Below are 54,093 nucleotides of genomic sequence, written 5' to 3'. Positions count from 1 at the left end.
CCGTTCTTCGATCAGACGCGCGGCGGCGACCCGCTGCTCTGGCAGCACCTGTTCTGGATATTCGGGCACCCGGAGGTCTACATCATCTTCCTGCCCGCCATCGCGCTGATGGCGATGATCGTGCCGACCTTTTCGCAACGTCCGATCGTCGGCTATTCCTGGATCGTTCTCGCGGCCGTCGGCACCGGTTTCTTGTCCTTTGGCCTATGGGTTCATCACATGTTCGCTACCGGCCTGCCGCAAATCTCGCTGGCCTTCTTCTCGGCCGCCTCGGAGGCCGTCGCGATCCCGACCGGTGTGCAGATCTTCGTCTTCATCGCCACCATGCTCGCCGGACGCGTCATCTTCTCTGTGCCGATGCTCTTTGGCGCTGGTGGGATTGCCATCTTCGTACTCGGCGGCCTGACCGGCGTGATGGTCGCGCTCGCCCCCTTCGACTGGCAGGCGCACGACACCTATTTTGTCGTTGCGCATCTGCACTACGTGCTGATCGGCGGGATGCTCTTTCCGCTGATTGCCGGCGTCTATTACTACTACCCGCTCATCGATGCACGCATGCTGTCCATGCCGCTCGGCCGCGTCGCCTTCTGGCTGATGTTTTCCGGCTTCAACGTCGCCTTCTTCCCAATGCATCTCAGCGGCCTGCGCGGGATGCCACGCCGCGTCTTCACCTACCCCGAGGGGATTGGCTGGGATTGGCTGAACCTCGTATCAACGATCGGCGCTTTTGTTTTCGCATCAGGGGTGCTGGTAGTCGCTTTCGACGTTGTTCGGCCCAAGCATCGTCAACCGCGCGGCGAGCAGAACCCGTGGAACGCGGGCACGCTCGAATGGCTGAACGAGCCCGAGGAGAACTGGGGCATTCGCTCCATCCCCGTCATCGAGAGCCGCTATCCGCTTTGGGACCAGAACGATCTGACGCGCAAGGTCAACGAGGGCGCCTATTATCTGCCTGGCGCCAAGGAGAATCGCCGCGAGACACTGATCACTTCGGTGCTCGACGCCCATCCGCTGCAGTGCCAACGCGTGGCGGCACCAACCACGATCACAATAATCTCGGCCGCGTTGCTCGGCGGCGTCTTCGTCGCTCTCACCTTCGAACTCTGGATCCTCGCCCTACTGTCGGGCATCGGCACGCTCGTTGCCATTCTCTGGTGGCTCTGGACCGGCACCGGCGACATCCCGGAGCAGAAAACCAAGGATGTCGGCCTCGGGCTGCGCCTGCCGCTCTATGCCTCAGGCCCGGACTCGGTAGGCTGGTGGGCGATGTTCATTACGATGGTTGGTGACGGCACCGCCTTCGCCAGCCTCATCTTCGGCTATTTCTTCTACTGGACCATCCATCCCGACTTTACTCTGGGGCAGCCGGGCCCCGGTTTGCGGTGGCCGATGATCGCGCTGGCGCTCTTCGTCGCCACGTGGGTTGTGATGCTTGGGGCGCGCCGACTGAACGCAAGCGGGTGGACTAACGGCGCACGCGTTGCGCTTGTTGCCGCGTTTCTGCTCACGCTCGCTGCCTCTGCTGCCGGCTTTGCCGGGCCCTGGCAGCATGACATGCAACCGACCGCGCATGTCTATCCGGCGATCGTCTGGATTCTAGTCATCTGGGCACTTGCTCATGCCGCAGTCGGAGCCGTCATGCAGCTCTATTGCCTCGCGCGCAGCTTCGCCGGTCGCTTGACGCGGGAGCACGACATGGAACTGCACAACGTCGCGCTCTACTGGCATTTCATGGCGATCACCGCTGTTATCACCTTCGCCGTCATCGGTCTTTTCCCGGAAGCGATGTGAGACGGTGATGCGCATCATTCCCAAAGAAGTCGAAACGCTCTGGACGCTCTTCACTGCGCCAGCGGTCTGGGCCGGACATTTCCTCGTCTGCTACGCCCTGGCCGCCATCTGGTGCGCCAAGCGCGGTGACCTCGGCTTCGGTATCGTCCAGGCTGGCATCGCGGCCGCGACCCTCGCGGCGCTCGCCATGATCGTGTTATCCGGCTGGCTCGCCTGGCGGCAGTGGGGTTTCGGCACGCACGACCCGCCGCACGACGATCCAACCGCGAAGGACCGCACGCTCTTCCAGGGGTTTGCCACGCTTCTGCTTTCCGGCCTGAGCTTCGTCGCCGTGCTTTATGTGGCGCTGCCGTTGCTCTTCATCGGCGGATGCGCATCATGAGGATGGCAAGTCTGTTGCTCGGCCTCGTCACGCTCGCGCTGATCTGGGTAGGACCGCTGCTCGAAGCGTGGAGCGGCTCCTTCGCTGCCCACATGCTTGCCCACATGGGCGTCGTCGCCATCGCGGCGCCGCTGATCGCAATCGGTATTTCCAAGACGATACGCTCCGTGGCCACCGCCGCTCCCCTTCTCGCGTCCCTCGTCGAACTGATTGTCGTCTGGGGCTGGCATGCGCCGGCCGCGCGCCAGTGGGCCGAGACATCGACCATCGCCACCATACTCGAGCAGACATCCTTCCTTGGCGCGGGGTTATTCCTCTGGCTGACGTGCATCGCAGCTCGCGATTCCCATGCGCTTGCCCGCGACGCTGCCGGCGCCTTCGCGCTGCTCCTGACCTCCGTCCACATGACATTGCTTGGCGCGTTGCTCTCGCTCGCCCCACGGCCGCTCTATCGCCTCGGCGATGTGACTTGCTTCGGTCTCGTGCTCGGCGCCGGACAGGACCAGGCACTCGGCGGCGTCATCATGTTGATGATCGGCGCAGCCGTTTACCTTGCCGGAGGCGTATTCCTGCTTGCCAGGCTCCTGGGCGGCAAAACCGAGAGGGTGGCCGGCTGATGCACGTCAACTGGAAGCACCTTGCGATAGGCCTGGCGATCTTGCCGGTCGCAGTGCTTTTCGCGACCTGGATAGGCTTCTTCAACGTTGGCGCCTCGACCGGCCACTGGAAGGTCACCGAATGGTTCCTGCACTTCGCCATGCGCTCCGCCGTGCGAACATACGCACTCACAGTCGAGGTGCCGGACGAGCTGCCGCGCTACGCAATCCAGCCTGCCGCCGGCCATTTCGCGCGCGGCTGCGCCATCTGCCATGGCGCGCCCGGCGAACCGCGCTCGCCCGCTGTACATCTGATGCTGCCTCAGCCGCCGGACCTTGCCGGCAAGGTCGGCGAATGGACGGACGCCCAGCTCTTCCGCATCGTCAAGCACGGCGTGCGCTTCACCGGCATGCCGGCCTGGCCGACGCAACAGCGCGACGATGAGGTCTGGGCGATGGTTGCCTTCCTGCGCGAACTGCCGGCAATGGACGCGGCGCGGTGGCAGGATCTTGCCTATGGCAGAAGTGAACCGACGACAGGCCAGGCGCTGGATCTGGAACGTGCACTCGCCGAATGTGCGCGCTGCCACGGCGAGGACGGGCTCGGCCGCAGCCCGGCGACGCCTGTCTTGGCCTCCCAGCGCGAAACCTACCTTCTTGAAAGCTTAAGGGCCTACGCTGCCGGCCACCGCCAGAGCGGCGTCATGGGAATTCCTGCCACCGCTGTCGACCCTGCACTCCTCGCCGATCTCGCGCGGCATTTTTCCGCGCTGCCTGCGCCTGCAACGTCGACGCAATCGGACCGCGCTCGGATCGCGCGCGCCGATGAGATCGCGCGGCGCGGCATCCCGGAGCGCGACGTTCCGGCATGCCTGGGTTGCCACGGCCGCCCGGACCGCAACCCCATCTATCCGGAACTGTCAGGACAGCCCGCCGAATACATTGCGACCCAGCTCGAGCTCTTCCGCGAGGAAAAGCGCGGCGGCACGCGCTTCGCCCATCTGATGCGCAACGCTGCTGAAAACCTCTCGGACGAGGATATTGCCGCACTGGCAGCCTATTTCGCGCAAATGCCGCGTGCCGCCGCAACCGCAATGCCCTGATTGCGTTAGATCATTCTCACACTCTCTGCGGGAACATCCTATGCGAAAAATTCTGGGCGTTTTGCTCGTCCTTGTCGCCATCGTCGCAATCGCGGGGGCGGGCGTGTTCTTCTTCTCGCGCGAACAGGCCACCGTTCCGATCGAGCAGACCTACGGTCCAAACCCGACGCTCGCCGAACCCAATCCGACCTGGATACCCACGGTCCATGTTGCTGAGGCGACCCCTTGGCCCCAAGGCACGATGCCGACCGCTGCCCAAGGCTTCGCCGTCAACGAATTCGCCGGTGGCCTCGACCATCCGCGCTGGCTGCACGTGCTGCCCAATGGCGACGTGCTGGTCGCCGAAAGCAACGCTCCCCCCAAGCCTGACAAAGGGTTCTCCATTCGAGGCTGGTTCATGGGCCTGTTCCAGAGCCAGGCCGGCGCCGAGGTGCGGAGCGCCAACCGCATCTCGTTGTTACGCGACCGGGACGGCGACGGCGTTGCCGAGACCAGAAAGGCCTTCCTAACCGGCCTTTTTTCGCCCTTCGGCATGACGCTGCTGGACGGCAAGCTCTATGTCGCCAATGCCGACGCGATCGTCGCCTTCCCCTATCGGGATGGCGCCACTGAAATCACCACCCCGGCCGAGAAGATCGTCGACCTTCCGGCCGGCCGCAACCACCACTGGACCAAGGACGTCGTCGCCAGCCAGGATGGCGCGAAACTCTACGCCACAGTGGGCTCCAACTCCAACGTCGGCGAGAACGGCATGGAGGAGGAAGAGGGTCGCGCCGCCGTGCACGAGATCGACCTCGCGACGCGGCAGATGCGGCTAATTGCGTCGGGCCTGCGCAATCCGAACGGTCTCTCCTGGAACCCGGAGAGCGGGAATCTCTGGGTGGTTGTCAACGAGCGAGACGAGATCAGTAGCGATCTCGTTCCCGACTACATGACATCAGTCAAGGATGGCGCCTTCTACGGCTGGCCCTATAGCTATTTTGGCCAACACGTAGATGTTAGACCGCAGCCCCCGCGTCCGGACCTCGTCGGGAAGGCGATTGTGCCCGACTACGCGCTTGGGCCGCACACTGCATCGCTTGGCCTCGCCTTCAACACCGGCGACCTCTTTGGGCAGGAAATGAAGAACGGCGCCTTCATTGGCCAGCACGGTTCATGGAACCGCATGCCGCGAAGCGGCTACAAGGTGATCTTCGTGCCGTTTGCCAGCGGCAAGCCGTCAGGACCGCCGCAAGACATGCTCACCGGGTTTCTGAGCACCGACGACAAGGCGTTCGGCCGTCCGGTAGGCGTCGCCATTGACCGATCGGGCGCGTTGCTGATCGCGGATGATGTGGGGAACAAGATTTGGCGGGTTGTTCCGGCGGCCCAATAGGCTGCGGTCAACCCCCGGCGCTGGTTCGCCGTGGACATAGGCAAAAATGCAACGCTCGTCAGCCAGACCGCATCACACCCGGCTCTTCGGTGGGCGGGTCACTGACCACAGGTTGCATCGCGTCAGGATCCTCACGCAATAACTCGGAAAAATTTACGGTGGCGACCAGATATCCGGCTTCATCGTACACCTTGATAACTGACCCAGACTGATCGACGCCAGGACGAGCGCCCGCTACAAGCGCTGCATTTGCTTTTTCAACTGCACTTAGGCTTGCGAGATCGGCGCTGGCTAGCTCTTCTTCGATCGTCGTAATCTCACCGAACTGTATCGTTTCGAAGCGAAACTTTGGCATGATCACCTCCTGTTCCCATGCAATGCCGGCGAGAGAATTCAGTTCCGGAACGGATGTGCCGGATGTCATGGTAATGGGCGCTCTGGCGGTCACCGGCACAGCATTCGCACCCCTCGCATCGCTGATCCCCTACTATTGGTCAGACATCGTTCGCGCGCTACGCGGTGTCTCAGGCCGTAAGTCGCCGGCCGAAAGCTGTGGCGGACTTTTTCGCTGACGTCGGGCAATGTGGTTTGGAACAAGAGGGTTTTCTCGCCGTTAGGAGAGACCGTTTGCGATCAACGCAAACAGGGTCGCCCACGGGAGGATCATATGAGAATGCACCTTGCAACTGCAGCCGCCAGCTTGCTCGTTCTGATGGGGGTAGGCGCGGCCGTCGCCCAGGACGTCATTGTCCTACCTGAAGAGGATACCGTGACAGGGCGATTGCCAGGCCACGCAGGCTGGTGATGCCCGAGCGCTGAATGGATGCGATGACCGGAAGCACGGTCGGTCTGCCTCGTTGATCGATACCTGTCGGCCCTTAGCCGCAGCCTGCGCCGTATTGGTCGGGTTGCCGAGTTTGATACCTGTCGTCTTGCGAAGCGAGGGCGGCTTTTGTGCGCTCGGGGATCAACCGGCGCTCCTTCTCGGCCAGTGCCGCGTAGAAATGCAGCATGAATGGATCACCGTCGGCGCCGAGTTCGGCGACGATGAACGGCACGCGCTGGACCATAAGGCCGGCGATGAAGGCCACGTCTCGGGAGAGGCGATCGAGCTTGGCGACAACAACGGGGCAGCGGGCCTGGCGAGCGAGGGCAAGGGCGGCTGTCAGTTGAGGTCGTCGGTCGAGCGCGTCAGCGCCCTTTCCGGTTTCGACCTCAGTGAACGCGTGGAGGATGCTCATGCCTTCGGCTTCGGTAAAGCGTGCGACGGCAGCGCGCTGTGCTTCGATCCCAAGTCCCGAGCGACCCTAAAGCTGAGTTGAAACTCGATAGTAGGCGACTGCGCTCGTCATGTTGCTATTTCCGGGGGGTTCAAACTGCAAACCACCGTTTGCAGTTTGCTCACTCGGCGACGAAAGCCAAGTTCTTTCAAGACGATAGTCGGGACGCGCCGAGACCGTCGCGTGCATCCTGCCCAATATCAGGATTCGTTCGCGGAACTTTTGCGAGGCCGAGCCCTTCTCCATGCTCGACGAAGTGTCCCCGCGTGCACGCAATCCGGTCGGAGCGAAGAGTGACAGATTTATATCCAGCAGATCCAATTAGTCGTACACCCCCGTCTGGGCTGAGAGGGCAGGGCTTTGGCGGGCCTGAAGCAGCGAAGGCAATTGGCGAGTTGGACGTATTGGCCGCCCTACTTGATTCCCGCTGGCGCATTCCGGGAACTTCAATTCGTTTTGGGATGGATGCGTTGGTGGGCTTGGTCCCGGTCCTGGGGATGCAGCTACGGGCCTGGTTTCCGCTTATATTGTCTTGCGAGCCCGAGACTGCGGTGCCGGAAATGGCTTGGTCGCCCGCATGCTAGGGAACGTGTTGCTCGATACGGTGGTAGGGAGCGTTCCTATTCTCGGCTCAATCTTCGACGTATATTTTAAGGCGAACAATCGCAACATCAGACTGCTTCGCCGTCACCTATTGCGGTAAGCTCGTCGGCCCTTGGACCAAGCCAATCAAGCCTTGCAGCGTCCTCCTGATGAAGCCACTTCGATGTCGCGCAGGAGGTCGGGTTGAAGCGGACATTCAAATATCGTTCTGCCGTGCATCAGTCACGATAGGCATGTGATGGTCTGGCAGTTGCCTTTCTAGCAAGCGCCGCATCGCAAGGGCATTCTTTGGCGCAAAGCCCTCATAGTCGTTATTGAAATAGACCCACGCTCTGTTTGCGCCGCTGGCCCGGATTTTGTCGGCCCATTTGGTTAGCTCGTCTCTTGTGTAGTCGTGCCGATACCAGCGCTCGGGACCATGAAGTCGCACGTAGACATCATCGGCCGTCCGCACCAGGACATCCGGAAGGCGAGGGCCGCTGCATGAGCAAAAGATTGTACCTGTCTCACGAAAGGCCGAGTAAACAGTTTCGTTCCACCAACTGGCGTGACGAAACTCCACCACATTGCGCCGGGCCCGGTCGAGTTGGCCGAGAATGCCGTTCAGTCTCGCCTTTGTGAAATGGTAACTGGGCGGGAGCTGGAATAGAAAGCATCCCATTCGCTCACCGAGGATATCGGCGATCATCCCAAAATCCATCACAAGGGTCTTGGTGCCCTTGAACCTCTTGATGTGAGTGATCAGCTCGCACACCTTCACAGTATAGATGAAACTGCGACTACCCGGTTGCCGAACCCAGCCTTTGACATTTGCGACAGTTGGCCACGAATAAAAGGATGCATTTATTTCGACAGTATCGAATAGTGTCGCGTAGTGATTGAACCATTCGCCGGTGGGCAGATCCGTCGGATAAAACTGTCCCCGCCATTTCCAGTAAAACCACCCCGAGCAGCCGACATAGGCAGGTGCCTCCAAACAGGACACTGTATCGCCGGGCTCTGCTGTTGTACTGGCTAAGCGGGCAGTATGCATTTTGACGGCACGTCCAACGTTTTCAATTCGCTGCTTCTCTCTGCGCAGCCTACGCCGTTCACGGCGTTCATCAGGTCCAAGTTCTTTCCGTTGGATGGCTTGCGTACCCATGAAATAATCCTTCCGCCTAAACGCGGGCACAGCCGGATGGCTCCGTCATTGCGACCTTGGGCCGAATCTGACGATCCGCTAACGGTCTGATCCGCTCGAGGGAACTTCGCCGGCGCTCTGAAGTTCAGCCTCAGCCATCCTGGGAGGTGCTCATTGGCCGACCACGAAAAGAAATTGCAACGGCGCCGGCCAAAAATCGCCGGGAACCTCAAGTCGCCGGTGCTCAAAACATTGGCCCGAGTGGGAGCCACCTTGATAGGCGTCAGCCGGCACCGCAAGGTGAACGGGATGGCGTCCGAGCGAAGCATGACAACGTCTCAGCCCTTGATTACCGAGTGGCCGTTGTCGCCGGAAGCGACGCTTGGGTCGTCGGTTCGCACGAAAGGGATCGAACGCGAACTGCGCGCTCGCCTGCCGCGGGCAGTCCGCAAGCACGTAAAGGCTGAGACCGGTCGCATCGCATTGCGGATGCCAAAAGACGAAGGAGATGAGTTCAAAGCCGCCTCGGTCATTATATCCAAAACGCTGGAGGGCATCGAGGAGCTCCCCGTGCTTCCGCGAGAGGCAGAGGATGTGCTGACCATCTCGTCGCGTGAACGTCACAAGTGGCTCAAGGACGGTCGACTTCAAAACATAGGCACGCGCACTGTGAAGATGCGGGGCCGATCAAAGAAAGTCACCTTCCACGTGTTCGATCCGCGCCACATCGAGGACGTCCTGGATCGCGATCTCCCGACCGTCTGGCGAGAACAGGACGCGCATGAAGTTGCCGAAAACAGACGGCGCGGCGCCGGCAAGGCTGCGCTGACGCGCGCTGGAAAGGGCAAAGGTAGGGTCCGCGTGGTGAAGGGCGCCAGGCAGGCAGACGGCTCGCCGCCAAAGTTGGAGGGCTGGGACGCGTTCGAAGACGAGGGATTGCTTCGCTGACGCCGGCAGTTTCGGCGAGCCGCCGTGCGTTCGAAATAGCTCGTTGTGGCGGGCCGGCTTTCAACGCCCACGTGGCATCAATGCGGCAAACTCTTCGGGAACTCCCATCGTCTGGCAGCGTTTTTGCTCTGTCTGAAACGAAGAAGGATAGGTGCCATGACTGGAACCGTGTCGAAGGAAACTGGAAGCAGGTGAAGGGTAAGATCAAGGAACAGTGGGGCAAGCTCACCGATGATGATCTGGATCGTATCGCCGGCAAACGCGATCAGCTCGAAGGCAAAATCCAAGAGCGCTACGGGATCGAGAAGGACCGAGTTCAACGCGATATCGCCGACTGGTACGGCCGGCACGGCTGGTAAGAGACGCTGCCGAATTTTGATGGGCGCTGTAGCAACGGCGCGCTGCTTTTGGCCTGAAACTCGCTGGCGATCCGTGGAATGAGACACCCTGCGTTCGACCAATTGCCCGGCAAGGCGGAACCTGTTGGGCGTGAAACGTTGCCCGCCCGAACCAATTGCGGTTCAAGGAAAGGGGAATTGCCGTGGCACGACTGATTAAACGCTGAACCAACGTTCCGCGCATCCTGCACGGGCGCATAGCGCAGACTATGCGCCCGTGTCGGAGTTTGCTGCACCGACAGCCTTCGATTCCGGCGAGCTTTTGTGTCGATTGACAGCACGACCAGGAATGCCGTCGACATGAATTCCGACTGCCAATTCTGGAAAGACTCAAACCACAGCTTCGCATCGAGAAGATAGGGGCCAAGAGATTGGATCTGTCCGCCGTGGCGAAGAGCCTCCTCGTCTGCTGCTGCCAGGGACATCCACCAGTGGCAGGCGAAGGACACTATGAACAGTAGAGCCAAGGCTATGCCAAGCGAATAAGAATAGAGCCATGACAGCATTGGCATTAGTCGGCGCGTAGGCGACCCGAGCTTGTCGTCGGGCCTGTGGGGGTCATCGGGATCGCGGGACTCGGCCCAGCCGCGCTGAAAGAGCATCGCGGTCAGCATCACGTAGGCCGACATCTGCAGAAATTCGCTTTCCCAGTTTTCGAATAGTGCCGATAGGCGCCGGTATTCGATAGGGTAGCACTCCGACCGCTTGTGCGCCGTGATCCCGGAGTTCTTCATTGTGAGCCGCCAGCCTGACCAGATCATACCCAGCATACTGAACATGAACATCGCGCCCAAAGCGATGGTCAGCCCGTTGTCTCGGAAAAGACTCTCATATTCGTTTCCTCGCTAGGCCGCGTCGTGTCAGTTCTGGGACTTCATGAATTGTGACGGCCTCGACCTGCTCACTGAATTGCGCTCGGTAGAGTCCCATGAGGTCGTCATGGTCTGCTGAGCAGAACTACGAGCCAACAACCCGTAGCGTCCTTGCTGATAACGAGGTGCTGATCTGGGTAGTTACGCGCCTTTTCAGCTCAGCGGGGTGGATTGCCGCCATCGCTAGGCTCGCGCATGAAATCGCTGACCGCCGCCATCACAGCAAGGAAAGCGGCGGAGTACCTTGCGAAGCCAAACGCCTGCGCAGCCGCCACTTTCGCACCGTGCGAATGCTGTTTGATGAATTCGTCGGCCACGTCCTGAACCTCGCCCGCAGATTTCCCGAACAGCTCGCGTTCATTTGCTGTCGGCTGGAACGCCTGGCCGATAAAGTGACCCACCAGCAGTCCTCCGGCGGATCCTGCGAGCACCTTTGTCCGATCGAGGTTTGTAACGGTCTTGCGCGGCGGCGCAGGGTAACTGCAGGACGTCAATCTGTCAGTCGCGCATGTTGACTGGTGCGGAAGTAGGTATCGTTCCTACCGGCCGGGCGACAACAGCTATCTGTCTTACAGCGGGGAGCGACGTGACTGCATATCGCCTCTCCTTGCTGGCGCGGCAGAATCGCAGCCTCTCGACGAAAACGTTAGCTTCGTCAACTTCGCGTCGACGTCCGACCACGCCGCCGGGTATGTGAACGACCATCAGCAGTATTGCTTCAGCCGCTACCGTTCGTATCGGGCTGAGGACAACACCTACCAGCCTTTCTCGGGCGGGCCCCGCCGGCAGTGCCAATAGACGGACGCGTGCGGGTGAGCTTCCTAACCACAGCGGCGCAATCTGCCTCGCGGTGTATTTCTGCAGCCAGGCGACGCCGCTCATGAACGTCGTCGGCCACTCTTCGTTGTGGTAGGCAAGGGAACCGTTTCGGAAGCATGTTGTTTGCGCATGGGAACGACGTGCTTTTTGTTGACGCGGTGACCAATCAATGGGGGGATGCGGACTAGCGGTAAGTGGCTCAATGCTCGCGGTCTTTAGCGCCACTGGTTTGCAGGCGAACACAAGCGGCCGGCTTTGGGCGTTGCTGTCTCCTAACAGCCGTTGGACACTCCCCGTGCCATATTACCTATCTAGATCGGCCGCACCATCGTCGGCCAATTGTTTGCGGCTTTGCTATACATGCGATCGACCTTGTTCAGATCTTTGGCCGAGGGCTCCGGCGACCCCTCTCCCGCGATGGCTCGGCTGCCACGGCGCCTGCTTCTTCGAGTTCGGCAGGAGTCGGCATGGTAATGTGCGTGGGCAGGAGAGGGCTCGGCCAAGCAAGCTGGGGGCGCACTAGCGCGCTCGACGCCGATGTCCCTCAAGTGCCTCTCGAGGACCTGCCGCCACTGATTCACACAATCTGTGCCGTGGAGGAACCTCCTCCATACCGCAGCGTTCTGAATGGACTGACTACCCCTAAGGAGCGCGCATAGTCATGGGAAGCACAAGCGATAAAGCGGCCGGCCTTGCAAATCAGGCAGCCGGCAATGTGAAGCAGGGTGTTGGCAAGGCCGTTGGAAATGACAGGCTGAGAGCGGAGGGCGCATCTCAGGAAGCGAAGGGCAAAGTTCAGAAAGCTGTTGGCGATGTGAAGTCCGCGGTGAAAGATGCCACCAACAAGACGGCGGCAGCGATCAATAAGAAGCTCTGACGCGAGAAGGGCCGGCAGCACAACGTTGGCCCCGTTATCTGTCTGCGTGATGGCTGAGAGTTGGTTTCCACAGCACTGCTCCCCCTTTTTATCGCCGACCTGGCAACGGAGCCCGCTCACCGTCCGTGTGTTTTGCCTAATCTGATTGTGCGGAGCGCGAATAATGACCGACAATAAAAACGAGCGCGAAACCGGCGCGACTAAATATCCCGCTAGAACGGGGGCAGATCCTTCTGACCATTTTTCACAGGATGCCGCGAGGAACAAAAAACCCAAAGGCGGGATCGGTTTGACCAAGAAGGTCGGCGAGGTAAACGACAAGACGCACCAATCGGATGGCAGGAACCCTCCTGGGCGACCGTCTGACAGTTCGGACGATTGAGTCATGAACGTAGCGAACCTTCAGCTCGAAGGCCTCCTCATGGCGATCGCTTCAATCAACAACAGCTTGGTGCACAAAGGCATCCTGTCGATCGATGAAATCGACACTGCCCTTCGTAAGGCTGAGGCCTCTTTGGTAGGCGATGAGCGTCTTTACGAGGACATGTCTCCATCCAATCGTGACGCCGTCTGCTTTCCGATCCGGCTTTTGCAGCTTGCAAACAATTCGCAATCTGAAACGGAAGTACCACCGTTTTCGGAACTGGCAAAAATGGTTGGGCAGACCAAAGGGCTCTACAACGATCAAAAATAGCCGACTGACGCTCCCTGGGAATGCCGGGAGAGCCCCTGATTGTTGATCGTTAAGGTCGTTTGGTTCGAACGCGATGATCACGTTCCGGCAGACTCTGACCAGAGAGCCTTGCTCCCCGAAATCGGTCAGACGCCGCTACTAATTCGCAAGGGATATTCGGTCCCAGTTGTCGCGATTTGCCAGGGAAGAACAGCTGCTCATTTTCGTGCAAAAGCCCCGCCACCTTGCGGAAGCGGGGCTGGTTGTTCAAAGTCGGTTGGCGGTACGCTCGCGATCCCGGTCGACCTCATCCGAGCTATGATTTCCCGCGCCTGCGTCAAAACCGGTCCAACCTTCCGCCTCATAGTTCCTGCGGCGGTCGGCGACGTCTACCGAGCTAGAGTCCCCAAGAATTCTTTCGGCTTCTGCTACAAGGTTATCGTCGACTTTTGCGGTAACCAAGGTTCCACCTCGGCGCACGCCTTCGGCATATACATGGGCATCGGACTCTGAAACGCCCGAATCCGTTAGCGCACCGATAATCCCACCGGCCGCACCGCCAACGGCGGCACCAGCTACCGCGCCGGCCGCGGTGGCAGCCAGCCATCCGGCGGCCACGACAGGGCCAACGCCGGGAATGGCCATGATGCCCAGCCCCGTCAGCAACCCGCCAGCGCCGCCAACCAACGCGCCCAGGCCCGCACCGCCAGCGGCATCTTCCGCGGCTTTGGAAGTGTCGTTGTCGTACCAATCCCTGGAATTGTTGGCGACAATGCTGATATCCGAATGCAGAACGCCAGTCGCTTCGAGCTGGCCGACCGCGTTGGTGGCGTCGTCATAGTCATCGAATAGCCCAGTAACCGTTTTCATGTTTTCGATCTCCTTTTGGGTTTCAGTTCGTGCCGGCAACGACGTTGCCCTGGTAATCGAGCGCAACCGCCGTGCTCTTGCCGTCCTTGCTCGCCTTGCCGCGCCAGATGCCGTTGTCATCCTTGGTCAGCGCCGATACGTCGGAATAACCGGCGTCCTGGATGCGGCTTTTCGCCTGGTCTTCGGTAAAGCTGTTCGCGCCGGGGATTGGAGGGGTCGGATCTGGCTTATCCCCGACAGTGGCAGACGGCGTTGTTGAACTCGTCACCGACCCTGCGCCCGTCGTGGTCGCGATCTTTTCGATCATGTCCGTTATGCATCTTGAGGGTCGGCAAGGTCTCTTGCGCGAAGGACTTGAGCGTGGCGTTGTCGCCGTCCTTGGCGTACGCCTCGAACAAGCCGACCGCGTCAGTATGCGCGTTGCGCTGCATTTCGACGTAGGGCTGATCGAGCGGCGCCTTGGCCTGCTGGAGCTTGTCCAACTCGGCTTTGTGCTGGGCATCGAGCTCGCTGGGGACCTTTAGCTTTTGTTCGCCGGCTATCGATTCAAGCTTGGCGTTTGCCGCACCATGATCGTCCACCATTTTTTTCGCGAAGTCCTTGACGCTCTGGTCGGTGACCTTGTCCTGCGCGATCGTGCTGGAGTCCACTTCGAACATACCGCCGATCGCGGCCTTGTTGACGAACTCCTGCGCATCGTCTGCGGTGAAGGCTGGCGACGCAAAGCCAATAGCGGTAGCGGTGACCAGGCTGGCCACTAAGTGAAGTGTTTTCATCAGTTTGTCCTCGTTAATGCACGACTGTGCGATGAACGGGTAATCTCGGTGCGCGGGCTTTGTTCCGGCGGAAAAGCGATATAGCTGTTTGGCGATGCGGCTGCCCGAGCCGCCGGCAACGGGATTCATGTGTCAAAGGTTACGACAAGTTTTTCGCCCGAGACGCCCGCGCGGTTGCTCGCGATTCGGTTGGTGCGACGGTTGAGATCGGCGCTTGTGCTCAAGACCGAATGCGTAGGTCGCAATCGCTAGGTGGCAGGTCTGATTGATCGGTTTTTCCTGACCGAACCAAATCTCGCCCACCGCGTTGACTCGCGCGTTGCGTCATCAGCCGGGGCACTTTCATGAAAAAGGGCGAACTTTCCACCTATCGATCCAAGCGTGATTTCACGAAGACGAAAGAACCCAGCGGCGAGAGCTCTATCGCAAAATCGAACCGGCTTCGGTTTGTCATTCAAAAACACGCGGCCACGCGGCTGCACTACGATCTGCGTCTCGAACTCGGTGGTGTATTCAAGTCCTGGGCCGTCACCAAAGGTCCATCGCTGGATCCGCATGACAAACGCCTCGCCGTCGAAGTTGAAGACCACCCACTGGACTATGGTGACTTCGAAGGCACGATTCCCAAAGGTCAGTACGGTGGTGGGACAGTGCTGCTCTGGGATCGCGGTTATTGGCAGCCGGAGGGCTCCATGTCTCCTGAACAAGCTTTGGGGAAAGGCGATCTGAAGTTCACGCTCGACGGTAAGCGCCTGCATGGAAGTTTTGTCCTCGTGCGGATGAAGCATGACCGGAACGGCGGAAAGCGGACGAACTGGCTGCTGATCAAACACCGCGACAAATTCGCGACCGATAGCGAGGGCGACGCGGTGCTGGCACAGGACCGATCCGTGGCCTCCGGGCGGAGCATGGAAAAGATTGCCGCGGGAAAGGGAGCTGGACCGAAGCCGTTCATGATGCAAGGCTCAGCGGCCGCCGATGCTGATGCGGTGTGGGACAGCAATCGCGGCCATGCTGCAGACGAGCGCGCCGCCAAAACGGCAAAGCCAACTCCGCGCCCCAAAAGACCCGCTCGCGCCTCCGAAGCGAAGATGCCCGACTTCATCGCGCCGCAACTCTGTCAAACGCTATCCAGACCGCCTGCAGGTGGCAATTGGGTTCATGAGATCAAGTTCGATGGCTACCGCGTCCAGTTGCGTGTCGAAGATCGCGCAGTCACGCTGAAGACCCGCAAAGGCCTGGACTGGACGGAGAAATTTGGCGCCATCGCAAAGGAGGGTGCCAGCCTTCCAAACATTATCATCGATGGTGAGATCGTGGCGCTCGGCGAAAATGGTGCGCCGGATTTCGCAGCACTGCAAGCAGCCTTGTCGGAGCGAAGGACAAAGGACCTTGTCTTCTTTGCCTTTGATTTGTTGTTCGCGGACGGTGTCGATTTGCGTCAGCTGCGTCTCTCGGAACGCAAGGAACGATTGAGCGAAATGCTTGGTGAGGCCGATCTCGGAGATGCAAACCTCATTCGCTATGTCGAGCATTTCACGAACGGCGGTGAGGCGGTGTTGCACTCTGCATGCCGTCTCTCGCTGGAAGGTATTGTCTCCAAAAAGGCCGACGCCGTCTATGTATCGGGCAGGACCGATACCTGGACGAAATCAAAATGCCGTGCTGGACATGAGGTGGTGATCGGCGGCTGGTCGACCACCAACGGCAAGTTTCGGTCGTTGTTGGTCGGCGTCAATCGTGGAGAGCATTTCGCCTATATCGGCCGGGTCGGAACCGGATACAGCGAGGCAAAGGTCAGGCAGCTTCTGCCGAGGCTGAAGGAGCTGAAAGCTGCCAAATCGCCGTTTACCGGCGATGGCGCGCCGAAGAACGACTCGAGTGTCTTTTGGACCAAGCCGGAACTCGTTGCGGAAATCGAGTTCGCAGGATGGACCGGCGGCGGCAATGTCAGGCAGGCGGCCTTCAAAGGCTTGCGCGAAGACAAGCCGGCAGAAGACGTTGAAGCCGAGCGTCCTGCCGATCCCCGCGATACGCAAATTGCCGAACCGGCCAAGGTCAAAGCAAGGACCGGAAAGAGCCCGGTCATTATGGGCGTAATCATTTCCAAACCCGACAAGCCGCTCTGGCCCGATGCCGGCGATGGCGACCCGGTCACCAAACTCGACCTCGCGGAATACTTTGAGGCTGTCGGTTCATGGATGATCAAACATCTCAAGGGTCGCCCATGCTCTCTCGTACGAGCGCCCAATGGCTACGCCGGCGAGCAGTTCTTCCAACGCCATGCAATGCCGGGCACATCCAATCTGTTGGAGCTTGTGGAAGTTTTCGGGGATCATAAGCCCTATCTACAGATCGATCGCGTTGAGGGATTGGCGGCAATTGCACAAATAGGCGGCTTGGAACTACACCCCTGGAATTGCCAGCCAGACAACCCTGAAGTTCCTGGGCGACTTGTCTTTGACCTTGACCCTGGTCCTGAGGTTGCCTTTGCGGACGTGGTCGCAGCGGCCAAAGAAATGCGCGATCGCCTGGACGATCTGGGTTTGGTGAGCTTTTGCAAGACGACAGGCGGGAAAGGCTTGCACGTAGTCACACCATTGGCCGCCCAGCGCACTAAAACGACATGGCCAGAGGCTAAGGCCTTCGCGAAGGCGGTTTGCATGCAAATGGCCGGGGACCGACCAGATCTCTATCTGATCAACATGGCTAAGAAGCTGCGAACCTCACGGATATTTCTCGACTACTTGCGAAATGATCGTATGGCGACGGCCGTCGCTCCGCTGTCCCCCCGGGCTAGGCAAGGTGCAACTGTTTCCATGCCATTGACTTGGGGGCAGGTCAGAGCCGACCTCGATCCGAAGAAATTTACCGTTCGCACTGTGCCGGGCCTTTTGAAGAGGACAGTCGCGTGGGCGGACTACAATGAGGGCGAGCGGTCGATCAGCACGGCCATCAAACGGATGGGATCAGCGAAGCTTGCTGCATGAGAGCGAAAACGATGAAACCTGCGTTCGCAATTCCCTTGGACACCGCGCCAATGGAAGCAAAGGCTCAAGATGCGTTGCCGGGCGATGTTGGTCAGTGGCAATATGAACGCAAATGGGATGGGTTTCGATGCCTCGCCTTCAAAGCCGAAAATGTTGTGGAGTTGCGAGCAAAATCGGGGAAACCACTCGGCAGATATTTCCCTGAAATCGTTTCGATGTTGCGTGAACTGGCGGCGAAGGAATTCGTGGTCGACGGCGAGATCGTCATCGAAATCGAAGCCCTATTTTCGTTCGATGCGCTGCAGATGCGGCTGCACCCAGCAGCGAGCAGAATTCAAAAGCTCTCAATCGCTACACCTGCCAAGCTCATCTTGTTTGATATGTTGGCAAACTCCGAGGCCAGCCTCATCAACCAGCCATTTGCTGCGCGGCGAGCGGCTCTGGAATCGTTCGTTGAGGCTGCTGACCTCGACGACCTTGAGCTATCACGTTCCACCCAGGATTTGACCATAGCAATGAAATGGCTCAGCGAATCTGGGCAGGGTTCGACCGACGGAGTCATCGCTAAGCTTCTTGCCGATGAATACCGGCCTGGCGAGCGCGCCATGATCAAAGTTAAACGCTTGCGCACTGCGGATTGTGTCGTAGGAGGGTTTCGCTACCTGGAGAAGACTCGTGAGGTCGGATCGCTGTTGCTTGGCCTCTACAACGATCAGGGACAACTCGATCATGTGGGGTTCACCTCAACGATCGCTCGCGACGACAGGCCCGAGCTTACTCAGAAACTTGAGGCTTTGCGGGCGTCCCCTGGCTTTACCGGAAAAGCGCCTGGCGCCCCCAGTCGATGGAGCACGGAAAGAAGCGGACAATGGGAGCCACTACGCCCCGAACTCGTGGCGGAGGTGCGGTTCGATCACGTGACCGGGGATCGTTTTCGGCACGGCACGAAATTCATGCGATGGCGCCTCGACAAAAAGCCAGAGCAATGCACGTTCGAGCAGATTACAGAACAATGAGGCGCCCAACCATAATTGCGGTGCCCCAGAACCCTCTTCGACGACAAACGAGTTGCTCTAACTAAGTCTAAGCCCCGTCAGTCGTCACATCATTCTCTGCGGTTCATCGCTGCCGGCGAGCAAGTCAGTGGCCTACTGAGGTTGGAAGGCTTGCTGAGTGCACGGTGGGGCGGTGTTGCTCCACAGGCCGGCACGGTTGATCCTCGTTGGCAAGCTGCTCAACCGGATTGGTTTTGGATAACGCGGCATCCTGTCTCTGGAGATGTCCATTTCGGTGGACAGCGGTCCCGCAGGCGGCCAGAACCTGTTCAGAGGATCTTGCTGGTCAGTTCGACGACGATCAAAGCCTCCTGCGAGGCACCTTCCGGCAAATGCACCACACGCGAAACACGCAGACTCGTGGTGTCTCCGGCCATTGAAACGCTTTCACCTATCCGCGGAACGGCCTGAAACGTCACATCTTCAATAAACTGGTTCTCGTCGATGGTCACTCGACATTGGATAGTCATCATCGAAGTCTCCTAGTCAGATGTCTATGAACTAGCCGAACAGAATGATGTTCCGGCCACTGCGAAAGTTTCCACGCAAACTGCGCCAGGGAACCAAATGCTCTTGCCCGTGTTTCTTCCGGTTACAATTGCTAGGGGCCAGGGTGTCAGACGTAAATGTTGTAAGCCTGAGAGACGCGCGCCAATCCGCTGCGGAGGAGGTCGACTACAAGGATTTTTTTGAAAATGGCGGCATTGCGCTTCATGTCGTGGACGGTGAGGGGAAGATACTCCACGCCAACCAGGCCGAGCTCGATCTTCTGGGTTATGAGGCAGACGACTACATAGGACGCCAAATCGACGAGTTCTACGCCGATGCCGAAGTCATTCAGGACATTCTCGCGCGTCTCAATCGCAAGGAGAAGATCGACAAGCATCCAGCACGCCTGTGCGCATCGGATGGATCGATCAGGCATGTCGAGATCACATCAAGCGCTCATTTTGAAGGCGGAAAACTTGTGGGGACGCGCTGCTTCACCGTCGATGTGACCGAGCTGCAACGCACACGAGCCGAGCTTGTGCACCAGGATAACCAATTTCACCAAATCCTGGATAATCTGCCTGTCGCCGTCTACACGACCGACGAGGCGGGCACGATAACGTACTTCAACCCGGCTGCAGCAGAGTTCGCTGGTCGGACGCCGGAAATTGGCAAAGACAAGTGGTGCGTTACTTTCCGCCTGTTCAATCCTGACGGCTCGGAATTGCCTCACGATCAATGCCCGATGGCAATCGCCCTCAGAGAAAACCGTCCCGTCCGCAATCAGGAAGCCCTGGCACAACGTCCAGACGGAACGCTGTTTCCGTTCCAGCCCTTTCCAACCCCGATCCGGGACGAAAACGGCCAGTTGGTCGGCGCCGTTAACATGCTGGTGGACCTTACAGAGCGTGCGATTGCCGACGAGGCGAGGCAACACCTGTCAGCAATTGTAGAGTCATCCTTCGACGCCATCGTAAGCAAAAATCTGAACGGGATTATCAGCAGCTGGAACGGGGGCGCGGAGCGGCTTTTTGGATATACGGCCGAAGAGGCAATAGGCAATCCTGTAACCATGCTAATACCGGATGATCATCAGGATGAAGAACCTCGCATCCTTGATCGGATTAGGAGGGGCGAGCGGGTGGAAAGCTACGAAACCATCCGCCAACGCAAGGACGGAAGCCTAGTGCCCGTCTCGCTCACGGTGTCGCCGGTGCGCGGCACTGCGGGGCGCATCGTCGGCGCGTCAAAGATTGCCAGGGACATTTCCGTAGCAAAGGAGAGCGAGCACCGTATCCGCATGCTCATGCGCGAAGTCAACCACCGGGTGAAGAACCAATATTCGGTCATTCTTTCGATGATCCGAGAGACGAACAAGCGGTCCGAAAGTCCTGCGGAGTTTGAGCGACAAGTTCGCGAGCGCATAATGGCGCTTTCGCGTTCCCACGATCTCCTCGTGTCCGCTGACTGGAAGGGTGCTACCATTTTCGAGTTGTTGTTGGCGCAGTGCAAGCCATTCGGGAACGATGACCTGCTCTCGATGTCGGGACCGTCGATTACGCTGAGTCCTAACGCCGTTCAATATCTCGGCATCGCCTTTCATGAGCTTGCCACGAACTCCGCCAAATACGGCGTTCTGGCCGGTCACAGGGGCAAGATCACAGTGGCCTGGTGTGTCGTCAAGGTTGAAGGCCACCGGTTCATCAGGCTCACCTGGAGTGAAACAGACGGACCTAAGGTCCAATCCGTAGCCAACGGCGGGTTTGGAACCGTTGTGCTGAAACGCGTCGCTCCGCAGGCTCTAAGCGGGACAGGCGATCTCGAATATAGCGACCACGGTGTCATCTGGACCCTTGTGGCACCGCTGGCTTTTGTAGAAGCAAGCTTGAACGAGTTCATGTGACAGCCATGCGGCAAACCGCTTAATTCTTCTCCTTGGGTAGCAGCCGCTGGTTCTAGCGTGCCGGCGCTCCATTTGGCGTCCGATCTCAGGCCCGCCAACGATTGCGTCCCGCCACGGCAACGCGGCAAGCAAATTGTGTTTGACCCTGCTTCGGCGCCAGCGTCCTCCATCGATATTCTACGACATCAGTTCGTCCAGGATATCCAGCGCGGCGCTTAGTTTTCGCGGTTGAATCAGACGTTGCCTAAGTGCCGCTCGTCTAAAAGCATCAAATGCCACGGCCGGTTTGCAGATACCGTCTTTGGCTTCCGCAAGCAGCCGCACGGCTTCTGCATACTCGTTCGCCGTTTTATTCCGCCACTGCCTTGCAATCGCCGTTTCGGCATCAGCGAGTGAGGAAACAACCATCGTTGATCCGTCTACAAAGGTGAGGTCTACCGGCAGAAATCTGCTCATTTTCTTCTCCCTCGTAAGCCTATCGCTTGCTGGATTCGGCAATAACGAAGGTCAAACGATCTGGTTGCACGTCTGGGTGAGAACGATGGAAGAAGCGATCTTCTGCGTCTGTTATGGTGCGCGCCGAACGACTGAGCCTGGCGGCCAAGGAGCAAGAGACGGCCCGCGCTACGCTACATTGGCGGTTACTTCTGTATGAACCTGCTGGCCAGGCTGGGCTTCCTCAGACAGCGGGCCGAATTCGTATTGATTGCCCGGACCGGTTTGCAACACCTCAAATGCGCCCCGTTGACCGTCAATGACCAAATCGAGAAGTGCGTTCGCCACTTCGACTGGGGAGCGCGCGGTATCGCTTTGCAGCAGTAGATCGCCGCCATCCGGGAATCGGCACAGCATTCGGATGGGCAAAGCCGGCGCGCCGGCGCGGCCCGCGCCGTTGTCCTCGATTTGTATTGCGGCCCATGCCCCATGCTTGGCAAGTAGCAGTTGGACTTTGTCCGGCCTTGCTGTGCAGACCGTCAACCTCCGAAGGGTGCAACATTGCTCAATGGCCGAGATCATGCGGCCGAATCCGACCAGCAAGAGAGGACGCCCACCGTTGTCCGAAATGCGTTCTGCACGCCACCAGCCATGTCGATCCAATACAGGATGGTCGACGGACCCATGCTTGGCGAGTCCTGCGATCCCATGGGCGAGGGCTGTTGGCCGAGGGATGCTCGCACGTGTGTCGAACGCACCGCTTTCGTAGTAGCCGTCCTGTCCGACCAACATCGAGTTCCAGTCTACGGCGCCAAACAGTGACCAAGCCGTGACCGCACGTACGTCGGCGCCACTATCCTTTGCGGCCTGTGCAGCTTTCCATCCATCGACGAGCCACCGCAACTGTTCGTCGCGGGTTGATCCGTTGTGCAATTCAGTTACCGCGATCGGCAGATGATACCGATTCCAGAGTTCGTCGATCCTCGGCTTCAGGCCTGTACCATCTCCTCCGTCGGATCGGACGGCCGCGGTATCGACATAGAGGTCGATACCATTTCCACCGACCTTCTCGTCTGGATGTCGATCGATCTGGTCGTCAAGCATTCGGTCGCTGGTGAGGTAATAATCTAAGCCGATGATATCCGGCGCGCAAGGCTCCGCCATCAGGGCCGACAAATGTTCATCGTCAATCCCGGCCTTCAAAAGCGGTCGGTAGAAAGCATGCTCACCGTCAACTCGGCCGGCCAGGAGATCCAGAGCCAGCCAGCGGCGCTCGTTCTCATGGTCGGCCTGGTAGGCGAGTCGCTGAGTTGCAAAAACGCGGCCGATATCTTCTGTCTGCACGAGGCGAGCCGACGGGACATATTGGCGGATCGCCTTCATCGCCAGCGCAATCGCCCGGCATTGAGCGACTGTCAGCTGCAGGCACGTGGCCTCGTCAGTGCCATGCGGATACCAGAGCCCGTATAACCCACTAATGCGGGCAGTCGTCAGCGGCTCATTGATGGGTGTATACAGCTCTATCCATGGATAGCGTTGTGCGACCCGCCCGGCATATCGAGCGAGCATTTCCGGAAAATCCGGGTCAAGGATCTGCGTCCATGCCGGACCGCTGCCGTGGTGCATGAGCCCGGCTATCGGCCGCATACCGAGCTCGTCGATCCGTAGCAGGCGAGCATCAATCCAACTCCAGTCGCAGGAGCCCGCCGTGCGCTCAACCATCTCCCACAATACAGGATAACGAAGCGTTCCAATGCCGAGGCCAGCGATCAGTTCAAGATCGTCTATGCGGTTTAGATGCCCTGTTTCATGCAATTGATTGCGCACCGCCTCGTGAATGCGGACGTGGCTGCATTCCACGCCGCCCCATATCTCAAGCGGGTCATTCATTCAGCAGCCTCGGCCTGGATCGGAGCGATCCTCGCCGGCAAACTTTTCTGAATTCGAGCGAAAGTCGCCAAAGCCTGACCGACGACCTGGTCCATGTTGTAATAGCGATATGTGGCCAGTCTCCCAACGAACCAGACGTCCGGAGTGGCTCCTGCCAGCGCTTCATACCGTTTGTAGAGGGCCTCGTTCTCAGCCCGTGGTACGGGATAGTACGGGTCGCCGATGTCTGTTGGATATTCATAGGTCAGGCTGGTCTGGGGGCTCTGCTGACCGGTCAGATGTTTGTATTCCGTGATACGGGTATACTCTTCCTTCTGCGGATAGTTGACGACTGCGACGGGCTGGAATTGCTCGCGATCAAGCGTCAGGTGCTCGAACCTCAATGATCGGTACGGCAGACGCCCAAGGCTCCAGTCAAAATACTCGTCGACTGGACCTGTATAAATCATGCGCCGAAACGGAATGCTTTCTCGGATGTCCCTGTAGTCGGTTTGCAGCATGATTTTGATTTTGGAATTGTCGAGCATGCGCTGGAACATGCGGGTATAGCCGCCGGCCGGCATCTTCTGGAACGTGTCGCCAAAATAGCGGTCATCGCGATCGGTACGGGTCGGGACCCGAGCCGTCACGGACTTACTCAATTGAGACGGATCCACACCCCACTGCTTCCTGGTGTAGCCACGAAAGAATTTCTCGTAGAGTTCCCTGCCGACTGTGCTGACCACCACGTCTTCAGCTGTCCGCACCTCCTCCACCGCTTCGCGGCGAGAAAGGAAAAACGCCTCAAGCTGCTCGGACGTAAAGTCGAGATCATACAGCTTGTTAATCGTGTCGAGATTGATCGGAATCGGCAGCAACTTGCCATCAACCGAAGACAGGACACGATGCTCGTACGGGCGCCAGGCCGTGAACTGTGAGAGATATTCGACAATCGACTGGGCGTTGGTGTGGAAGATGTGGGGCCCATACTGATGAATAAGGATCCCAGCCTCATTGTAGCAATCATAGGCGTTACCGCCGACGTGACTGCGCCTGTCAAGCAGCAAGACACTCTCCTGCCGTTGGGATGCGATGCGCTCGGCGAGCACGCTCCCGGCAAACCCGGCGCCGACTATCAGCCAGTCGAACATGGTCACGCACTCCGCCGAAACGGCAATACGTTCTTCGTGGAACGGGCGTGCTGAATGTGACCCGCCATCGCGAACCACGTTTTTTCCCACGACATGTCGATGAGATAGGCATCGACATTCCTCAACAACTGGTCGCGCGGCTGCGCCAAAAGGGACCGGAGTTTGAATTCGACGTCATCGGCGTCGACGATGTCCACGAGGCCTTCGGCGCCATAAGTTCGCACAACATCCACGATGGCGGTTGAAACAAGCGGTACGCCGGCCGCCAAAAATTCTGGTGTCTTGGTTGGGCTGATGTAACGGGTCGCAGCATTGAGTGCAAAAGGCATCCATCCGGCATCCCAATGCCTGAGGTATTGAGGCAGGTCCGCGTAATCCTTGCCACCCAGCCAATGCAAATTGGCTGCGACAGGAAGACCGGCGGGATCGATTTTGACCACCGGTCCAATCATGATGAAGTGGACGTCGGGCATCGCCAAGGCGGCCTTTGCGACGAGGTCGACGTCCAGCCGTTCATCGATCACGCCGAAATAGCCCACTCGGGGATGAGGTATCTGTTGCTGATCGACCGCGTCTTCTCCTGGCCCTCTGGCCTGATGAAAGTGCGTAAAATCGATGCTGCTGGGGAATGGAAAGATTGCCCGATGCAGGCTTCGCTTGGCCTCATAGAGGCTCTGGCCGCCGGTAAACACGACATCGGCCCGTGTCAGAAGCTCCCTTTCCATCTCGACGAGCTCGGGCGGCGCGTCCTTGAAAGCTGATAGCTCGTCCATGCAGTCGTAGACGCACACATCACAAGAAAGATGGTCGCTGAACCGCAATGCCATTGGTGTGTAGTACCAAGTCGTCAGCCGATCTTGGGGGGTTGAGGCCACTATCAGATTGAGGAATCTGCGTTGGACAGCGTCTGCGTCTGGTTGACCTGTTCCAAGGGGAAGGATCGGAGTGACGACTCTGATGGTCGGCGAAACGTCGTTCGATCGCATAAACGCTTGTGGAATTTCTTCAAAGATCGGCTCTTCATAGTAAATAATATTCTTTGCCTTGGAAGCAAGAGTGAGTAGGTGTTGCGGCCGTTGATGTACGAAACTCCAACGTAAATGCGAGAAACATAGAAGCATCGATGGTTTTGCCGTCGGGAGTCTCACGTTCGATTTGCTAACGGTGTTTTCCATTTCGAAGCCTTTTGACTGTTTTGTTGGAGGTTCATACAACAAATGTTAATCGCGCCGTTTATTTGTCATTTCTTACCTCCGGCTCTAACTTCCCAGGAAGCGAGTCGTTCCGCTGTAAATCCAATTCCTTTAGCCGAAGGCGAGTGGCTTCACTGGGCCGACAGGACAGGCAAATCATGTGGGAAAGGGCGGAGCTGCCGCGTTGCGGACAGCTAGCGCCAGGCCGGGTGCAAACGATCGTTAATCGTGCGTTAATCGCCGATGCTACAAAGTTAACAATCGATGAACGATTCGGTGCCTCGCATAATTGCCCCGCGCGGTTAATTGGGTGGAAGCGAATGTCGATCAATTTTGAAACGAACGTTTTCCCGTTGTTTCATCCAGCCTCTGTTGACGATGTGAAGGATCCCTGTCCGGTATTCGATGGGAAGCTCTGGCACATGTTCGGCTCGAGCGGCACCGTTACAAGCGAAACGTGGAGGATCCTTCATGCCACGGCTCCCGACCTTTACGGCCCTTGGGTCGAGCATGAACCGATCGTTTTGCCGGTGAGTGGATCAGGTGTGGCTGCGCCAGGAGTCATCCATGAGAGCGGCGTCTTTCACATGTTTATCCAAACGGAATTCATGAAATCCGGTGGTCGCTGCGAGCACGTCGTTTCGAACGATGGTTTTCATTGGGTGGTTCTCAACTCGGCGATTGTTGCCTTGCCGGATACCGATGAAGACGGGATCTACGACCCTCATCCGGCGATCATCGGCGGCAAACGTTACATCGTCTACTCAGGCATGCCGAAATTTACAAAAGTGCCGCAACCAGACATCTATCTTGTGCACAGCCAGTCCGACTCATGGTTCGGCCCATGGAAGCGACTCGGCAAGATTCTCGATCATATTGACTTGCCTCACCACAACTCGCGCCAGCACCCAGACTATGAGTGGGGCATCGAAGGGGCCCAACTTGTGGAGCTACCGGACGGCCGTATCCTTCTAAACGCGACCTGCTTTCTTCCAGATGGCCCGCGCGGCAGCCGGCAGCGTGTCTTTTTCGCCCTCGCTGATCGGGTCGAGGGTCCGTATCGAACCGTTGGGCCGGTGCTTGAACCCGAAGAGGCTGGCGAAAACGGTCATTCGACCGTCATGATCGAAGGCGGCCAGCTCACCTTGTTTTATCAGTGCCGTCGTGCAGCGACGAACCACCGTTGGCGGTACGGAGTAGCCAAATGCGACCTAGACGGCGTGGCTCTGTCGCAAGTCGCGTGAATTGTCCAAGGCCTTGCTTCGTGCTCCAACACTTCGCGGTCGTTGCCGTGCCTGGCGATGAATTCACGAGGCGGCGTCGGCTGTAAGCCCGAAATTGCTGGCGAAGCAAGCCGACCTCATACTCTGGTCGCCGGCGACACTGTTTCAAGCCTAGCTGTTCTTATCGTCAGCCATTTGGTTTCTTCTTTGCTGCTGAGGGGTTCTGCCCGGTCGCAGCCTTTGTCTTCGCATCCTTCGAATGGGCGGCTATCGCGGGGCCCGCACCGGTCGCTTTACGCATGTCGCCGCTCTTCTCATTTTCGGCCGGCTTCTTGCCGCCAAGGCCGGAGAAGAATTTGCCGAAAAAGCCCATCTCACTCTCCTTCGAGACTTGTTTCCGCTGCATAGGTAAGGGCGGTGGAGCCCTGGTGATCGACCACCAGGGCTCGCGAAGACAGGACCGATGGAACCGGTCTTCGTCAGGCCGCTTCGGCCGCGATGTTTACGGCCGACTCGGCAAGTTCGGTCAGTGCCGCGTCGGTTGCTTTTTCTTCGCCGAGCGTGAGGTCCAGGAGATTGACCGCCTCGGTCAGTCCGAGCTCCAACGCCCAAGTCCGCAAAGTCCCGTAGCGAGAGATCTCGTAGTGCTCCACAGCCTGTGCTGCTGCGAGCAGGCCGGCGTCGAGGGCAGGGGATTGCTTGTATTCCTCCATGATCTCGGCGCCCTCCTCGGTGATACCCATAATGGCCGCACAAGTCTTCGCCACCGGCTTCTTGCCGAGCACTTCAAACACCTCTTCGAGACGAGCTACGTGCTCCTGAGTTTCGCCGCGATGCTTTTCGAAGGCGGCTTTCAGATCGGCGCTCTGCGCCGCCTTTGCCATCTTCGGCAGTGTCGCGAGGATCTTCTTTTCCGCGAAATAAATGTCCTTGAGCGTGTCGTGAAAAAGTTCGTTGAGGCCTTTGGATGGTGCCTTGGTCGTCGCCATAGCGTTTTCCCTTTTTGTTGTTGTCACCGCCTCATCGACTGGAGGCGCCCCAATAACAGCCTGTTTGCGTACTCGTTCCCGGCGGAAGTAAATTTTATGAGTCGCGGAGTTGGATGTCTTCGTAGGTGCAAATCGCCACGATCTCGCCGCTTGCGTTGCGAGCCCTTACGGCCCATCCCACTGGTGCCTCAGATTTTTCGAGTGCGTCCTTCCACAGATCCTCTGCGGATCGGTTTACCTCGTCCTGAACCGCCTTCAGATTTGGCAAGGAAATGCCCGGCATTGCCCGAATAATTCCCTTGTCTCGGTATTCAAAAGTGTAGAGCTCCGAGGATCCGCCTGTGTCTGTAATCTCAACATCGGGTCGATCGAAGGCTACGATCTGGACCATCATTTGCTTGGCTGCTTCAACAAGCTCATCGTCTCTTCGGCCTTCGTAGCCCGCCGCGATGGTAACGCTCACTGTTTCGCCGCCTTCGCCAAGAAACTCCACGACGTTGCCGAACGTGTGTCGGCGTACCACTGTGTTCATGAGTTCCATTCGACACCTCCCGTTTGTCCGACGAGAATGCGCAGAAAGGGATGATGTTCCTATCGAAAGCAGAAAGAATTGCCGCACGAAACCGACCCGACTTTTAGGAGGCCTTCCCAGGCTGCACGTGGCCCGACCATTTCAGCCCTTGCAGTTTGCCAATGCCGTGAACGGGCGTTCAGTGCGCCTTGTTCCTTGTAGCCCAAGTCCGCCCGTTCGGCGCGCTTGTGGGAGAACGGCGGCGTCGCTTGGTAGTTTCTATTCATCCGTGGGTGACAGCCTTTTGATCATCCGTTCAGCTTCAGTTAGAGGTGGCTCGGCAAAATTGGACAGGGTGATAAGTGGAATTTCTGCCTGAGATCGGCATGAGTGCCGGAACAGGAGAATCACGAATGAGCAGACGACCACGCCGGAACCACAGCCCGGCTTTCAAGGCGAAAGTTGCGCTTGCGGCGATCAAGGGAGAAAAGACGCTGGCCGAGCTGGCGCAGCAATATGATGTGCATGCGAACCAGATCACGGATTGGAGAAAGCAGCTTCTGGACGGGGCCTCGAACGTGTTTGGCGCGGCGGAGAAATCGGAGCCGACGGTGGACATAAAGGCCCTCCATGCCAAGATCGGAGAGCTGACGCTGGCCAATGATTTTTTAGGCTCGGCGCTCGGCAAGGCCGGCTGGTCGGGGAGCGCAAGACGATGATCGACCGGGAACATGAACTGCCGATTGCCAAGCAGGCGGCCGAACTGGGGATCAGCCGCGGCAGCGTCTACTCCCTACCCAAGCCGACATCGGCGGCAGACCTGAAGCTGATGCGGCGCATCGACGAATTGCACCTGGATTACCCGTTCGCGGGCAGCCGCATGTTGCAGAAGCTTTTGAAGCGCGAAGGCTATGAGACGGGTCGCCTGCATGTGCGCACCTTGATGAAGCGCATGGGTATCGAGGCGCTCTACCGCAAGCCGCGCACTTCGAAGCCGGGCGACGGGCACAAGATCTATCCGTATTTGCTGGGCAAGCTGGCGGTGACGCGGCCCAACCAGGTCTGGGCGACGGACCTGACCTATATCCCGATGGCCCGCGGCTTCTGCTACCTGGTTGCTGTCGTCGACTGGTTCACGCGCAAGGTACTGAGCTGGCGGCTGTCGATCACCATGGATGCGGCGTTTTGCATTGAAGCCCTCGAGGAGGCGCTGGCGACATACGGCAAGCCCGAGATCTTCAACTCCGATCAGGGCAGCCAGTTCACCAGCCATGACTTCACCAAGGTCCTGCTCGACCGGGAGATCAGGATCAGCATGGATGGCAAGGGCGCCTGGCGCGACAACGTCTTCGTCGAGCGTCTCTGGCGGTCGGTGAAATATGAGGAGGTCTATCTCAAGGCCTATAACAGCGTTCGCGAAGGGCGGGCGTCGATCGGAAAATATCTCGATTTCTACAATCGGCGACGTCCGCATTCCAGCCTTGACGGCAGAGCGCCAGATGAGGCCTACTTCACCCCGCTACCGCTTCCCGAGGCGGCCTAACCAGAGGCAGTGTTCCACTTATAAATCGGGAATTCCTGTCCAAACAAACCGAGCCACCTCTGTTTGCGCTATGCCAAAAAGGGCATCTATCTCGTGCATCCGGGCTGACAAGCCATCCTCCGCTAGGTCGCGCCTGATCGCCCTTACTTGCTCTCTTGTCCGCTTGAGAGCCGCTAATTTCAGGTCTTCGCCCGGGTGAGGGTAGCCGTTGGCGTTTTCGACCAACCAGGCAGATGCCAAGATCAAGGACGCTCGGAAGATGTATGCCCCGTCCTCGTCTCGAACCTTAATCCAGAAGAGCCGGTTGGGACCGTCTGGGAGTTCCTCCCGTGCAATATCAGGCAGCACGCGGACAGCGTAGTCACTGACTTCGGTTAGAGACTCACAGATTTCTCCGTCCTCGTCTCCTGTGAATTCCTTGCCGTCATGGATATCGAAAAAGTAGCGCGCCATCTCGATTTCCTCCGATGACGGGCGGGGAAAGGCCGTCGCAGGATAAGGCACAGCGTAATATTAGGTTCCTGCGCTCAAGGTTTATCGCGCTGCCATTGCTTGTTTCGTGCCGCAACAGCCGCCATGAAAGCTTTTGCGGCACCGTCACAGGCCGTTCTCGAAGGTCCGTTGGCATACAGAACGACCTTAGCGGCTTTCAACGTCATCCCGTACTTGTCGGCAAACAAGGCGGGATCGTAGGGGTGATTGTCGGACACGGGATCAAGATCAACCAACATTTTGGCCATTGACCTGCTCCTTCCTGATGATCCAGTCGATTATCTCGGCGTCGACCTGCTTGTGGCCCGTCAGATCTTTGACCAACTCTGTAGCGTGCTGGATCCAGCGGCTCTCTTCCACCAGCCCTTCGGCAATGGATGACCTGAACGCTTGTCGCACGATATGAATGTCGAGTGCCGACACCGGCACGGGATTGATGTCTTCCATCATTAGCTCCTTGGGGCGGGAGCACAGCGAACTCTCAAGCGCCGGAGCCCACGAATGGCCGGCGACATAACCAGGAGACAACCTTCCAAGGACACTGTCGCGCTCAAATGTTAAGCGGATGCGGGATGGGGTTATCGAGGTTCTCGGTTCATGCTGAGATAGGTGGGGTCGAATTCGGCGATTTCCGTTAGCCGATTCCAATCAAGAATGGTGACGTTGTGGTTAGCCCAGCTGATGACCCCGACTTTTCGCAAGGCGCCGATAACACGGTTCATATGCACGACCGAGAGGCCAAGCACGTCAGCCAATTCTGCCTGCGAAATTGGTAGGTGGAAACTCATGCCGTTCGTACGCTCCACCACCTGAAGTCGGACGAACAGTTCGCACACAAGATGCGCCAGATGGGCTGCCTTCGAGCGCCTGCCCATAGCGACGATCCATTCGCGGTGGATGGCTCCGTCTACCAACGTATCAAGCCACAACAGTCGTGTGAGATGGGGAGCCTGCTCGGTGATCGCGCGCAACCGACTGTGGTCCGCAACGATCACACGACAAGGCGAAAGCGCTATGATGCCGTGGTCCATAGTCTTCAAGAGAAAGGCGTGAAGATCGACAAAGTCGCCAGGCACCTGCAACGACGTAAACTGCCGTCCACCATCCTCCAAGACCTTATATCGCGCCGCCAGGCCATCTAGGATCAGGGTGCTATACATTGGCCTTGAGCCAGCAGAAACCAAATCCTGACCAGTGGCGAACTCCTTTTCGAACGCCATTGCGCCTGCCAGCAGCGCCTTCTCCTCGTCTGAGATCGCATCGTGTTGGCCAAGGTTCAGGTACAGTGACTCAAGCATCGCGACTCCGTGATACACGCCGGCATGGCACCAATGGCCTGGAGGGCTCCGCACTGGGTCAAGCACGGCCAGTATGATTTGCATCTAACCAGCTGCAGGAATTGCGATGAAAGTTCTGTTCGTCGCACCGTTTCCAGTCGCTCCTCACTTAGGAGCACAACTCTGCCAACTTCGGAGGGTTCCAATGGCCTGTAACGCGTCTATTGGCATATACCCGTTAGACGCCTCTTGCCTTGGTTATGGTCTGTCGCGGGCGGCAAGTTCCATGAATACGGCTTCCCGATCTCCGCGATGTTTTTGCATGAGCGACAGAGCCTGATCGCGATCAACGCGACCGATCTTCATGATGAACTCGAGCTCATGCCGGGGCATGGCGGTGCGGACCATCCGTCCCCAATCGAGACTTTGCTTGCCACCCGAAGTGTTACTGTTCCCCATGATACTACCTGACATACTACCTGACGACGCGGGCCGACCCCGCTGCTGATGTCACCTCCTGATTGCCCGGCGAGACTAGCCGCTTAGCTTCCTCTCGCGTCAGCCCAATGAGATCCTTGCCAGCAATCTCGGCCGGCAAGTCAATTAGCACCTCCACAACGGCCCAGGTGCCCGAAGGCTCTTGTATCGCAGGAAACCTCACCCACCGCTCCAATGCTTTTTGATCGCTTATAATCGGGCTGGAATGACTTTGTTCCCAACCTTCTAAGGAGAATTCCGTGTGCCCCTGATGACGCTGATGACGAGGCAAAGCCGCCTGCGGAACTTTAAGACGGGCGCGGAGTTGGATTTTTCTCAAAGGAGGAGGATTTCCATGGCTGATAAATCCAAAACCAATTCTGCCACGCGATCCCCTGGAAGGGGCCCGGAGGCCGATGCCGAAGGTCAGTCCGAGAAAAATCATAAAGGCTCTACGAATGACGGGGTATCAAGCGCCAATCCCCGCGTCTTGTCGGGCGAGGATGACGGGGACGCGACGTTCCCGCTCAAGCGCAAAAAATAGATTATCGGGAGGCGTGGCTTATTGCCGACTGGAGGGCCGTCCGAAGTCGATACATGTGCCGGTGCAGCCTACCTCTATGGGGCGGCGAGCTAGACACACATTGAATCTAAGATTGCACCATAGCTGTCTTTCGTCGAAGTTGGGCGAAACCCCTTTCGAGACCGCTGCCGGGCGCAGGTCGGGGAACTGGTAGTGGAGCAATGGCCCCGATTGCTGCCGCCATAGCATGTGCGAGCGCATCGGCCCGAGCTCTATCCAAAGAGGCTCTGCATTCTTCTATCGCATCCCATTCGTAGGTCGCGCCTGATCGGGTGACGATCTCAGCCCTCGGATGCCGCTCATCTGGCGGCGTCGACACAGCTCGAGCAACGGCCTGCTCAAACAGATCGAATTGCTCGCCCACCACATTCGGAGGGGCAAACCACGTAGCCGGCTCGTCTAGTCTCTCAGACATGCCCATCATGACTGGCGATCTACGCCCCTCTTTTTGACGCATCCGACATGGTGCTTTTCTCCTTTCCACCGGAACGCAATCGCTGCTTCCCCGTTCGGCCTTGGCATTGCGCGGGGAGAACCATGCACGATACCTTTTTCACAATCCCAATTATCGTTGAAACGGAAACGGTAGGCGAGTTTTGCACTTTGAGTAGCGCCTCCGAAGCCGCCATCTTCATGATTGAACGTTGGCTCGAACCGCGCGGGCCAAGGTACCAGGCGGCACTCCAGGCTTGCACAGGCCCTCCAACTACAGCTGAAGACGTCGAGAATGCTCGGCGTGCCTTTCTTATGGCTGCCAAGGAGGCTTGCCTAAACATCATTGCTGTTCCGGTGCAGCGGGACGCTCCATCGCCCCGCTCGGTCGAGCAGCCCAAATCGTCCTACATCGTGGACGAGAAGCGACGCGACCGAGGGGATAGAGAAGAGCACGAGGACTTCCTCGTCCGTTTTCTTGCGCGGGAAACGGGCATCACCGAAGCGCAGGCGCGTGAACTGATCGATATGATTGGCACGGATCGCGAATCTTTGCAGCGAGAGGCCAGAATATTGAAGGGGCGGCGTCGATGAGCACCCGCGGCACGAACTTCCCGCGGAAATCGATCAGCAGTAGCGTTCCCGAATGGTCGGCGCCGATCTCAGTTCCGTGGTCTAACTGACGCAGAAGCTGTTTCGGATGCGACAGCTGCCGGAATCACCAGCGACGAGATCCAGCAAGAACCAAGCAGCGGCTGCCAAACGATCCTAGACGTGATCGAAGCAGGTCAAAATAGGTGTAGCCGTTGCGTTGCCCCTAAAGCTGCTCGTCGCCGGCGTCCGCTATCTCGTCCTTGAAGGTAACTTTCGTACCCTTCTGCACCATGGAGGCGAGGTCTTCGGCATCCCAATTGGTCAGCCTGACGCAGCCATGCGAGAAGGTCTTTCCGATCTTGCCGGGTGCGGGCGTGCCATGAATGCCGTAGCTTTCGATAGAGAGGTCGATCCAGATCGATCCCACCGGATTGTTCGGCCCCGCAGCAATGGTGAAGGGCCGCTTGGTCTTGACGCCCTTGAAAGCGAAGTCGGGATCGTAGTGATAGGTCGGATTGCGCACGACGCGTTTGACGTCTGCCTGGCCACTCGGCGCCGGCTTGTCGTCGCTGCCGATCGAGGCCGGGTAGACTGCAAGCGCTTTGCCGGAAGGATCGAGCACGCGCACCACGCGAGCCTCCTTGTCGACCTCCACCCCGGCAATGGCGGCGGGAGGATCGCCCCGACTAACATCTGGGACCAGCAATGTCGTGCCGGCCTTCCTGAAGCCGATGCCAGGATTGAGCCTTCTAAGCAACTGTTCGCTGATATGGAAGCGCTCCGTCAGCTTCTCGGCCGGATTGTGATAGCCGAGCCTCGACAGACGGGCCATCCTCTCCAGGCGCGCCGGAATGCGCTTGGTAAAAGGACCGCGCACATCCTTGCGCGTCAGCTCATAGGTGACCAGGACCGGACTCAAGGAGGTTGCCAACAGCTTGTCCCAGGTCTCCCGAGTGAGCTTGCCATCGGACGGGAATCCGTTCGCCGTCTGAAAGGCCCCAACCGCTCTGGCGAAGTTCTCTCCAAGGCGGCCGTCGATCAGGCCCGGCGAGAAGCGCGCGCGATCCAAGAGAATTTGCGCCTTCAGAACGGCTGGGTTGAAGCCTTTTGGTTCGCCTGAAGCGAATTGTGCCTGGTTGACGGCGGTCAGGTCCAGCTTGGCCGCTTTCGTCCCGCCGCATGTGAGGACCAGCGCTGCGACGACGACAACAAGAAGCCTGATCATTGAAGCTACTCCGGACGGGGCCCTTCCTCTATGACGCGGCACGGCCCATCTGGTTCCGTTTCCTTGGCTCAATGCGCCTGGTTCAAGGCTTAGCACGGCTTGACCTCGTAGCCGCTCCTCCCATCCTAGCCGCATAGATCCGTCGACCCTACCGCGGCTCGGCCGTCAAGTGGCAGGCTTCGATGAAAGACTCCACCCTAAGGCATCCAATGGCGATTTGAGACGTTGAGACTCACGTCAGCACGCTATCTACCGAAGTAGGTAGCCAACGACTGGCGCAATTTCGGAGACTCCCAAATGGACATTCCTAAAGGCGCTACCGTTGCAGTAGCTGACGGCGAGAGGCTCAACTTGTTTCGCAACTCAGGAGACGAAGCCAATCCAAAACTGACGGCCTCGGCAGTTGAAGATGTGACAAACGACAACAAGGGCTCTGGCGCCCGTCATCAGAGCAGCTCCGCCAATCCAGACAACAGTCAAATCGAGGAAGACAGTTTCGCAGCCGGAACTGCCGACCTGCTCAACCGACAAGTTCTCGGCGGACAAATCGACAATCTGATAATCGTCGCCGCTCCTCGAACGCTTGGGGAACTGCGTAAGCATTATCATCAGAAACTATCGGCCGTGCTTGTTGGCGAAATCGCCAAGGATCTCACGGGTCATTCGGCCCAGGAGATAGAGAAGGCAGTTGCCGCCGCCTAGATGGGCAACTTTCTATAGCGCCCGTCAAAAGGTTTGCCGGGACGCTGCGGAACTGACCGGCATGGGTCAAGCCGGGTGCTTGTTGCAGGCATCATGCTGCAATCGCAACAGGAACTCTCTGGGAATAACAAAGTGCGACCCGGGCCCGATGAGCACTCTCCTCGTCGACCTCGGCAATAACCAAGACAACGCCATCTCCAGCGGTCTGATCGAGGCCCTTGTTGGCTGAATCCGCGAGCGTGCCAAGCAGGCCGCCGACGAATCCACCGCAAATCACAGCACCAACCACAGCTGTTGCCAACCAACCAGCACCGAAAGGAAGAAGGCCATACATCGCAAAGGCAGGAGCAGCAAACAAACCAGCGGACGAGCCGAAGGCCGCCCCCACGACAGGTGCAGCTGAAACTGCTCCCGTATCATCATTCGGAGATCTGAAAATAGTGATGTCCTCCCGACGAACTCCTGCCAGTTGCAGGGCGTCGGCGGCGCCTGCGGCTTCGGCATAGCAATCATAAAGCCTGCCAATCGTTTGCATAATCGCGGTCACCTTCCTTCGGCATTATCGGCTGTCGCCGCCGCTCGGGCAGGGACAGTTGAGAGCGCACGTTCATTGGTTGGCTGTTCGTTCAGGTATAGGGCGCCGCCCAGAACGCCGAACACAACCCCGATCGCAATCAACCCAACCATCAGGACGGCAATCGCGGTGGTCGGACCATTGCCAGTGTTGACTTCGAAGCGCTTCCGCATTTCCTTGCCTTTGCGTCCAATAGGGGTGACGCCGTTAAACGGGTGGCGCGCCGGTAATTGCAATCCGTGCCAGAACGCCAATTTTGTCCGGACGTTCCCCTGACGGGCCTTAAGAGGCATAGGCTCAGACTTCTGGGCACACGTAGTTGCGACCAAGGTCTGATCAGAGGCGTCAAACAGGTCCCGAGAGGAACAATGCGCGATGGCGGACCGTTAGGGATTCCCTGCGCGGGACTCGGGTTGGTCAACCGGCCAAGCAACTGTCCAAAGCTCGCTGGGGAGTAGGCTGGTTACTATGAGGTGCTGTTTCGACTATCGGAGTTTTGCTTGTCATCGAACCCCGTCCGTCAAGGGTAGGTGGCCCACTCCCTTATTGCGCCGGTTTGTGCGGCTCTCGGCTGGTGTTTCAGTGGGGGTGGCGCTGGCTTTCACGCCCTGCATTCTCAAGCTCGACTACGCCGGCGGACTTAAGGTCGAACTTGCTGCTGCTCATGCGAAGAACAGCAATGGTGGCAAGGGCAATAGCGGTGGGGGCAACAGCGGTGGGGGCAACAGCGGGAAGGGCAACAGTGGTAAGGGCAACAGTGATAAAGGCAACAATGGTAAGGGCAGCGGCAATTCCACCAGCAATAGCGGAACCGGCCCCGGCCTCGCAGCCGGTGACAAAGTAACGGTGCAAGGCAACACCATCGAGGTCCTCCACGCCGACGGTATCAGTGAACGCATTGAGGCCGGTCGCTTCAAGATGAAGGACGCGCTTGGCCGCACCATCATAGATCGCGTCGCAAAAGCTGCGGACATAAAGCGTTTGAAGGGTTTGTGACTTCAAGGAGTTCGGGAATACGGTTCGATCCCGAATTGGATTTGGTGAGTTTGGAAGCTAAGAGGGGTCAACCAAGGCCGCTCTTGGTTTGATGCATCAGAAGGGCCGCCTCTGTGCGATTGCGCACATTGAGCTTGGCAAATACCCGCGTCATGTGATGCTTAACTGTCTTCTCCTGCAGGGCAAGCCGCTTTGCCACTTCCTTGTTGCTTAGGCCCTCCGCCACGAGCGACAGTATTCCGGCTTCACGATCGGAGAGCCCTGCAAGGACATCAGCTTTCCGCTTCTCCGGCCGGATCAGGTCGTTCAACAGTTGGGCTGACAGCGTCGGGGAGACGTATTTTTGTCCAGCAGCGACGCAGTTCAGGATCTCGGCTAGCGAAGTCGAACCGACCCCTTTCAGTATGTACCCTCGAACACCAGTCTTGAGCGCCAGTGTCAAATCGGCATTTGCCTCCGAGACGGTCAGCATGACGATCTTCTGGTCGGGGCGCATCCTCAGGATGTTTGCAGCAGCGGTGAGCCCCCCTCCTGGCATGCTTATGTCAAGCAGCATTATGTCTGGCTGCCCGACTTGGGCAAGCCTTTCGGCATCGGCAGCGGTGGCACCTTCACCAATGATTTCGAACCCTCCGATTTCGCGCAGGCTGCGAGCGACACCCTCGCGAAACAGCGGATGATCATCAACGATGATGATGCGGACGACGGCGGTCATTGTTGCTCCTCGATAGATAGAGTGATGGTCAACTGCGTCCCTTTGCGACAGGAGGAAATGTCGAAATGTCCGCCTATGCTCTCTATGCGTTCCCTCAAACCGGCAAGTCCAAGCCCTTCCCTTGCCGCCGGGTCGAAGCCGGCGCCACCATCGACTACTTGGATAACGAGCTTGCCCCCCGTCATTCTTGCCTCGACCGCCTGGTCTTTGCCTTTTCCATGGCGCCAGGCGTTGTTCAGACCCTCTTGGGCGAAGCGATATATGCTGATCTTCTCCGACGTTCCGAGGTCAGGGAGCTGGGCAGGAAGTGAGAGCGATACGGAGGATGCCGTCCGGCGTTCGTGCTCGGCAACGGCAAGTCGCAATATATCCGCAACTGCCGCGTTTTCGATCTGTGGCAACACAAGGCCGTTGCAGATGGCGCGTATCTCGCGCATCGCTTCATCCAGCGTGTGATGAATGTCGGCGATCTCGGCTTTACGACGGTTCGATGATGCGGTGGGGGCGACCAGTAGCGGGCTGTCCATGCGAAGGGCCGCTAGCGCGATAAGCTGGGCTGGACCGTCGTGGAGATCGGCGCCGATGCGACGCAGGTAGCGCTCGTTGATCGCTGTGGCGCGACGGGAAGCCCGCTGTACGCGATGCCGCAACGAGGAGTTTTGCAACAGCAGTGCCTGAAGCTCGGCAACCTTTGCCTCAAGCGCTGAGCGCTGTGTTTGGATCGTGCGACTACCGCGAAGGACGATGCCAGAGAGCATCGCCAATGCTGCCGCCGTCGCTCCTGCCACCACCAGCCAACTCGACCACAGGCTCGAATTCAGAGTTGCCTGAAAGTCGTCGGCGATTTCGTAGAACTCCGACACGGCAACCACATCGCCAGACCACGGCTCGCGCATGGGATTGTAAATTTCAAGTAGTGGCTCGCTCGTGGCTCTGTGCTCCTGCCTTTCGATGTCGTCCAGCTGGTCGAATTCGACCACTACATTCCCCTCGAACGCATGGATCAGGTTTGCGCTTGGTCCGACCATTTGACCGATCAAAGTTGGGTCCTTGGCGTACAAAATCTTGCCGTCACGGCGCCAGAGTTTGAAGGAGACCAGCCGCTTTCCAAGCGCGCCCTGGTCTAACGTCTCGTCGAGCGCCCGCCTGACCCCCTCACTCAGCTCCTGGCTCTTGCGCATATCTGGCAAGAGCGGCGCGATCACGCTGTCGACATAAAGGGCGGTGGTGCCGGCCGAGTTGCGCATAACCGCTTCCCTGATCTGCGATGTAACCCACAGGCCGACCACAAACATCACCGCCAGCAGACCAAGACCGCCAGCAATGAGGAATTGCAAGGCCAGCGAAAGACTGTTCCAACGTTGATAGAAGTCCTGAAGGTATCGCACGGTTCCACTGATGTCTGAGCTACACGGGTCGTGTCGTCCGTACCCTGCATAGCTCCGACAACTAGAACGGTTGGTGGTGCTAACAAGTGCCCAACGGATTATCGAGCTTCAAAACCTTCCACGGCGCATTACTCCTGATGGCACGGTTCGGTGGGAGGCGCGCGCGAACCCCATCAGGGCAAGAAGCGACGTAGCTGCGCCGATATGCAAGACAAGTCAGCCAAGCACTATTCCAAACACGAGAAAGCTGACGGCCATCGCCAATATCGGTGCGAGCAACCAACGCGCCTGACTTACACTTCTATCCATCTGATTTCTCCGAACTTTCCGAGAAAACAACAACCGTGGCGGTAGGCTGTTCCACGCAACGTCATGCGCAAGACCATTGCGTTTTACGATCAGACTTAAGTCGTATGTGCCGCCCGACCGAAGCCCCGAGACCGGAACGTTTGAGATAGTCCCAAGTTCGCTTTGTAGGGCGGCTGACCTCGTGCGCCGGCCTAACAACCTAACAAGGAGAAAATCATGAGAATGCATTTTACGGGCGCCGCTGCGGCGTTGTTGCTTTTCGCTGGTATCGGTGCGGCCGCTGCCGACACCGTGGTGATTCAGCCGGAACAGGAAACCGTCATCCGCGAATATGTGAAGAAGCAGCCGCTCGCATCGGTGAAGCTGCCCGGCGTGGAACTCAATATCGGCACGGCTCTGCCCGACACGGTCGAGCTTCGCGAAGTTCCCGACGTCAAATATCGCTACGTCGTGATCGACAACCGTACGGTTCTTGTCGATCCCGAAACTCGCACCATCGTGAAGGTCTATGACTGAATTTGAACAGATGAGGCGCTAAGCCTTCGGTGTGCAGCTCATCGCTCGCCGTGCCGCAGGCGCGGCGAGCTTTTTCACGTAGGAGAATGTTTGATCTTGCTTAGCTGTGGCGCCGAAATCCGGCTAAGTTCATGCTGGCTCTGCACATCTTGACGAGCGACGCCCGGTTTTTAGCTTTCGCGGCGATCGCAAGACTAGCACCTGGCACGTCGCTCCCGCGGCCGAGCGCCCGTTGCCCGCCGCGACTGCGCTCAGGGACTTTCGTTGCCGCCATCGCTGTCTCGCCGCGCGAAGGTCAGCTATCCAGTTCCCCGTCCTGAAACGGAACGAGCGGCAGACGCCCAATCCCAGATTTGGACCAGCCATTCTGCCGCCAAAGATGGCCACGCGAGCCGGCGCCCAGTTAAAGCTGCGACCTTAGCCAACTGGCAAGCCAGTCCGTGATCCTTTCCCGCAAGGGACGCGCTTGCCATTCTTCCAGGCTGATCTGCCTGGATCGCTGAAGATCTTGGTCGAACAAATCGATTTGCGTCTTCGCAAAATCTTTGCCGTAAACGTTAAGCGTAGCTTCGTCGTTCAGACGTAAGGAACGCTCGTCCAAATTGGCGGAACCAAAGCTCGCCCAGACATCATCAACGATCAAGAGTTTGGGATGGTACATTGTTGGCTGAAACTCGAAGATCCGAACTCCGGCTTTAAGCAATGCGCCCCAGAAGTAGCGCGAACTCTTTCGGGTTAGCGGCACGTCCGTCAACGAATTGGGCACGATGACATCCACCGATACGCCTCGTTTCCTGGCGTCCAAGATCTGCTGGAGGGCGATGTCGTCCGGCACGAAATACGCCATCCCGATACGCAAATGGTCTTTAGCGGCAGCTATCGCTGCCAGCATCATCAGTTCCATGCCCTCCGAGCCATTCGGCTGCGAAGACAGGATCAACTGGGCGTCAAGCGCTCCTGCTGGTTCGGGTGGAGGATAGAACTTCTCACCCTGCAATGTCTCCCCGGTTGTCTCCAACCAATTTTCCGCGAACGCCGCTTGGAAACCTGACACCGCCGGTCCTTCAATTCGATAGTGGGTGTCGCGCCATTCGTCCGGGTTGCGCGCGTTTCCTTTCCAGTTGTCTGCAATACCGACGCCACCGGTGAATGCGACCCGTCCGTCAACGATCAGCAGCTTGCGGTGGGTACGATTGTTTACGCGGTCAAGCGTATACCAGCGGACGGGTCGATAACGCTCGAACGTCACGCCGGCACTTGTCATGATGTGGATCAGGTCTTCATCGAACGGAAGACTGCCGACCCAGTCGATTAGGACGCGGACCTCAACACCCTCTTTGGCTTTGGCCGCAAGCGACGATGCGAACTCATGGCCGACGGCACCCGACCAGTAGATGTAGGTTTCCATATCGACGGTCGAATGAGCCGCTCGGATCGCTTGCAGCATCGAAGGAAAAATCTCGTCTCCGTTGACCAGGGTTTGGACGGCATTGGAACTGAACATCTGCCCTTGCGAAAAGCTGGTCATGGTCCTGGCGAATTGGGGGTCCGACGCATCGAAACGATGTGGGACGAGCGATCGCAAAACGCGCGGCTCTGGGGTCAGATTTATGACCAGCAACGTGAGCAAGCTGGCGATGACAGCAATGGCTCCGTAAACCAGTCCCTTGCGCAAACGCCCAAATCTGATCGCTTTCGCGCTTGCCCGGGAAGCCACGAGACCGGAAGGCCGCACCTCAGTCCCTCTTTTGCTTGCAAACGTGACTACCAAACGCCATCAGCACCAGAAATGCTGCGGGACGGGAACTTCCTGCTCCGAATGAGGTGAGCACGCTCGTGATCGGGTGATTTGCCATCTTCAAGAACTTGCAACGGTGGCGCTGGTTCCCTGGCGCCGTTTGCGACTAACGGGATCAAAACATAGCGGCGTTTGCCGCACGTCAGGGTATGCCCCAAAGTGGCGTAGCATAATCTCTCACCGACGAAAGCGGCTGGGCTCGACCGCAACGAAAGCGGCTCGTTCATGCATTTGAAGTTTGCCGCGCCTCGAAGCCGACCGGGGTTCAATTCGACGGCTTTCGCTCTCAAGCATTGTAGGACTTAAGTCGCCGTCCCTTGGGGCTGAAGTCGTAAAGGGGAACCAACCCATGGAGCAGCCGTTTGCCCAACAGTTACAGTAACAAGGAGGAACTCATGGCGGACGGACCTACCATTGTAAACTCAGGCGGCGGTGGAACCGCCGTCGCGATTGTTCTTGCCGTCGTGGCGATTGCGATCCTGCTGCTCTTCACCGGAATTATTAATCTCGGCGGTGGCGGCGGAAATGACGTCAACGTCAAGGTGGATGTGCCGAAAGTGGAGGCCCCTGCGACCTCGACGGCGCCCGCGCCTGCCGCCCCAGCACCGGCAACGCCTGCACCGGCCGCTCCCGCTAACGGCGGTTGAGCGTTGGGCAGAGGCTTCAGCGCCGGCGGGAGGTTGGTGGCGCTGGAGCCTTTTTGCTGAAAGTTTTTCGATATGGAGCGAAGGCAATGGATGAGCGACACAACAGTGTAGTGGAGGCTCGGTGGCTCCTTGCGGTACCAGTTTCACTTGCACTGACGGTTCTCTTAGCCGGCTTCTTACTAACGTGAACCGATTTCTGTTTCTCACCGCTGACTTTCTGTCGCGTCCGCCCGGCTTTTATTTGTTGGTCGGGGCAATGGTTCTCTGCACGCTTTTGGTGCCCTTCGGTCTTACAAATGCCGTCACCTATGCGTTGTCGGTTGCGGCCATCATCATCACGGGCGTCGTGCTGATCCAGGGCTATCGCGACACCGCCGCCATACACGCCAAGCTGGATGAGCTAATTATCGCTTTGGCAGAAACGAGAAACGACGTAGTGGGGCTGGAGCATGCCGAGCCTCATGAGATCAAATCCAAGCTCACGGAACTCGAACAAGAAGCCAAGCGCGCCTCCGCACAGGTAGCGCCCGCCGCGAACTCGACACGGGCGGCTCTGAAGGATCCTCGCGCCTAAATAACCTCTAGGTCTCTAGCCGACCAATGGGTGGGACTGTTTTCAATCTGTCAGACCACACTCTGGCTACTCCAGACCCCCGCTGGCTCCGGCCGGCGGGCTTTTTGCGTTGCAGGAGGAACTTCGTTGATCGCGGCCTGTTGAGTCGACGCAGCAGGTTCTCACGGTTCCGGCTGCTGACCAGGCTTCCCTCAAGTCGTGGTCGGCCCACGCCTTTGCGACAGGGGCGCGGGCTTTTCTCCCAAATGAAGGATGCCTTATGACAAAGACCAAAAAAGAAAGCTCGACAGGGCGGATGGGGCTTCCACGGTTTTGCGATCCTGATAGCTGCACTGCTCCTGACCGTAATCGCTTGGGGTATTGCTGAGTTGTACGGCGAGCAATCGAAGACGCCAGCCACGGAGGAGAGCGGTAGTTCCACGGTTCCCTCCGACCTGAATCCCGCGGAAAGCGATCCGGTTAAATCGAAAACCGACAACATAAACGTCGAACCAGTCGACACGAACCCTCAGGTCGATAAGAACCCAACGCCGCAGTCGAGCACGGGCGGGGATCGGCCGGGAACCCAGCCAGCACAGCCCCAGTGAGCTAGCGCGTCAACCGAGCAAGCAACGGTTAGGGAACATTCTTGCCGGTCCAGAATTCAATGGGTCTCCTAGCCGATGGAGGCTTTCTTGACCCGACGACGTGTCGACATAGAAAGATTGGAGAGAGCCGATCGCGAGTCAAAACTTGAGATCGAGGCAGAGCGTCAAGCTCGTGGTGCCAAGACAGCAAGGTTGCGGCAACAGCGCCTTTCTGTTGAAGCATCCGACGATAAGCCATCTCCAATCAAACTCTCGGTAACGCGCCGCCAAAAAACCAGCACGAGAGATTCTTGAGCTCAATTGAGGCGGACAGGGGAACCGGGAGGCGTTCACGACTTGTCGCGAGATGAGTACCCCGCGGGCAACTTCCTGCATCAATGGATTTCAAGCAACGTGCCCGAGACTGTCGGCGCCGATGTCATCTCGGTCGCGAAACTGACGCAAAAACTATTCGCCGACGTCAAGGCGCTCGGCATCAACAGCACCTAGATCTAGGAAGATACCGTTAGCGTGTACAATACCATCTCGACGCCATCGTGCACCATGACGCCGGCTAGCTGCTCCCATCCGTTTCAGAGCCTTCCTCGCGGCCTCATGGCTCGTTGGAGCGTTACGCAGTCGCTTACGCGGATTTCCGCTTCGAAGCTGCAGCTTTGCCATTAGCTGCCGTGCCACCCTCGCTGGCCAGGCTCTTGCGCAGTATCTCGGCAAGGTTGACCACGTTCTCTTTCGGCTTTGGCGCGGGCTTCGGCGGGGCCTTCCCCTTTCTTTTCGCGTCAATCATCGCGATCAATGCATCCTCGTACGTGTCTTCGAATTTCGACGGGTCGAACTGTGTGACCTTCTTGTCGATCAGCATGCCGGCGATTTCGAGCAGCTCGGGATCGTAGTCGGTTTTCTTGATATCCTTGAAGACGCTGTCTTCCGAGACCATCTCGTTATGAGTGCGAAGTTCGGTCAGCAACATGCCTTTCTCAAAGGGCTGGATGAGCACTTCCCGGCCGCGCTGGTAGAGTACGACACATGACCGGGCCGCCACCTTCTTTGTTTCCATTGCTTTGCGGATGACCTCAAACGCCTGGGCGGCGGCACCGTCCGCGGGGATCAGGTAATAGGGCTTTTCGAGGTAGCGCGTGTCGACCTCGCCCACGGGGACGAACTCGCCAATTTCGAGCGTGTGTTCGGACGTCAGCTTGAGCTTCTTGATTTCGTCCGGCTCGATGTGAATGAAATTGTCCTTGTCGATTTCGAAGCCCTTCACCTGGTCGTCGGCCTCGACAGTTTCTTCCGTTTCTTCGTCGATATACGCGCTCTTGACCGGCAAGCCGTCCCTGCGGTTCAGGATTTTGAAATGAACTTTTGAAGACTCGCTCGTGGCACCTACGATCTTGACGCCGCATACGACGGAACCAACCTTCAGAAAACCCTTCCAAACGGCACGTGGCGCGACCATGTCATACTCCCATGATTGATGAGGTGGAACGGACGCCTGCCCGGTTTGTTCCGGCAGGGGAGGGAACGCGTGCCATTGACCTCGGGAGATTCAGCCGGTGACCATTTGGAATTCCAGATCAAGTTGCGTGGAGCCTGCAAACGATTTTTGCGCGCTCTATCTCACGGCAGGAATTTAGCGAGGGTGACGAAAATGGCCGTGGCAAAGAAGGACCAAGAGCGCCTGTCCTATGCGTGGATGTATGTTGCGCAGGCTCGCAAGCACGGCAAGGAGCGAGTCGTGCCGCCGTTCTGGGACGAATACGGCGACGCCTGGCAGCAGGGCTTTGATGGCGAGCCTTTGGCGGCGGCAAGGCGAGGCCTGTCAGCGATCAACTGGAGACGGAACTTGACGAAAGCGCGGTTAGCAAACCGGCTTAAGCTGGAACCTAAGCGTCGCGTCGAACTTTATGGGTCGAACTTTATGGCAAGATGCCCGGTGCGGAGTCTTCCATGTGCAACGACTACGAGCAGCATGTAATTTGGGCTGAATAATGCCGGATGATGGCGTCGCTCGCGCTCAAGATTCCGATCCAGCAGATCGAACTTGACCTGCCACAGGCGGATGACATCCGAATCAATGATCCGGCGCCGATAGTGCGCGCCGACGGCGACGCGTTCGAACTGGCTTCGATGACGTTCGGCTTCCCGCCGGTAGGACCAAAAGGCGGGCCTGTGTTTAACTTCCGCTCGGAAGGCCGGCAATTCGGAAATAGCAAGCGATGCCTCATTCCGGCGTCCGCATTCTTCGAATTCACTGGCGCGAAATACCCCAAGGCGAAACATCGCTTCACGCTCAACGGCTCCCCGTTCATGGCTATCGCAGGGCTTTGGCGTGAAGCGGTCGGCAACAAGCCGCCGACTTTCACCATGCTGACGACCGATCCCGGGCCGGATGTCGCGCCATATCACAATCGACAGGTCGTAATCCTTAGACCTGAGAATTGGTCCGCTTGGATCAATCTGACGAGGCCTGAGGCAGAGCTTTTGCGGCCGCTTTCGGCCGGCTCGCTGTCGGTGGAGACAGTGCGGGCCGAAAGCTCGTAACTCGGCTGCGCAGCATTTACAACAACCGGCCAGCGCGTGTCATCGCGCGGGCGATGGCTAGTTCCGCTTCGACTTTGGCATTTTCCTTCTGCGTCATGTTGTCGGCAGCGATCAGCCGCTTCAATGAGCGCAGTATCTCACCGTGCACCCCACCGGCGTCCAGCATGCAGTCGACGATTCGCCTGAAAGCCCGGTTCCATGGCCTCTTCGCAATCGATCTGGCGGTCGGCGTATGCATCCTGATATTTCGGCGCGTTGATCATGCCTTGTTCAATTGACGCTTTTTTTGCCGGTATATTTCGGGTTCATGCGAAGCGCTTTTGCGATCTCCCCCTGCAGATGCTTCGACAGTCCGACGGCCATCTCGCCATCATCGATCACGCTGGCGATCAGCTCGGCGCCAAGAAGCGTATGGGCATACACCGCAGCCTGCGGCGAGAGCGTGTTGAGCAGCCTGGCTATCTTCTGCGACACGCGTTCGATCTCAGGCATCTCCTTGGCAATAATCGCGTTCACATAGGCCTGTTCTTCTTCGGTTACATGGATCATCACCCTTTTACTCCCGTCAGAGATAGTCGCTCGCCTTCATGCTCGCGTCCTGTCGCGCTTTGGTAGACAGTGAACAAAAAGAGAACAAAAATGTCAAGCGCGCCTTGACGAGCGAGGAATATGTTCCGTATCTCTGGCTCATTCAGAGGTGGGAAGGGATGATGGCGACGCGCCAAAGGCGCCGGCCGGCGAAGCTATGGCAAAAACGGCGGAGGACAATTTCCGAATTGAGGTTTGGGATCGAGAGGAAAAGGCTCTTGTCGAGACCATCTCTCGATCGCCGGATTCAAACGTGAGCCAAGCCGCATGGCAGGTCGCCATTCGACGCCGCCCGGGGATGCTGCTGATCCACTACAACAGCCGGCATGTGATGGAGAAGATCATCACTCCAGGCGAACCGACTGTTGAGCCGCAGACGATCGTAGAAGGCAGTGTACAACGCCGGTCTCGACGTCTCACTCGGCGATCTGCGCGAATGGCATACGCTGCGTGCGTGGTGCAAGAACTGCTCGCATCATGCGGAGGTGAAGCCTGCCAGCTTAATCGGGCGCTATGGCAAAGGCGCGCTAGCTGCGACAGAGGCGGTCCAGTTCGACTGGAGGTTCACAAGCTTTCACGGAATTGAGTTGAGTAGTTCGGCATCCGCCTCTGACCATCTGCCTCTCCCACAACGAGAAGAGGGGCTCGATTGTTGCCGAGTTGCCAAGCCCTTCAGGCGCCTTTCCCTCGAAGGCGTCACAGGCCATCGAAGCCGGCGCGAGCTTGCGGGCCCCGGCCGGATATCCGACCGGGGCTTGCCTAGCGGCTAATTCCTAAAAACCGAACCTAGAAACCGTATCGGATCCAAACACGTCTGCGATAGCAGCGGGTGCGCCGGCGGCCATATCGCCAATAACGACGGCAGACCCTTCTCCAAACGCGACGTCTGTGGTGGCGGCGATGCCACCGGCGATGGTAGACAGGCTGCAATTCTGCTTCAGTACCGTCGTCCTCGAAGCCCTGTGCGTCCGGAGCATCGAGTTCATCGAGGATGCCGCTTCTGGCGCCTGGAACACCGGCCAGTGCATTGATAGGCCGAACTGTGCTCGCAATGGCCGCTGCCCCTGCAATGCCAAACATCGTTGTCAAAAATGATCGCCGATCCATGGGAAACCTCCCGATCTTCTAGCCCTTCACAAGGGCAGCTAGCGCAGTGAATTCAAAAGGGAAGGGCGTATATCGCGACCGAGCTACGGCGTACGAGTCGAATAGGCCACATGTTGCGGTGGCATCAAGCACTCCGGGCCTGCCCAAGAATCCTCATTCTTGATCGGCTCGCGTCTTTGTGACAGGGGCGCGAGTCGCGGCCCTCCTCCGGGGGCGATCAGGCTTCCTGGCGTTTAAGCCGACTGCCTGAATGAGCCCTTGTTGACGAGCCGCGGCTTTGAATGCTGCAAAGGCTGCGCCTGGCTTGCAGGAGCCTTCGACGGCGCCGGAGACAAGTCGAGCCGCGTCTTTGAATTTCGGCTCCTCTTTGTTTGGCCACTGACCCTCAAGGGCGATCCTCGCTTCGTTCAGGGAGGATACGGCCATCATGCTCCCATCGACGAATTTGATGTTCAGGAGAGGGTAAACTGTCACGGCGTGGCGTTCCATGAAGGCCCACCCGGGTGGATTTCCACTGCGCTTTCCTCATAGCTATATTCGAAGACGATCCCTTCGCTTTCGTCGACGACTCTGAACCAGTGTCGCTGCAGTGCGCGCGGCGAAATCGGCCGAACTGTAATTTTGTGAAGCGCTTGCAGCGCGGTTTCTCCGTTGGCGACGTGCGAAGCGGCCAAGTCATCTCCGTCCATTTCATCGATCTGGTAACGCGGCATGGTTGCTCTCCTTTTCCACCAAACTCCGCGAGGTTGACGAGGTTCCCGGAACCTAATGTTGTCCGCCGGCTTATGGCGGGATGAGCACACGCGGGACGAACTACCTTCATCAATGGCTGAGCAACAACGTTCCCGACACGGTCGGCGCCGATGTCATCTCGGTGGCCGAATTGTCTCATAAGCTATTCGCTGACGCCAAAGCAGTCGGCATCTCCAGCATCGAGATCGAAGAGGACACGTGGAGCGTCTACGAAGCGATCCTCGATGCGGTCGTGCACCTCGACGCCGGCATGACTGACTAAGTAGTCCGCAGGCTTCGACCGATCCGTAAAACTGTCTGCATTCGGTTAAGGTCTCGATCACATGCCGAGCACATGATGACACGCAGGCGGGCGCGTTGCGTTTTCCCCGCCGCCCCCGCCCCACAAAGCTGGAGCGCTTAAGCCCGTTGCCACCGCTGGCAGCGGGCTTTTTTGTGGCCACGCCGGAACATTTAGCGGCGGCTAATGTTCTCTCATCCGCAACAGACACACCGCCCTCCGGTGGCTGTTGAAGATCGGGTTACCGATCGGCCCGCGTTCTCGGCAAGAGCGCGGGCTTTCTGCAACGCGATGATGGCGCCGATGTAGACAGGAACGAAGCTCGCTGGCCGCGCTTACATGGCCACCAAATATTTCGCTGGTGAGGCTGCCAGAGGCGAGATCAGCGAGGGAACATTAGCGGGCTCGAATAGTTTGTTTCTTGCTTCGGATGCCCTGAATGGCTCCGTCGCAGGCTGGTGGAAACATCGGCCGGCCCGCGCTAACCGGCAAAGTGGCGCGGGCTTTCCATGCCGGCGGTTCGCAATTAGATGCGTCACCTCAACTTAACAATTCTGGGGTATTCAGACCGAACAGCATAGGTCCCAACTGTGCTGCAAGGTCGGGGCACCGATCGGCCCGCCCTCTAGTCCAGGGGGCGGGCGCTTTCAATTAGGGAACCATTTCAGCCCATGCTAATTGGCTCGCAGGTGTGTGGGGCCCGCTCATGCGTTTGAAGTTTGTCGAGCCGGTCGCGCTTTACTGCATGGGCCAAGTCAGGCGACCCGCAGCTTTCCTTTACCGCGGCGCTGGAGGATCAATTTCGAGGCCTCGGCGGCGGGCATTGCTTTGCCGAAATGGTAGCCTTGTCCGATCTCGCAGCCGGCCTGGTTCAATCGTTCCAGGATTTCGACATCTTCAATCCCTTCCGCGGTCGTGGGCAGGGCAAGGCTCTTTGCCAGGCCTAGGATGCCGTACACGATCTTTGCGCTTTCGGGATTGTCCTTCATCGATTGGATGAAGCTGCGATCGATCTTGATCTTGTCCAGTTTCAGCTCGCGCAGGTGGTAGAGGCTGGAATAGCCGGTGCCGAAATCGTCTAGCGCGATCTGGATCCCGACATCCTGTAGCGATTCAAGAATTGTCTTTGCCGTCTCCAGATCCGCCACGAGAGCGTTCTCCGTGATTTCAATCTCAAGCCGGTTCGGTGTGAAATCTGCTTCGGAAAGCACGGCAAGCAGACGTATCGGGAAAAGCACGTCTGTCAGTTCATGTGGAGAGACGTTGAGCGACAGCCTAAGATCGGCCGGCCAATCCTTTGCGTCGAGGCAGGCCCGCCTCAGCATGGCGAGGGTGAACTGCGGCATGAGCCCAAGGCGCTCTATGATGGGGATGAATACATCGGGCGCGATCATGCCTTTTTCAGGATGATGCCAACGCGCAAGGATCTCGAATCCGAGCAAGCGTCCGTCGGATAGCTCAATCAACGGCTGATAGTGCGGCTCGATTTCGCTGGCCACCACTGCGCGCTGGACATCGGCTTCTAGCGCGGCCAGCGCCTTCAGCTCCGTGTCCATACTCTCTTCGTAGAAGCGGAAGGTTCCCCGGCCTGCCTGCTTTGCCCGATACATGGCGATATCGGCCGCATGCAGGAGCGCGTCCGCATTCGTTCCGTCCGCCGGGCAAAGCGCTATTCCGATGCTCGCGCCGACCTCGACGACCCTTGGGCCGATAGCGACCGGCGCGGAAATCGCCGCAATGATACGCTCCGCCAGGGAAATGGGCGCCTTGGCAAGGTCCCGCCCCTCGCGGTCGAGCTCAAAGATGATTGCAAACTCATCACCACCGATCCGGGCAAGCGTGTCATGCATGCGCACGATCGTCTTCAAACGGGTAGTGATTTCACCCAGCACTAGGTCGCCGGCGCTGTGCCCATGAATGTCGTTGACGGGCTTGAACCGGTCGAGGTCGATCAACAATACGGCAAACGGAGCCTCGCCGCGATCGACGCGGCTGAGAGCCTTTTCGAGATCATCCGCCAGCACGCGCCGGTTCGCCAAGCCGGTGAGCGTGTCGTAGCGGGCCAGCGCCTCCGCGAGCGCCTGGGATTTCTCCAAGGCAACGGCGTTGTTTCGGAAAACCTCGAAGGCCAGGGCCATGCTGCCGATCTCATCATGTCGGTTGACCTGCGGAATGACGATATCGCGATTTCCGGCGGCAAGCTCGGATAGCGCTTTTGTGATGGAGGCCAGAGGCTTGGATATCCCGGTATGGATGATCCAGGTCACCCAGCCGGCGAGGACAAGCGCACAGGCTACGACGATCCCGAAAATCGTACCCGAGGTATCGACAATGTTGTCGACACGCTCTCCGGCTTCGGCCGCTCCCGCTGAATTGCCTTCACTAAGCGCGTGGATAGCGGTTTCTGCTATCTCGTAGAGAGCATGTGCACGAAGCTGAAAGGCCGGCGAGGCTTCGAGCCTGAGGTTGCGTGGGAGCGCTACCCATGCGCGATGTTCGGCCGTCCAGCTGCTCCAATTCTGGTCGAAGGTCGCCAGGAGGCTTAGCTCCTCCTCGGTCTTGTCCAGCATGGCATAAGCGGCTCTTTGTTCGACAAGCGCTCTCATGTGCCCTTCAGCCGAGGACAACGCCCGGTCGGTCTGCTCCTGATCCGCGGCGAGTGCGAGGCGCGTTTCATCTAGACGGACCTCAGAGCTGATATCTGCCATCTCTCCTAGAACGCGAGTGCCCACCACCCATTTGCGATCAAGCGATTCCGTCACTCGATCGAGCGCAAGCATCTGGACAAGTGCGTACACACTGACGCCAATCAGCAGCGCGACCGAAAGTAAGTAATACGAAATCAAACGAGCACGAACGGATGATAAATAGAACATCTTGGGCCCGACTTTCTTGTTTATTTTGGGCTGCCGTATTTAGAAACGATTTGCAACATGAATGGTTGGGAACAGTCGGCGCTAATGGTTACGCAGATGTTACTGACCTTCAGAAATCGCGAAACGGCGCAATCACTAGGGCGGCGCCGAAGGGCATGAAGCGACCGGCCACGCACTGGGTCAAGCCGGGGCTCGTCGCCACCGTGAAGCACCTACGCGGTGAGGAAGACTTGCGGCACGCATCGCAGGATTTCTGGGACGAAGGAACCTAGAGCCTGCTTTTGAGCGTACCAACGAAGCGCTGCTTGTCGCAGCTAGGCTTGCCCTGGTGACATGGCCTTGGCCGAAGGCGGCGATGGCTCTACCATGGGCGATGAAAAACAAACAACCAATCTACGCAGTTTATGATCCGCCACTGCGAGGTTTCCCTTACTTGGCAGTCGTTCTTGCAACCGACGGAACGGTTACAGCAATTCCATTCGATACAATTGAAGAGGCCTCGACATTCAACAACCAACTGGCCAAGGCGCAGCACGGCGCCCGCATCAGGCACTAAGACCTACTTCTTAGTGATGTTGCCGTGGTTCAGATCGAAGGCCTGCGCTCCCCGGGCCTGTTTGGAAAAATCGTCCTGCAGTTCCCCCCATTCTCCGAGGTAGCCACCGCACTTGCTGCAATGAATCGGCGTGTGCTCTTCAGCACTATCCGGGATGTCCATCTGGATCGTCCCGCACGCCTTACAATCCAGTTTGTGGTCGAGCCGCTTGTTGTCCATTGGATGTGTTTATCGATCGCCCGGCGACCCGTCCAGACGCTTGTTGACGCACGATCCGATCTGCATTTCTCGCGGCGATCGGAACGAAAACAGTGCTCCGCCGTTCGGTCCTGGCATTGCCAGGGGTAACCATGCACGACCCGTTTTTCGCAGTTCCAATCATCGTTGAAACGGAAACGGTGGGCGAATTTCGCACTTTGAGCAGCGTATCCGAGGCCGCCATATTCATGATGGAGCGATGGCCGGAATCGCACGGACCAAGCTACCGGGTGGCACTCCAGGCTTGCACAGGCCCCCTGAGTACAGCCGAGGACGTCGAGAATGCTCGCCGTGCTTTTGTGACAGCTGCCAAAGAGGCTGGCTTGAACTTCAAAGCTGTTACAGTGCAGGAGGGCGCTCGATCGCCCCGATCGGCCGAGCAGCCCAAATCGGCCCACGTCATCGACGAAAAACGACGCGACCGCGGGGACAGAGAGGAGCAAGAGGATTTCCTCGTGCGTTTCCTCGCGCGGGAAACGGGCATCACCGAAGCGCAGGCTCGTGACCTAGTCAATATGATCGGCACCGATCGCGCATCTCTGCTGCGAGAGGCCAGAATATTGAAGGGGCGGGATCGATGAGCACGCGCTGCACCGACTTCCTGCCTCAAGAGGCGCGGGTTTTCTGGAACGCGATGATGGCGCCGTCCTCCGGGGGGCGGCCCGTGCGCTGATCTTAAATGTTCTTCCTTAGGAACAATTGGTCATCGCTTCTGCGAGAAGCCCGTATTTTGGCTTCCAGCAGCGCCCAAAAAGAAGCGCTAGCAGCAGCAGCAAAGAGCACCGAGCCTAATGGCCTGCTAGGCTGAATACAACCGTCCCGTCGTCTTTGCGTACTTCCACGGCCACGATGCCGTCAACCTCCTTGCGAGCGAGAAAAGTCGCGACGGCATGATCTCGCGCGGCTTTCTCCGCGCCGAAGGGCACCTTTTCAAAGATGCCCTGTTTCTCGTACCAAATCACCGTGTAGACCACCGCTGCGACGCTCCCTCGGCAGGCGCTTCCATCTTGCTAGCCAGCAATTCAACGGGTGCATCCAGCCCTTTGACGGCAGCGTGAAGGGCAGCAATAGCCGCCGCCAGATGGTCTTCACGTTTGCCATCGTCGTTCGCTAGACCGGTGCGTTGAGGCAGCGACATCCGCGAACTATGCGCCGTGTCGCGGCGTCGGTCTATGGCCACGGTATGATAGCTGAAATGCTGCGGACCGGGCGGGATAGGCGCTAAGCCACTGCTTGGCCAGGATATGAAACCGGGAAAACCATCCTGTTCACCGTGCCGCCACGCCCGGTTGACGCGGTCTGCAGCAGTCGAGGAACGCCGGCCCGACACAATCGTTCCCCTCACCGGGGAAGTGGTGTTGGCGCCGGACGCGCTAACCGCGCGGTCTGGCTTTCGGTCCTGGCGAACTTTCCG

59 protein-coding genes and 3 pseudogenes (1 of these 62 cut by a window edge) are annotated in these 54,093 nt (G+C 58.3%); 29 read left to right on the top strand and 33 right to left on the bottom strand.

Going from position 1 to position 54,093, the window contains the following annotated elements; genetic code table 11:
• The 5 genes in view from ctaD to LHFGNBLO_RS33005 are tightly spaced (at most 40 nt apart) and all read left to right on the top strand, a layout consistent with a single transcriptional unit that may run on beyond the window.
• A protein-coding gene (gene ctaD / locus LHFGNBLO_RS33025; RefSeq protein ID WP_258604329.1) for a cytochrome c oxidase subunit I crosses the window boundary here: on the top strand, positions 1-1,791 show its 3' portion. 741 nt of this gene lie to the left of the window's left edge; 1,791 of the gene's 2,532 nt are visible here — the last part of the coding sequence; its start codon lies off the left edge, out of view; it ends in the stop codon at positions 1,789-1,791.
• Between the two features lie 7 nt (positions 1,792-1,798).
• Complete coding sequence (locus LHFGNBLO_RS33020) at positions 1,799-2,173, top strand: hypothetical protein (RefSeq protein WP_258604327.1); 375 nt, start codon at positions 1,799-1,801, stop codon at positions 2,171-2,173.
• Positions 2,170-2,790, top strand: coding sequence for a cytochrome c oxidase assembly protein (locus LHFGNBLO_RS33015; RefSeq protein ID WP_258604325.1), 621 nt, complete (start codon positions 2,170-2,172; stop codon positions 2,788-2,790). The genes LHFGNBLO_RS33020 and LHFGNBLO_RS33015 overlap by 4 nt, the downstream gene beginning before the upstream one ends.
• Positions 2,790-3,872: a c-type cytochrome gene (locus LHFGNBLO_RS33010; protein ID WP_258604324.1), complete on the top strand. Its 1,083-nt coding sequence runs from the start codon at positions 2,790-2,792 to the stop codon at positions 3,870-3,872. Before LHFGNBLO_RS33015 ends, LHFGNBLO_RS33010 begins: the two co-directional genes overlap by 1 nt.
• Positions 3,873-3,912: 40 nt before the next feature.
• Positions 3,913-5,247 (top strand): PQQ-dependent sugar dehydrogenase, encoded by a 1,335-nt coding sequence (locus LHFGNBLO_RS33005; protein ID WP_258604322.1) that lies wholly within the window; start codon positions 3,913-3,915, stop codon positions 5,245-5,247.
• A gap of 58 nt (positions 5,248-5,305) precedes the next feature.
• Here LHFGNBLO_RS33005 and LHFGNBLO_RS33000 read toward each other — a convergent pair whose 3' ends face one another.
• Entirely contained in the window at positions 5,306-5,671 is a 366-nt protein-coding gene (locus tag LHFGNBLO_RS33000; RefSeq protein ID WP_258604320.1) for a hypothetical protein, read from the bottom strand.
• A 454-nt stretch (positions 5,672-6,125) separates the two neighbouring features.
• Positions 6,126-6,488 (bottom strand): recombinase family protein, encoded by a 363-nt coding sequence (locus LHFGNBLO_RS33530; RefSeq protein WP_319944200.1) that lies wholly within the window; start codon positions 6,486-6,488, stop codon positions 6,126-6,128.
• A 20-nt stretch (positions 6,489-6,508) separates the two neighbouring features.
• Between LHFGNBLO_RS33530 and LHFGNBLO_RS33525 the strand changes: the two are divergent.
• Positions 6,509-7,230: pseudogene (locus LHFGNBLO_RS33525) on the top strand (DUF4112 domain-containing protein).
• Positions 7,231-7,326: 96 nt separating this feature from the next.
• On the opposite strand, the gene LHFGNBLO_RS32980 reads toward LHFGNBLO_RS33525, so the two are convergent.
• Positions 7,327-8,274 (bottom strand): DUF72 domain-containing protein, encoded by a 948-nt coding sequence (locus tag LHFGNBLO_RS32980; protein ID WP_258604318.1) that lies wholly within the window; start codon positions 8,272-8,274, stop codon positions 7,327-7,329.
• Positions 8,275-8,562: 288 nt separating this feature from the next.
• On the opposite strand from LHFGNBLO_RS32980, the gene LHFGNBLO_RS32975 reads away from it, so the two are divergent.
• Together LHFGNBLO_RS32975 and LHFGNBLO_RS32970 are read left to right on the top strand one after the other, a co-directional pair.
• Positions 8,563-9,201, top strand: a complete 639-nt coding sequence (locus LHFGNBLO_RS32975; protein ID WP_258610019.1) for a hypothetical protein — start codon at positions 8,563-8,565, stop codon at positions 9,199-9,201.
• Between the two features lie 128 nt (positions 9,202-9,329).
• On the top strand, positions 9,330-9,560 hold the full coding sequence (locus tag LHFGNBLO_RS32970; protein ID WP_258610017.1) for a CsbD family protein: 231 nt from the start codon (positions 9,330-9,332) through the stop codon (positions 9,558-9,560).
• On the opposite strand, the gene LHFGNBLO_RS32965 is transcribed toward LHFGNBLO_RS32970, so the two are convergent.
• Positions 9,518-10,378, bottom strand: a complete 861-nt coding sequence (locus LHFGNBLO_RS32965) for a DUF6766 family protein (protein ID WP_319944199.1) — start codon at positions 10,376-10,378, stop codon at positions 9,518-9,520. The two genes, LHFGNBLO_RS32970 and LHFGNBLO_RS32965, sit on opposite strands and share 43 nt — an antisense overlap.
• A gap of 251 nt (positions 10,379-10,629) precedes the next feature.
• Positions 10,630-10,872, bottom strand: coding sequence for a hypothetical protein (locus tag LHFGNBLO_RS32960; RefSeq protein WP_258604316.1), 243 nt, complete (start codon positions 10,870-10,872; stop codon positions 10,630-10,632).
• A gap of 106 nt (positions 10,873-10,978) precedes the next feature.
• On the opposite strand from LHFGNBLO_RS32960, the pseudogene LHFGNBLO_RS32955 reads away from it, so the two are divergent.
• The 4 genes and pseudogenes from LHFGNBLO_RS32955 to LHFGNBLO_RS32940 all read left to right on the top strand — a co-directional run.
• Positions 10,979-11,269 (top strand): annotated as a pseudogene (locus LHFGNBLO_RS32955) (BA14K family protein); the annotation flags it as partial.
• 682 nt (positions 11,270-11,951) lie between these two features.
• Positions 11,952-12,167, top strand: a complete 216-nt coding sequence (locus LHFGNBLO_RS32950; protein WP_258604314.1) for a CsbD family protein — start codon at positions 11,952-11,954, stop codon at positions 12,165-12,167.
• 163 nt (positions 12,168-12,330) lie between these two features.
• Positions 12,331-12,549 (top strand): hypothetical protein, encoded by a 219-nt coding sequence (locus LHFGNBLO_RS32945; RefSeq protein ID WP_258604313.1) that lies wholly within the window; start codon positions 12,331-12,333, stop codon positions 12,547-12,549.
• Between the two features lie 3 nt (positions 12,550-12,552).
• Positions 12,553-12,861, top strand: coding sequence for a hypothetical protein (locus tag LHFGNBLO_RS32940; protein WP_258604312.1), 309 nt, complete (start codon positions 12,553-12,555; stop codon positions 12,859-12,861).
• A gap of 246 nt (positions 12,862-13,107) precedes the next feature.
• On the opposite strand, the gene LHFGNBLO_RS32935 is transcribed toward LHFGNBLO_RS32940, so the two are convergent.
• On the bottom strand, positions 13,108-13,710 hold the full coding sequence (locus LHFGNBLO_RS32935; RefSeq protein WP_258610013.1) for a hypothetical protein: 603 nt from the start codon (positions 13,708-13,710) through the stop codon (positions 13,108-13,110).
• Positions 13,711-13,732: 22 nt separating this feature from the next.
• Positions 13,733-14,486 (bottom strand): annotated as a pseudogene (locus LHFGNBLO_RS33740) (DUF4142 domain-containing protein).
• A 344-nt stretch (positions 14,487-14,830) separates the two neighbouring features.
• On the opposite strand from LHFGNBLO_RS33740, the gene ligD reads away from it, so the two are divergent.
• Both ligD and LHFGNBLO_RS32920 read left to right on the top strand, forming a co-directional pair.
• On the top strand, positions 14,831-17,476 hold the full coding sequence (gene ligD, locus LHFGNBLO_RS32925; RefSeq protein ID WP_258604310.1) for a DNA ligase D: 2,646 nt from the start codon (positions 14,831-14,833) through the stop codon (positions 17,474-17,476).
• 11 nt (positions 17,477-17,487) lie between these two features.
• Positions 17,488-18,492, top strand: a complete 1,005-nt coding sequence (locus LHFGNBLO_RS32920; RefSeq protein WP_258604309.1) for an ATP-dependent DNA ligase — start codon at positions 17,488-17,490, stop codon at positions 18,490-18,492.
• 308 nt (positions 18,493-18,800) lie between these two features.
• On the opposite strand, the gene LHFGNBLO_RS32915 is transcribed toward LHFGNBLO_RS32920, so the two are convergent.
• Complete coding sequence (locus LHFGNBLO_RS32915; protein WP_258604308.1) at positions 18,801-19,004, bottom strand: hypothetical protein; 204 nt, start codon at positions 19,002-19,004, stop codon at positions 18,801-18,803.
• Positions 19,005-19,144: 140 nt separating this feature from the next.
• Between LHFGNBLO_RS32915 and LHFGNBLO_RS32910 the strand changes: the two genes are divergently transcribed.
• Positions 19,145-20,923, top strand: a complete 1,779-nt coding sequence (locus LHFGNBLO_RS32910; RefSeq protein ID WP_258604306.1) for a PAS domain S-box protein — start codon at positions 19,145-19,147, stop codon at positions 20,921-20,923.
• 177 nt (positions 20,924-21,100) lie between these two features.
• Here the strand turns inward: LHFGNBLO_RS32910 and LHFGNBLO_RS32905 are convergent, their stop codons facing one another.
• The 4 genes from LHFGNBLO_RS32905 to LHFGNBLO_RS32890 form a co-directional block, all read right to left on the bottom strand.
• Positions 21,101-21,379 (bottom strand): DUF982 domain-containing protein, encoded by a 279-nt coding sequence (locus LHFGNBLO_RS32905; RefSeq protein WP_258604305.1) that lies wholly within the window; start codon positions 21,377-21,379, stop codon positions 21,101-21,103.
• Positions 21,380-21,547: 168 nt separating this feature from the next.
• Complete coding sequence (locus LHFGNBLO_RS32900) at positions 21,548-23,248, bottom strand: family 1 glycosylhydrolase (protein ID WP_258604303.1); 1,701 nt, start codon at positions 23,246-23,248, stop codon at positions 21,548-21,550.
• Complete coding sequence (gene glf, locus LHFGNBLO_RS32895; protein ID WP_258604301.1) at positions 23,245-24,378, bottom strand: UDP-galactopyranose mutase; 1,134 nt, start codon at positions 24,376-24,378, stop codon at positions 23,245-23,247. Before glf ends, LHFGNBLO_RS32900 begins: the two co-directional genes overlap by 4 nt.
• 2 nt (positions 24,379-24,380) lie before the next feature.
• On the bottom strand, positions 24,381-25,553 hold the full coding sequence (locus LHFGNBLO_RS32890) for a glycosyltransferase family 1 protein (protein ID WP_258604300.1): 1,173 nt from the start codon (positions 25,551-25,553) through the stop codon (positions 24,381-24,383).
• Positions 25,554-25,891: 338 nt separating this feature from the next.
• Here LHFGNBLO_RS32890 and LHFGNBLO_RS32885 point away from each other — a divergent pair, with 338 nt between their 5' ends.
• Positions 25,892-26,815 carry a hypothetical protein gene (locus LHFGNBLO_RS32885; RefSeq protein WP_258604297.1) on the top strand — a complete coding sequence of 308 codons (924 nt, stop codon included), beginning with the start codon at positions 25,892-25,894 and terminating at the stop codon, positions 26,813-26,815.
• 166 nt (positions 26,816-26,981) lie between these two features.
• Here the strand turns inward: LHFGNBLO_RS32885 and LHFGNBLO_RS32880 are convergent, their stop codons facing one another.
• The 3 genes from LHFGNBLO_RS32880 to LHFGNBLO_RS32870 all read right to left on the bottom strand — a co-directional run bounded on the left by LHFGNBLO_RS32880 (position 26,982) and on the right by LHFGNBLO_RS32870 (position 28,324).
• Positions 26,982-27,167 (bottom strand): hypothetical protein, encoded by a 186-nt coding sequence (locus LHFGNBLO_RS32880; RefSeq protein ID WP_258604295.1) that lies wholly within the window; start codon positions 27,165-27,167, stop codon positions 26,982-26,984.
• Between the two features lie 106 nt (positions 27,168-27,273).
• Positions 27,274-27,783 (bottom strand): ferritin-like domain-containing protein, encoded by a 510-nt coding sequence (locus LHFGNBLO_RS32875; protein ID WP_258604293.1) that lies wholly within the window; start codon positions 27,781-27,783, stop codon positions 27,274-27,276.
• A 94-nt stretch (positions 27,784-27,877) separates the two neighbouring features.
• Positions 27,878-28,324, bottom strand: coding sequence for a DUF6894 family protein (locus tag LHFGNBLO_RS32870; protein WP_258604291.1), 447 nt, complete (start codon positions 28,322-28,324; stop codon positions 27,878-27,880).
• A gap of 383 nt (positions 28,325-28,707) precedes the next feature.
• Here LHFGNBLO_RS32870 and LHFGNBLO_RS32865 point away from each other — a divergent pair.
• Positions 28,708-29,837, top strand: a protein-coding gene (locus LHFGNBLO_RS32865; RefSeq protein ID WP_258599977.1) for an IS3 family transposase whose coding sequence is annotated in 2 segments (ribosomal slippage) — positions 28,708-28,966 and positions 28,966-29,837 — 1,131 coding nt in all. Because the reading frame shifts where the segments join, the coding sequence is not laid out codon by codon here.
• 18 nt (positions 29,838-29,855) lie between these two features.
• Here the strand turns inward: LHFGNBLO_RS32865 and LHFGNBLO_RS32860 are convergent.
• The 4 genes from LHFGNBLO_RS32860 to LHFGNBLO_RS32845 all read right to left on the bottom strand — a co-directional run bounded on the left by LHFGNBLO_RS32860 (position 29,856) and on the right by LHFGNBLO_RS32845 (position 31,627).
• Positions 29,856-30,290: a DUF6894 family protein gene (locus LHFGNBLO_RS32860; RefSeq protein ID WP_258604290.1), complete on the bottom strand. Its 435-nt coding sequence runs from the start codon at positions 30,288-30,290 to the stop codon at positions 29,856-29,858.
• Between the two features lie 74 nt (positions 30,291-30,364).
• A complete protein-coding gene (locus tag LHFGNBLO_RS32855; protein ID WP_258604289.1) occupies positions 30,365-30,577 on the bottom strand; it encodes a hypothetical protein in 213 nt (70 codons plus the stop codon).
• Complete coding sequence (locus LHFGNBLO_RS32850; RefSeq protein ID WP_258604288.1) at positions 30,558-30,776, bottom strand: hypothetical protein; 219 nt, start codon at positions 30,774-30,776, stop codon at positions 30,558-30,560. The genes LHFGNBLO_RS32855 and LHFGNBLO_RS32850 overlap by 20 nt, the downstream gene beginning before the upstream one ends.
• A 131-nt stretch (positions 30,777-30,907) precedes the next feature.
• Positions 30,908-31,627 carry a Crp/Fnr family transcriptional regulator gene (locus tag LHFGNBLO_RS32845; protein WP_258604287.1) on the bottom strand — a complete coding sequence of 240 codons (720 nt, stop codon included), beginning with the start codon at positions 31,625-31,627 and terminating at the stop codon, positions 30,908-30,910.
• A gap of 811 nt (positions 31,628-32,438) precedes the next feature.
• On the opposite strand from LHFGNBLO_RS32845, the gene LHFGNBLO_RS32840 reads away from it, so the two are divergent.
• Complete coding sequence (locus LHFGNBLO_RS32840) at positions 32,439-32,627, top strand: hypothetical protein (RefSeq protein WP_258604285.1); 189 nt, start codon at positions 32,439-32,441, stop codon at positions 32,625-32,627.
• Between the two features lie 576 nt (positions 32,628-33,203).
• Positions 33,204-33,692, top strand: coding sequence for a DUF982 domain-containing protein (locus LHFGNBLO_RS32835; RefSeq protein ID WP_258604283.1), 489 nt, complete (start codon positions 33,204-33,206; stop codon positions 33,690-33,692).
• 223 nt (positions 33,693-33,915) lie between these two features.
• On the opposite strand, the gene LHFGNBLO_RS32830 is transcribed toward LHFGNBLO_RS32835, so the two are convergent.
• Positions 33,916-34,917 (bottom strand): L,D-transpeptidase family protein, encoded by a 1,002-nt coding sequence (locus LHFGNBLO_RS32830; protein ID WP_258604282.1) that lies wholly within the window; start codon positions 34,915-34,917, stop codon positions 33,916-33,918.
• 297 nt (positions 34,918-35,214) lie between these two features.
• Between LHFGNBLO_RS32830 and LHFGNBLO_RS32825 the strand changes: the two genes are divergently transcribed.
• Positions 35,215-35,619, top strand: coding sequence for a host attachment family protein (locus tag LHFGNBLO_RS32825; protein ID WP_258604281.1), 405 nt, complete (start codon positions 35,215-35,217; stop codon positions 35,617-35,619).
• 91 nt (positions 35,620-35,710) lie between these two features.
• Here the strand turns inward: LHFGNBLO_RS32825 and LHFGNBLO_RS32820 are convergent, their stop codons facing one another.
• Complete coding sequence (locus LHFGNBLO_RS32820; RefSeq protein ID WP_258604280.1) at positions 35,711-36,154, bottom strand: hypothetical protein; 444 nt, start codon at positions 36,152-36,154, stop codon at positions 35,711-35,713.
• An 8-nt stretch (positions 36,155-36,162) separates the two neighbouring features.
• Positions 36,163-36,447 (bottom strand): hypothetical protein, encoded by a 285-nt coding sequence (locus LHFGNBLO_RS32815; RefSeq protein ID WP_258604278.1) that lies wholly within the window; start codon positions 36,445-36,447, stop codon positions 36,163-36,165.
• A 334-nt stretch (positions 36,448-36,781) separates the two neighbouring features.
• Here LHFGNBLO_RS32815 and LHFGNBLO_RS32810 point away from each other — a divergent pair, with 334 nt between their 5' ends.
• Complete coding sequence (locus LHFGNBLO_RS32810) at positions 36,782-37,189, top strand: hypothetical protein (RefSeq protein ID WP_258604275.1); 408 nt, start codon at positions 36,782-36,784, stop codon at positions 37,187-37,189.
• 67 nt (positions 37,190-37,256) lie between these two features.
• On the opposite strand, the gene LHFGNBLO_RS32805 is transcribed toward LHFGNBLO_RS32810, so the two are convergent.
• On the bottom strand, positions 37,257-37,904 hold the full coding sequence (locus LHFGNBLO_RS32805; protein ID WP_258604273.1) for a LuxR C-terminal-related transcriptional regulator: 648 nt from the start codon (positions 37,902-37,904) through the stop codon (positions 37,257-37,259).
• A complete protein-coding gene (locus LHFGNBLO_RS32800) occupies positions 37,901-39,292 on the bottom strand; it encodes a sensor histidine kinase (RefSeq protein WP_258604271.1) in 1,392 nt (463 codons plus the stop codon). Before LHFGNBLO_RS32800 ends, LHFGNBLO_RS32805 begins: the two co-directional genes overlap by 4 nt.
• A 525-nt stretch (positions 39,293-39,817) precedes the next feature.
• Between LHFGNBLO_RS32800 and LHFGNBLO_RS32795 the strand changes: the two genes are divergently transcribed.
• The gene (locus LHFGNBLO_RS32795) at positions 39,818-40,117 is read left to right on the top strand and encodes a DUF1236 domain-containing protein (protein ID WP_258604270.1); all 300 of its coding nucleotides are present in this window, start codon (positions 39,818-39,820) and stop codon (positions 40,115-40,117) included.
• 403 nt (positions 40,118-40,520) lie between these two features.
• Here LHFGNBLO_RS32795 and LHFGNBLO_RS32790 read toward each other — a convergent pair whose 3' ends face one another.
• Entirely contained in the window at positions 40,521-41,792 is a 1,272-nt protein-coding gene (locus LHFGNBLO_RS32790) for a phospholipase D-like domain-containing protein (protein ID WP_258604268.1), read from the bottom strand.
• Positions 41,793-42,310: 518 nt separating this feature from the next.
• On the opposite strand from LHFGNBLO_RS32790, the gene LHFGNBLO_RS32785 reads away from it, so the two are divergent.
• Together LHFGNBLO_RS32785 and LHFGNBLO_RS32780 are read left to right on the top strand one after the other, a co-directional pair.
• Positions 42,311-42,562: a hypothetical protein gene (locus LHFGNBLO_RS32785; protein WP_258604266.1), complete on the top strand. Its 252-nt coding sequence runs from the start codon at positions 42,311-42,313 to the stop codon at positions 42,560-42,562.
• A 184-nt stretch (positions 42,563-42,746) separates the two neighbouring features.
• The gene (locus tag LHFGNBLO_RS32780) at positions 42,747-43,136 is read left to right on the top strand and encodes a low affinity iron permease family protein (protein WP_258604264.1); all 390 of its coding nucleotides are present in this window, start codon (positions 42,747-42,749) and stop codon (positions 43,134-43,136) included.
• Between the two features lie 1,209 nt (positions 43,137-44,345).
• On the opposite strand, the gene LHFGNBLO_RS32770 is transcribed toward LHFGNBLO_RS32780, so the two are convergent.
• Positions 44,346-45,176: a Ku protein gene (locus tag LHFGNBLO_RS32770; RefSeq protein ID WP_258604263.1), complete on the bottom strand. Its 831-nt coding sequence runs from the start codon at positions 45,174-45,176 to the stop codon at positions 44,346-44,348.
• A gap of 69 nt (positions 45,177-45,245) precedes the next feature.
• Between LHFGNBLO_RS32770 and LHFGNBLO_RS32765 the strand changes: the two genes are divergently transcribed.
• Positions 45,246-45,695: a hypothetical protein gene (locus tag LHFGNBLO_RS32765; protein ID WP_258604261.1), complete on the top strand. Its 450-nt coding sequence runs from the start codon at positions 45,246-45,248 to the stop codon at positions 45,693-45,695.
• 20 nt (positions 45,696-45,715) lie between these two features.
• On the top strand, positions 45,716-46,261 hold the full coding sequence (locus tag LHFGNBLO_RS32760) for an SOS response-associated peptidase (protein WP_258604259.1): 546 nt from the start codon (positions 45,716-45,718) through the stop codon (positions 46,259-46,261).
• Positions 46,262-46,277: 16 nt separating this feature from the next.
• On the opposite strand, the gene LHFGNBLO_RS32755 is transcribed toward LHFGNBLO_RS32760, so the two are convergent.
• The 4 genes from LHFGNBLO_RS32755 to LHFGNBLO_RS32740 all read right to left on the bottom strand — a co-directional run bounded on the left by LHFGNBLO_RS32755 (position 46,278) and on the right by LHFGNBLO_RS32740 (position 48,669).
• Positions 46,278-46,427 carry a hypothetical protein gene (locus tag LHFGNBLO_RS32755; RefSeq protein ID WP_258604257.1) on the bottom strand — a complete coding sequence of 50 codons (150 nt, stop codon included), beginning with the start codon at positions 46,425-46,427 and terminating at the stop codon, positions 46,278-46,280.
• Between the two features lie 104 nt (positions 46,428-46,531).
• Entirely contained in the window at positions 46,532-46,810 is a 279-nt protein-coding gene (locus LHFGNBLO_RS32750) for a hypothetical protein (RefSeq protein WP_258604255.1), read from the bottom strand.
• Between the two features lie 1,299 nt (positions 46,811-48,109).
• A complete protein-coding gene (locus LHFGNBLO_RS32745) occupies positions 48,110-48,382 on the bottom strand; it encodes a DUF982 domain-containing protein (protein WP_258610011.1) in 273 nt (90 codons plus the stop codon).
• 44 nt (positions 48,383-48,426) lie between these two features.
• Positions 48,427-48,669, bottom strand: coding sequence for a hypothetical protein (locus tag LHFGNBLO_RS32740; RefSeq protein ID WP_258604253.1), 243 nt, complete (start codon positions 48,667-48,669; stop codon positions 48,427-48,429).
• An 80-nt stretch (positions 48,670-48,749) separates the two neighbouring features.
• Here LHFGNBLO_RS32740 and LHFGNBLO_RS32735 point away from each other — a divergent pair, with 80 nt between their 5' ends.
• Positions 48,750-48,971: a hypothetical protein gene (locus LHFGNBLO_RS32735; protein WP_258604251.1), complete on the top strand. Its 222-nt coding sequence runs from the start codon at positions 48,750-48,752 to the stop codon at positions 48,969-48,971.
• A 773-nt stretch (positions 48,972-49,744) separates the two neighbouring features.
• On the opposite strand, the gene LHFGNBLO_RS32730 is transcribed toward LHFGNBLO_RS32735, so the two are convergent.
• Positions 49,745-51,865 (bottom strand): putative bifunctional diguanylate cyclase/phosphodiesterase, encoded by a 2,121-nt coding sequence (locus tag LHFGNBLO_RS32730; protein ID WP_258604250.1) that lies wholly within the window; start codon positions 51,863-51,865, stop codon positions 49,745-49,747.
• A 355-nt stretch (positions 51,866-52,220) separates the two neighbouring features.
• Between LHFGNBLO_RS32730 and LHFGNBLO_RS32725 the strand changes: the two genes are divergently transcribed.
• Positions 52,221-52,421, top strand: a complete 201-nt coding sequence (locus LHFGNBLO_RS32725; protein ID WP_258604249.1) for a hypothetical protein — start codon at positions 52,221-52,223, stop codon at positions 52,419-52,421.
• Positions 52,422-52,424: 3 nt separating this feature from the next.
• Here LHFGNBLO_RS32725 and LHFGNBLO_RS32720 read toward each other — a convergent pair whose 3' ends face one another.
• Complete coding sequence (locus LHFGNBLO_RS32720) at positions 52,425-52,640, bottom strand: hypothetical protein (protein ID WP_258604248.1); 216 nt, start codon at positions 52,638-52,640, stop codon at positions 52,425-52,427.
• Between the two features lie 131 nt (positions 52,641-52,771).
• Between LHFGNBLO_RS32720 and LHFGNBLO_RS32715 the strand changes: the two genes are divergently transcribed.
• Complete coding sequence (locus LHFGNBLO_RS32715; protein WP_258604247.1) at positions 52,772-53,260, top strand: DUF982 domain-containing protein; 489 nt, start codon at positions 52,772-52,774, stop codon at positions 53,258-53,260.
• Between the two features lie 207 nt (positions 53,261-53,467).
• Here LHFGNBLO_RS32715 and LHFGNBLO_RS32710 read toward each other — a convergent pair whose 3' ends face one another.
• Positions 53,468-53,653 (bottom strand): hypothetical protein, encoded by a 186-nt coding sequence (locus LHFGNBLO_RS32710; RefSeq protein WP_258604246.1) that lies wholly within the window; start codon positions 53,651-53,653, stop codon positions 53,468-53,470.
• Positions 53,654-54,093: the final 440 nt, after the last annotated feature.

Origin of the sequence: Mesorhizobium sp. AR10 (assembly GCF_024746795.1) — a bacterium.
GTDB lineage: Bacteria > Pseudomonadota > Alphaproteobacteria > Rhizobiales > Rhizobiaceae > Mesorhizobium.
Note: the sequence above shows the minus strand (reverse complement) of the source record. Positions and strands in the feature narration are given on the sequence as shown.

Coding starts and splice junctions, on each gene's coding strand:
- LHFGNBLO_RS33020 (WP_258604327.1), top strand. CDS start 1,799: ATGCGCATCATTCCCAAAGAAGTCGAAACGCTCTGGACGCTCTTCACT.
- LHFGNBLO_RS33015 (WP_258604325.1), top strand. CDS start 2,170: ATGAGGATGGCAAGTCTGTTGCTCGGCCTCGTCACGCTCGCGCTGATC.
- LHFGNBLO_RS33010 (WP_258604324.1), top strand. CDS start 2,790: ATGCACGTCAACTGGAAGCACCTTGCGATAGGCCTGGCGATCTTGCCG.
- LHFGNBLO_RS33005 (WP_258604322.1), top strand. CDS start 3,913: ATGCGAAAAATTCTGGGCGTTTTGCTCGTCCTTGTCGCCATCGTCGCA.
- LHFGNBLO_RS33000 (WP_258604320.1), bottom strand. CDS start 5,671: ATGACATCCGGCACATCCGTTCCGGAACTGAATTCTCTCGCCGGCATT.
- LHFGNBLO_RS33530 (WP_319944200.1), bottom strand. CDS start 6,488: ATGAGCATCCTCCACGCGTTCACTGAGGTCGAAACCGGAAAGGGCGCT.
- LHFGNBLO_RS32980 (WP_258604318.1), bottom strand. CDS start 8,274: ATGGGTACGCAAGCCATCCAACGGAAAGAACTTGGACCTGATGAACGC.
- LHFGNBLO_RS32975 (WP_258610019.1), top strand. CDS start 8,563: ATGGCGTCCGAGCGAAGCATGACAACGTCTCAGCCCTTGATTACCGAG.
- LHFGNBLO_RS32965 (WP_319944199.1), bottom strand. CDS start 10,378: ATGTTCAGTATGCTGGGTATGATCTGGTCAGGCTGGCGGCTCACAATG.
- LHFGNBLO_RS32950 (WP_258604314.1), top strand. CDS start 11,952: ATGGGAAGCACAAGCGATAAAGCGGCCGGCCTTGCAAATCAGGCAGCC.
- LHFGNBLO_RS32945 (WP_258604313.1), top strand. CDS start 12,331: ATGACCGACAATAAAAACGAGCGCGAAACCGGCGCGACTAAATATCCC.
- LHFGNBLO_RS32940 (WP_258604312.1), top strand. CDS start 12,553: ATGAACGTAGCGAACCTTCAGCTCGAAGGCCTCCTCATGGCGATCGCT.
- LHFGNBLO_RS32935 (WP_258610013.1), bottom strand. CDS start 13,710: ATGAAAACGGTTACTGGGCTATTCGATGACTATGACGACGCCACCAAC.
- ligD (WP_258604310.1), top strand. CDS start 14,831: ATGAAAAAGGGCGAACTTTCCACCTATCGATCCAAGCGTGATTTCACG.
- LHFGNBLO_RS32920 (WP_258604309.1), top strand. CDS start 17,488: ATGAAACCTGCGTTCGCAATTCCCTTGGACACCGCGCCAATGGAAGCA.
- LHFGNBLO_RS32915 (WP_258604308.1), bottom strand. CDS start 19,004: ATGATGACTATCCAATGTCGAGTGACCATCGACGAGAACCAGTTTATT.
- LHFGNBLO_RS32905 (WP_258604305.1), bottom strand. CDS start 21,379: ATGAGCAGATTTCTGCCGGTAGACCTCACCTTTGTAGACGGATCAACG.
- LHFGNBLO_RS32900 (WP_258604303.1), bottom strand. CDS start 23,248: ATGAATGACCCGCTTGAGATATGGGGCGGCGTGGAATGCAGCCACGTC.
- glf (WP_258604301.1), bottom strand. CDS start 24,378: ATGTTCGACTGGCTGATAGTCGGCGCCGGGTTTGCCGGGAGCGTGCTC.
- LHFGNBLO_RS32890 (WP_258604300.1), bottom strand. CDS start 25,553: ATGGAAAACACCGTTAGCAAATCGAACGTGAGACTCCCGACGGCAAAA.
- LHFGNBLO_RS32885 (WP_258604297.1), top strand. CDS start 25,892: ATGTCGATCAATTTTGAAACGAACGTTTTCCCGTTGTTTCATCCAGCC.
- LHFGNBLO_RS32880 (WP_258604295.1), bottom strand. CDS start 27,167: ATGGGCTTTTTCGGCAAATTCTTCTCCGGCCTTGGCGGCAAGAAGCCG.
- LHFGNBLO_RS32875 (WP_258604293.1), bottom strand. CDS start 27,783: ATGGCGACGACCAAGGCACCATCCAAAGGCCTCAACGAACTTTTTCAC.
- LHFGNBLO_RS32870 (WP_258604291.1), bottom strand. CDS start 28,324: ATGGAACTCATGAACACAGTGGTACGCCGACACACGTTCGGCAACGTC.
- LHFGNBLO_RS32860 (WP_258604290.1), bottom strand. CDS start 30,290: ATGGCGCGCTACTTTTTCGATATCCATGACGGCAAGGAATTCACAGGA.
- LHFGNBLO_RS32855 (WP_258604289.1), bottom strand. CDS start 30,577: ATGGCCAAAATGTTGGTTGATCTTGATCCCGTGTCCGACAATCACCCC.
- LHFGNBLO_RS32850 (WP_258604288.1), bottom strand. CDS start 30,776: ATGGAAGACATCAATCCCGTGCCGGTGTCGGCACTCGACATTCATATC.
- LHFGNBLO_RS32845 (WP_258604287.1), bottom strand. CDS start 31,627: ATGCTTGAGTCACTGTACCTGAACCTTGGCCAACACGATGCGATCTCA.
- LHFGNBLO_RS32840 (WP_258604285.1), top strand. CDS start 32,439: ATGGCTGATAAATCCAAAACCAATTCTGCCACGCGATCCCCTGGAAGG.
- LHFGNBLO_RS32835 (WP_258604283.1), top strand. CDS start 33,204: ATGCACGATACCTTTTTCACAATCCCAATTATCGTTGAAACGGAAACG.
- LHFGNBLO_RS32830 (WP_258604282.1), bottom strand. CDS start 34,917: ATGATCAGGCTTCTTGTTGTCGTCGTCGCAGCGCTGGTCCTCACATGC.
- LHFGNBLO_RS32825 (WP_258604281.1), top strand. CDS start 35,215: ATGGACATTCCTAAAGGCGCTACCGTTGCAGTAGCTGACGGCGAGAGG.
- LHFGNBLO_RS32820 (WP_258604280.1), bottom strand. CDS start 36,154: ATGCAAACGATTGGCAGGCTTTATGATTGCTATGCCGAAGCCGCAGGC.
- LHFGNBLO_RS32805 (WP_258604273.1), bottom strand. CDS start 37,904: ATGACCGCCGTCGTCCGCATCATCATCGTTGATGATCATCCGCTGTTT.
- LHFGNBLO_RS32795 (WP_258604270.1), top strand. CDS start 39,818: ATGAGAATGCATTTTACGGGCGCCGCTGCGGCGTTGTTGCTTTTCGCT.
- LHFGNBLO_RS32785 (WP_258604266.1), top strand. CDS start 42,311: ATGGCGGACGGACCTACCATTGTAAACTCAGGCGGCGGTGGAACCGCC.
- LHFGNBLO_RS32770 (WP_258604263.1), bottom strand. CDS start 45,176: ATGGTCGCGCCACGTGCCGTTTGGAAGGGTTTTCTGAAGGTTGGTTCC.
- LHFGNBLO_RS32760 (WP_258604259.1), top strand. CDS start 45,716: ATGATGGCGTCGCTCGCGCTCAAGATTCCGATCCAGCAGATCGAACTT.
- LHFGNBLO_RS32755 (WP_258604257.1), bottom strand. CDS start 46,427: ATGCTGGACGCCGGTGGGGTGCACGGTGAGATACTGCGCTCATTGAAG.
- LHFGNBLO_RS32750 (WP_258604255.1), bottom strand. CDS start 46,810: ATGATCCATGTAACCGAAGAAGAACAGGCCTATGTGAACGCGATTATT.
- LHFGNBLO_RS32745 (WP_258610011.1), bottom strand. CDS start 48,382: ATGGCCGTATCCTCCCTGAACGAAGCGAGGATCGCCCTTGAGGGTCAG.
- LHFGNBLO_RS32740 (WP_258604253.1), bottom strand. CDS start 48,669: ATGCCGCGTTACCAGATCGATGAAATGGACGGAGATGACTTGGCCGCT.
- LHFGNBLO_RS32735 (WP_258604251.1), top strand. CDS start 48,750: ATGAGCACACGCGGGACGAACTACCTTCATCAATGGCTGAGCAACAAC.
- LHFGNBLO_RS32730 (WP_258604250.1), bottom strand. CDS start 51,865: ATGTTCTATTTATCATCCGTTCGTGCTCGTTTGATTTCGTATTACTTA.
- LHFGNBLO_RS32725 (WP_258604249.1), top strand. CDS start 52,221: ATGGCTCTACCATGGGCGATGAAAAACAAACAACCAATCTACGCAGTT.
- LHFGNBLO_RS32720 (WP_258604248.1), bottom strand. CDS start 52,640: ATGGACAACAAGCGGCTCGACCACAAACTGGATTGTAAGGCGTGCGGG.
- LHFGNBLO_RS32715 (WP_258604247.1), top strand. CDS start 52,772: ATGCACGACCCGTTTTTCGCAGTTCCAATCATCGTTGAAACGGAAACG.